This window comes from Methylocaldum sp. GT1BB (assembly GCF_051027545.1).
Classification (GTDB): Bacteria; Pseudomonadota; Gammaproteobacteria; order Methylococcales; family Methylococcaceae; genus Methylocaldum.
Genome location: NZ_CP194902.1, coordinates 3,095,444 through 3,152,357, shown reverse-complemented (window position 1 = coordinate 3,152,357; position 56,914 = coordinate 3,095,444). Strand labels below are relative to the sequence as shown.

General features: G+C 58.0%; 56 protein-coding genes, 1 other RNA gene and 1 pseudogene (2 of these 58 cut by a window edge). 27 read left to right on the top strand and 31 right to left on the bottom strand.

Translation table 11 applies throughout. From position 1 onward, the window contains the following. The 6 genes from carB to ACR2TX_RS15515 form a co-directional block, all read right to left on the bottom strand. On the bottom strand, positions 1-1,312 hold the 5' portion of the coding sequence (gene carB, locus ACR2TX_RS15540) for a carbamoyl-phosphate synthase large subunit (RefSeq protein WP_434130026.1). Its footprint begins 1,913 nt before the window's first position; the window shows 1,312 of its 3,225 coding nt (coding positions 1-1,312); its start codon is at positions 1,310-1,312; its stop codon lies beyond the left edge, outside the window. Between the two features lie 60 nt (positions 1,313-1,372). Beyond that, a complete protein-coding gene (gene carA / locus ACR2TX_RS15535) occupies positions 1,373-2,533 on the bottom strand; it encodes a glutamine-hydrolyzing carbamoyl-phosphate synthase small subunit (protein ID WP_077729875.1) in 1,161 nt (386 codons plus the stop codon). A gap of 163 nt (positions 2,534-2,696) precedes the next feature. Further along, positions 2,697-2,933: a CDGSH iron-sulfur domain-containing protein gene (locus tag ACR2TX_RS15530; protein WP_077729876.1), complete on the bottom strand. Its 237-nt coding sequence runs from the start codon at positions 2,931-2,933 to the stop codon at positions 2,697-2,699. 188 nt (positions 2,934-3,121) lie between these two features. Further along, positions 3,122-4,192, bottom strand: coding sequence for a homoserine O-succinyltransferase MetA (gene metA, locus ACR2TX_RS15525; RefSeq protein ID WP_434130023.1), 1,071 nt, complete (start codon positions 4,190-4,192; stop codon positions 3,122-3,124). 33 nt (positions 4,193-4,225) lie between these two features. Next, a complete protein-coding gene (locus ACR2TX_RS15520; RefSeq protein WP_077729878.1) occupies positions 4,226-5,065 on the bottom strand; it encodes an ATPase in 840 nt (279 codons plus the stop codon). 31 nt (positions 5,066-5,096) lie between these two features. Further along, positions 5,097-5,492: a group II truncated hemoglobin gene (locus tag ACR2TX_RS15515; RefSeq protein WP_077729879.1), complete on the bottom strand. Its 396-nt coding sequence runs from the start codon at positions 5,490-5,492 to the stop codon at positions 5,097-5,099. Between the two features lie 377 nt (positions 5,493-5,869). On the opposite strand from ACR2TX_RS15515, the gene ACR2TX_RS15510 reads away from it, so the two are divergent. Next, on the top strand, positions 5,870-6,535 hold the full coding sequence (locus ACR2TX_RS15510) for a helix-turn-helix domain-containing protein (RefSeq protein WP_240502472.1): 666 nt from the start codon (positions 5,870-5,872) through the stop codon (positions 6,533-6,535). Between the two features lie 184 nt (positions 6,536-6,719). On the opposite strand, the gene ACR2TX_RS15505 is transcribed toward ACR2TX_RS15510, so the two are convergent. From ACR2TX_RS15505 to smpB, 4 genes are all read right to left on the bottom strand, one after another. Next, complete coding sequence (locus tag ACR2TX_RS15505) at positions 6,720-7,166, bottom strand: plastocyanin/azurin family copper-binding protein (RefSeq protein WP_077729881.1); 447 nt, start codon at positions 7,164-7,166, stop codon at positions 6,720-6,722. A 203-nt stretch (positions 7,167-7,369) separates the two neighbouring features. Continuing rightward, positions 7,370-8,434 (bottom strand): AI-2E family transporter, encoded by a 1,065-nt coding sequence (locus tag ACR2TX_RS15500; RefSeq protein ID WP_280858557.1) that lies wholly within the window; start codon positions 8,432-8,434, stop codon positions 7,370-7,372. Positions 8,435-8,502: 68 nt separating this feature from the next. Beyond that, complete coding sequence (locus ACR2TX_RS15495) at positions 8,503-9,756, bottom strand: D-alanyl-D-alanine carboxypeptidase (RefSeq protein WP_077729883.1); 1,254 nt, start codon at positions 9,754-9,756, stop codon at positions 8,503-8,505. A gap of 116 nt (positions 9,757-9,872) precedes the next feature. Then, the gene (gene smpB / locus ACR2TX_RS15490; protein WP_086135021.1) at positions 9,873-10,352 is read right to left on the bottom strand and encodes an SsrA-binding protein SmpB; all 480 of its coding nucleotides are present in this window, start codon (positions 10,350-10,352) and stop codon (positions 9,873-9,875) included. Between the two features lie 107 nt (positions 10,353-10,459). On the opposite strand from smpB, the gene ACR2TX_RS15485 reads away from it, so the two are divergent. Further along, the gene (locus tag ACR2TX_RS15485) at positions 10,460-11,812 is read left to right on the top strand and encodes a sodium-dependent transporter (protein WP_156879404.1); all 1,353 of its coding nucleotides are present in this window, start codon (positions 10,460-10,462) and stop codon (positions 11,810-11,812) included. Positions 11,813-11,843: 31 nt separating this feature from the next. Further along, on the top strand, positions 11,844-12,113 hold the full coding sequence (locus ACR2TX_RS15480; RefSeq protein WP_077729886.1) for an RnfH family protein: 270 nt from the start codon (positions 11,844-11,846) through the stop codon (positions 12,111-12,113). A gap of 29 nt (positions 12,114-12,142) precedes the next feature. Here the strand turns inward: ACR2TX_RS15480 and ACR2TX_RS15475 are convergent, their stop codons facing one another. Next, a complete protein-coding gene (locus ACR2TX_RS15475) occupies positions 12,143-12,595 on the bottom strand; it encodes an outer membrane protein assembly factor BamE (RefSeq protein ID WP_086135079.1) in 453 nt (150 codons plus the stop codon). 78 nt (positions 12,596-12,673) lie between these two features. Here ACR2TX_RS15475 and fur point away from each other — a divergent pair, with 78 nt between their 5' ends. The 3 genes from fur to lolD all read left to right on the top strand — a co-directional run bounded on the left by fur (position 12,674) and on the right by lolD (position 15,132). Next, positions 12,674-13,105 (top strand): ferric iron uptake transcriptional regulator, encoded by a 432-nt coding sequence (gene fur / locus ACR2TX_RS15470; RefSeq protein ID WP_077729887.1) that lies wholly within the window; start codon positions 12,674-12,676, stop codon positions 13,103-13,105. A 64-nt stretch (positions 13,106-13,169) separates the two neighbouring features. Continuing rightward, positions 13,170-14,417, top strand: coding sequence for a lipoprotein-releasing ABC transporter permease subunit (locus ACR2TX_RS15465; RefSeq protein ID WP_077729888.1), 1,248 nt, complete (start codon positions 13,170-13,172; stop codon positions 14,415-14,417). Continuing rightward, positions 14,410-15,132, top strand: a complete 723-nt coding sequence (gene lolD / locus ACR2TX_RS15460; RefSeq protein WP_077729889.1) for a lipoprotein-releasing ABC transporter ATP-binding protein LolD — start codon at positions 14,410-14,412, stop codon at positions 15,130-15,132. The genes ACR2TX_RS15465 and lolD overlap by 8 nt, the downstream gene beginning before the upstream one ends. Here the strand turns inward: lolD and ACR2TX_RS15455 are convergent. After that, positions 15,129-15,770, bottom strand: coding sequence for a DUF2062 domain-containing protein (locus tag ACR2TX_RS15455; RefSeq protein WP_077729890.1), 642 nt, complete (start codon positions 15,768-15,770; stop codon positions 15,129-15,131). The two genes, lolD and ACR2TX_RS15455, sit on opposite strands and share 4 nt — an antisense overlap. A 75-nt stretch (positions 15,771-15,845) precedes the next feature. Here ACR2TX_RS15455 and ACR2TX_RS15450 point away from each other — a divergent pair, with 75 nt between their 5' ends. Beyond that, positions 15,846-18,242, top strand: a complete 2,397-nt coding sequence (locus tag ACR2TX_RS15450; RefSeq protein WP_156879403.1) for a DNA internalization-related competence protein ComEC/Rec2 — start codon at positions 15,846-15,848, stop codon at positions 18,240-18,242. Here the strand turns inward: ACR2TX_RS15450 and cysN are convergent. Together cysN and cysD are read right to left on the bottom strand one after the other, a co-directional pair. Continuing rightward, the gene (gene cysN / locus ACR2TX_RS15445; protein ID WP_156879402.1) at positions 18,210-19,862 is read right to left on the bottom strand and encodes a sulfate adenylyltransferase subunit CysN; all 1,653 of its coding nucleotides are present in this window, start codon (positions 19,860-19,862) and stop codon (positions 18,210-18,212) included. The genes ACR2TX_RS15450 and cysN overlap by 33 nt on opposite strands. 77 nt (positions 19,863-19,939) lie before the next feature. Next, a complete protein-coding gene (gene cysD / locus ACR2TX_RS15440) occupies positions 19,940-20,848 on the bottom strand; it encodes a sulfate adenylyltransferase subunit CysD (RefSeq protein WP_077729892.1) in 909 nt (302 codons plus the stop codon). A gap of 177 nt (positions 20,849-21,025) precedes the next feature. On the opposite strand from cysD, the gene ACR2TX_RS15435 reads away from it, so the two are divergent. The 8 genes and pseudogenes from ACR2TX_RS15435 to ACR2TX_RS15400 all read left to right on the top strand — a co-directional run bounded on the left by ACR2TX_RS15435 (position 21,026) and on the right by ACR2TX_RS15400 (position 27,044). Beyond that, positions 21,026-22,135 (top strand): multicopper oxidase domain-containing protein, encoded by a 1,110-nt coding sequence (locus tag ACR2TX_RS15435; RefSeq protein WP_077729952.1) that lies wholly within the window; start codon positions 21,026-21,028, stop codon positions 22,133-22,135. Positions 22,136-22,264: 129 nt separating this feature from the next. Beyond that, positions 22,265-22,735, top strand: coding sequence for a hypothetical protein (locus ACR2TX_RS15430; RefSeq protein WP_077729893.1), 471 nt, complete (start codon positions 22,265-22,267; stop codon positions 22,733-22,735). 290 nt (positions 22,736-23,025) lie between these two features. Further along, positions 23,026-23,384, top strand: a transfer-messenger RNA (tmRNA) gene (gene ssrA, locus ACR2TX_RS15425). A gap of 520 nt (positions 23,385-23,904) precedes the next feature. Further along, a pseudogene (locus ACR2TX_RS15420) lies at positions 23,905-24,223 on the top strand (Fic family protein); the annotation flags it as partial. Between the two features lie 354 nt (positions 24,224-24,577). Next, positions 24,578-25,006 carry a hypothetical protein gene (locus ACR2TX_RS15415; protein WP_156879401.1) on the top strand — a complete coding sequence of 143 codons (429 nt, stop codon included), beginning with the start codon at positions 24,578-24,580 and terminating at the stop codon, positions 25,004-25,006. Beyond that, the gene (locus ACR2TX_RS15410) at positions 25,003-25,752 is read left to right on the top strand and encodes an energy transducer TonB (protein ID WP_434130019.1); all 750 of its coding nucleotides are present in this window, start codon (positions 25,003-25,005) and stop codon (positions 25,750-25,752) included. The genes ACR2TX_RS15415 and ACR2TX_RS15410 overlap by 4 nt, the downstream gene beginning before the upstream one ends. A gap of 214 nt (positions 25,753-25,966) precedes the next feature. Continuing rightward, the gene (locus tag ACR2TX_RS15405) at positions 25,967-26,656 is read left to right on the top strand and encodes a MotA/TolQ/ExbB proton channel family protein (protein ID WP_434130017.1); all 690 of its coding nucleotides are present in this window, start codon (positions 25,967-25,969) and stop codon (positions 26,654-26,656) included. Continuing rightward, positions 26,634-27,044 (top strand): ExbD/TolR family protein, encoded by a 411-nt coding sequence (locus ACR2TX_RS15400; protein ID WP_077729139.1) that lies wholly within the window; start codon positions 26,634-26,636, stop codon positions 27,042-27,044. The genes ACR2TX_RS15405 and ACR2TX_RS15400 overlap by 23 nt, the downstream gene beginning before the upstream one ends. An 80-nt stretch (positions 27,045-27,124) precedes the next feature. Here ACR2TX_RS15400 and ACR2TX_RS15395 read toward each other — a convergent pair whose 3' ends face one another. Then, entirely contained in the window at positions 27,125-28,771 is a 1,647-nt protein-coding gene (locus ACR2TX_RS15395; protein WP_434130015.1) for a hypothetical protein, read from the bottom strand. A 239-nt stretch (positions 28,772-29,010) separates the two neighbouring features. On the opposite strand from ACR2TX_RS15395, the gene ACR2TX_RS15390 reads away from it, so the two are divergent. From ACR2TX_RS15390 to ACR2TX_RS15380, 3 genes are all read left to right on the top strand, one after another. Next, a complete protein-coding gene (locus tag ACR2TX_RS15390) occupies positions 29,011-29,376 on the top strand; it encodes a hypothetical protein (RefSeq protein WP_077729141.1) in 366 nt (121 codons plus the stop codon). A gap of 350 nt (positions 29,377-29,726) precedes the next feature. Further along, a complete protein-coding gene (locus ACR2TX_RS15385; protein WP_077729142.1) occupies positions 29,727-30,113 on the top strand; it encodes a YkvA family protein in 387 nt (128 codons plus the stop codon). 762 nt (positions 30,114-30,875) lie between these two features. Next, positions 30,876-31,052, top strand: coding sequence for a hypothetical protein (locus ACR2TX_RS15380; RefSeq protein ID WP_156879397.1), 177 nt, complete (start codon positions 30,876-30,878; stop codon positions 31,050-31,052). A gap of 17 nt (positions 31,053-31,069) precedes the next feature. On the opposite strand, the gene metE is transcribed toward ACR2TX_RS15380, so the two are convergent. After that, entirely contained in the window at positions 31,070-33,367 is a 2,298-nt protein-coding gene (metE, locus tag ACR2TX_RS15375; RefSeq protein ID WP_434112253.1) for a 5-methyltetrahydropteroyltriglutamate--homocysteine S-methyltransferase, read from the bottom strand. 100 nt (positions 33,368-33,467) lie between these two features. Between metE and ACR2TX_RS15370 the strand changes: the two genes are divergently transcribed. Beyond that, positions 33,468-34,394 (top strand): LysR family transcriptional regulator, encoded by a 927-nt coding sequence (locus ACR2TX_RS15370; RefSeq protein WP_434112250.1) that lies wholly within the window; start codon positions 33,468-33,470, stop codon positions 34,392-34,394. 250 nt (positions 34,395-34,644) lie between these two features. After that, entirely contained in the window at positions 34,645-34,854 is a 210-nt protein-coding gene (locus ACR2TX_RS15365; RefSeq protein WP_156879394.1) for a hypothetical protein, read from the top strand. Positions 34,855-35,012: 158 nt separating this feature from the next. Here the strand turns inward: ACR2TX_RS15365 and hisC are convergent, their stop codons facing one another. The 5 genes from hisC to ACR2TX_RS15340 form a co-directional block, all read right to left on the bottom strand. Further along, a complete protein-coding gene (gene hisC, locus ACR2TX_RS15360) occupies positions 35,013-36,080 on the bottom strand; it encodes a histidinol-phosphate transaminase (protein WP_434112247.1) in 1,068 nt (355 codons plus the stop codon). Next, on the bottom strand, positions 36,073-36,540 hold the full coding sequence (locus tag ACR2TX_RS15355; RefSeq protein ID WP_077729147.1) for a GNAT family N-acetyltransferase: 468 nt from the start codon (positions 36,538-36,540) through the stop codon (positions 36,073-36,075). Before ACR2TX_RS15355 ends, hisC begins: the two co-directional genes overlap by 8 nt. 19 nt (positions 36,541-36,559) lie before the next feature. Then, positions 36,560-37,048: a cupin domain-containing protein gene (locus tag ACR2TX_RS15350; protein WP_156879393.1), complete on the bottom strand. Its 489-nt coding sequence runs from the start codon at positions 37,046-37,048 to the stop codon at positions 36,560-36,562. Positions 37,049-37,133: 85 nt separating this feature from the next. Beyond that, complete coding sequence (locus ACR2TX_RS15345) at positions 37,134-37,559, bottom strand: SRPBCC family protein (protein ID WP_077729261.1); 426 nt, start codon at positions 37,557-37,559, stop codon at positions 37,134-37,136. Positions 37,560-38,066: 507 nt separating this feature from the next. Further along, positions 38,067-38,348 carry a helix-turn-helix domain-containing protein gene (locus tag ACR2TX_RS15340; RefSeq protein ID WP_434130013.1) on the bottom strand — a complete coding sequence of 94 codons (282 nt, stop codon included), beginning with the start codon at positions 38,346-38,348 and terminating at the stop codon, positions 38,067-38,069. 94 nt (positions 38,349-38,442) lie between these two features. Between ACR2TX_RS15340 and ACR2TX_RS15335 the strand changes: the two genes are divergently transcribed. Then, positions 38,443-39,756 carry an IS1380 family transposase gene (locus ACR2TX_RS15335; RefSeq protein ID WP_133719256.1) on the top strand — a complete coding sequence of 438 codons (1,314 nt, stop codon included), beginning with the start codon at positions 38,443-38,445 and terminating at the stop codon, positions 39,754-39,756. A 165-nt stretch (positions 39,757-39,921) separates the two neighbouring features. Here the strand turns inward: ACR2TX_RS15335 and ACR2TX_RS15330 are convergent, their stop codons facing one another. The 10 genes from ACR2TX_RS15330 to hemP form a co-directional block, all read right to left on the bottom strand. After that, positions 39,922-40,470, bottom strand: coding sequence for a hypothetical protein (locus ACR2TX_RS15330; RefSeq protein WP_434130011.1), 549 nt, complete (start codon positions 40,468-40,470; stop codon positions 39,922-39,924). Between the two features lie 986 nt (positions 40,471-41,456). After that, complete coding sequence (locus ACR2TX_RS15325; protein ID WP_077729150.1) at positions 41,457-43,424, bottom strand: AsmA family protein; 1,968 nt, start codon at positions 43,422-43,424, stop codon at positions 41,457-41,459. A 378-nt stretch (positions 43,425-43,802) separates the two neighbouring features. After that, the gene (locus ACR2TX_RS15320) at positions 43,803-44,117 is read right to left on the bottom strand and encodes an HPF/RaiA family ribosome-associated protein (RefSeq protein ID WP_077729152.1); all 315 of its coding nucleotides are present in this window, start codon (positions 44,115-44,117) and stop codon (positions 43,803-43,805) included. Between the two features lie 40 nt (positions 44,118-44,157). Further along, complete coding sequence (locus ACR2TX_RS15315) at positions 44,158-45,309, bottom strand: hypothetical protein (RefSeq protein ID WP_133718650.1); 1,152 nt, start codon at positions 45,307-45,309, stop codon at positions 44,158-44,160. A 156-nt stretch (positions 45,310-45,465) separates the two neighbouring features. Next, entirely contained in the window at positions 45,466-46,101 is a 636-nt protein-coding gene (locus tag ACR2TX_RS15310; RefSeq protein ID WP_434130009.1) for a PepSY-associated TM helix domain-containing protein, read from the bottom strand. A 62-nt stretch (positions 46,102-46,163) separates the two neighbouring features. Beyond that, positions 46,164-48,311 (bottom strand): TonB-dependent receptor, encoded by a 2,148-nt coding sequence (locus ACR2TX_RS15305; RefSeq protein WP_086135475.1) that lies wholly within the window; start codon positions 48,309-48,311, stop codon positions 46,164-46,166. 76 nt (positions 48,312-48,387) lie between these two features. Further along, a complete protein-coding gene (locus tag ACR2TX_RS15300; protein WP_086135474.1) occupies positions 48,388-48,816 on the bottom strand; it encodes an ExbD/TolR family protein in 429 nt (142 codons plus the stop codon). Continuing rightward, entirely contained in the window at positions 48,816-49,562 is a 747-nt protein-coding gene (locus tag ACR2TX_RS15295) for a MotA/TolQ/ExbB proton channel family protein (RefSeq protein WP_077729157.1), read from the bottom strand. The genes ACR2TX_RS15300 and ACR2TX_RS15295 overlap by 1 nt, the downstream gene beginning before the upstream one ends. A gap of 4 nt (positions 49,563-49,566) precedes the next feature. Then, entirely contained in the window at positions 49,567-50,328 is a 762-nt protein-coding gene (locus ACR2TX_RS15290) for an energy transducer TonB (RefSeq protein ID WP_156879391.1), read from the bottom strand. Between the two features lie 260 nt (positions 50,329-50,588). After that, complete coding sequence (gene hemP / locus ACR2TX_RS15285; RefSeq protein ID WP_086135471.1) at positions 50,589-50,777, bottom strand: hemin uptake protein HemP; 189 nt, start codon at positions 50,775-50,777, stop codon at positions 50,589-50,591. A gap of 188 nt (positions 50,778-50,965) precedes the next feature. Between hemP and hppD the strand changes: the two genes are divergently transcribed. The 6 genes from hppD to ACR2TX_RS15255 all read left to right on the top strand — a co-directional run. Further along, positions 50,966-52,021: a 4-hydroxyphenylpyruvate dioxygenase gene (gene hppD, locus ACR2TX_RS15280; protein ID WP_077729160.1), complete on the top strand. Its 1,056-nt coding sequence runs from the start codon at positions 50,966-50,968 to the stop codon at positions 52,019-52,021. Further along, the gene (locus tag ACR2TX_RS15275) at positions 52,021-53,139 is read left to right on the top strand and encodes a homogentisate 1,2-dioxygenase (protein ID WP_133718644.1); all 1,119 of its coding nucleotides are present in this window, start codon (positions 52,021-52,023) and stop codon (positions 53,137-53,139) included. The genes hppD and ACR2TX_RS15275 overlap by 1 nt, the downstream gene beginning before the upstream one ends. Before the next feature lie 2 nt (positions 53,140-53,141). Further along, positions 53,142-54,119, top strand: a complete 978-nt coding sequence (locus ACR2TX_RS15270) for a fumarylacetoacetate hydrolase family protein (RefSeq protein ID WP_156879390.1) — start codon at positions 53,142-53,144, stop codon at positions 54,117-54,119. Positions 54,120-54,124: 5 nt separating this feature from the next. Continuing rightward, entirely contained in the window at positions 54,125-54,763 is a 639-nt protein-coding gene (gene maiA / locus ACR2TX_RS15265; RefSeq protein ID WP_156879457.1) for a maleylacetoacetate isomerase, read from the top strand. 130 nt (positions 54,764-54,893) lie between these two features. Beyond that, positions 54,894-55,829, top strand: a complete 936-nt coding sequence (locus ACR2TX_RS15260; protein WP_156879389.1) for a hypothetical protein — start codon at positions 54,894-54,896, stop codon at positions 55,827-55,829. Between the two features lie 793 nt (positions 55,830-56,622). Beyond that, positions 56,623-56,914 carry the 5' portion of an acetoacetate--CoA ligase gene (locus ACR2TX_RS15255; protein ID WP_156879388.1) on the top strand. 1,664 nt of this gene lie beyond the right edge of the window, so the window shows 292 of its 1,956 coding nt (coding positions 1-292); its start codon is at positions 56,623-56,625; its stop codon lies off the right edge, out of view.

Genomic DNA, 56,914 nt, shown 5'->3' with positions numbered 1-56,914 from the left:
AGAAGATGCGCTCGGGTCCGGGATGACGAAGCTCCCGAAGAAGAATATTGCCGGCATCCTCGGCGGAAACGTCGAGCTTTCCGACCAGACCGTCCACGCCGGTTTCCAGGCTGCGCAGGGCTTTTTGCAGAGACTCATGGAAGGTGCGGCCTATGGCCATGGCCTCGCCGACCGACTTCATTTGGGTCGTCAGCCGATCGTCCGCCTGCGGAAACTTTTCGAACGCGAACCGGGGCACCTTGGTGACCACGTAATCGATGGTCGGCTCGAACGAGGCCGGCGTCGCGCCTCCGGTGATCTCGTTCCTGAGTTCGTCCAGCGTATAGCCGACCGCCAGTTTGGCAGCAACCTTGGCGATCGGGAATCCGGTCGCCTTGGACGCCAGGGCCGAGGAACGGCTCACGCGGGGATTCATCTCGATGACGATCATACGCCCGTCCTTGGGGTTAATCGCGAACTGTACGTTGGAACCGCCGGTGTCGACTCCGATCTCGCGCAGCACCGCGATGGAGGCGTCGCGCATGATCTGGTATTCCTTGTCCGTCAGGGTCTGCGCCGGGGCGACGGTGATGGAGTCGCCGGTATGGACTCCCATGGGATCCAGATTCTCGATGGAGCAGATGATGATGCAGTTGTCCTTGCGGTCGCGCACCACTTCCATCTCGAACTCTTTCCAGCCCAGCACCGATTCCTCGATGAGAAGCTCGTGGGTGGGCGAAAGTTCCAGGCCGCGTTCGCAAATTTCGACGAATTCCTGTCGGTTGTAGGCGATGCCGCCGCCCGAACCGCCCAGCGTGAATGAAGGACGGATGATGGCCGGAAAGCCGATTTCGTCCAGACAGGCGAGCGCTTCTTCCAGGCTGTGGGCAACGCCGGAACGGGCCGAGCCCAGACCGATCTTGGTCATGGCCTGCTTGAATTTTTCCCGGTCTTCGGCCTTGTCGATGGCTTCCTTGGAGGCTCCGATCATCTGTACGCCGAATTTCTCCAGCACCCCGTTACGGTCCAGATCGAGCGCGCAATTCAGCGCGGTCTGTCCGCCCATGGTCGGCAACAGCGCGTCCGGCCGCTCCTTCTCGATGATTTTGGCGACGGTCTGCCAGTCTATAGGCTCGATGTAGGTGGCATCGGCCATCTCCGGATCGGTCATGATGGTGGCCGGGTTGGAGTTGACCAGGATCACCCGGTAGCCCTCTTCCTTTAGTGCCTTGCACGCCTGTGCGCCGGAATAGTCGAACTCGCAGGCCTGCCCGATGACGATGGGACCGGCGCCGAGTAAAAGGATGGACTGAATGTCGGTTCTTTTAGGCATGAAGCGTTGTATCGTTGATCTATGTCTGAGCGAAAACCGTTCCGGACTGTGCGAATAAACTCAACCTGCGGGTACCGTGCGTGCGGACCGGCCGTCCTGGCGACAGGCCATGCTTTCGATAAAGCGGTCGAACAACGGCGTCAGGTCGTGCGGTCCGGGACTGGCCTCGGGATGGCCTTGAAAACTGAAGGCCGGGCGATCGGTCAGCTCGATGCCCTGCAGGCTGCCGTCGAAGAGCGAGCGGTAGATCGGTCGTACGTTTCGCGGCAGGCTGCCTTCGTCCACAGCAAAGCCGTGATTTTGGCTCGTGATCAATACGCGACCGGTATCCAGTTCCTGAACGGGGTGGTTGGCGCCGTGGTGACCGAACTTCATCTTCATCGTCCTCGCGCCGCTTGCCAAAGCTAACAACTGATGGCCGAGACATATACCGAATACCGGAATCTGGATGTCCAGAAACTCCCGGATTGCTTGGATGGCGTAATCGCAAGGCTCGGGATCGCCCGGTCCGTTCGATAAGAAGATTCCGTCCGGGTTCAATGCCAGAACCTCACGGGCCGATGCCGTGGCCGGAACTACCGTCAAGCGGCAACCCCTGTCGGCGAGAAGGCGAAGAATATTGCGTTTGACGCCGAAATCATATGCGACCACATGGAAGCGATTCTGATCGAGTTCGCCGTATCCCTGCCCGAGCTGCCAGGACGTTTCCAACCACGCATAGCTTTGTCGTGCGGTGACCTCCTTGGCCAGGTCCATGCCTTGCAGCCCCGGAAATTCCCGCGCTTTGGCGACGGCATAATCCGGGTCGATCTCTTTGCCGGCGATAAGGCAACCGCGCTGGGCTCCCTTGTCGCGAAGAGTGCGGGTCAGTTTCCGGGTGTCGATTCCGGCAATGCCAACCACCCTATTTTCTTTCAGATACTCCGGGAGCCCCTTGTCGGCCCGCCAATTGCTCAAGCGCGTCGGCACGTCGCGAACAACCAGTCCGCTGGCGTAGACGCCCCCCGACTCCACGTCTTCACGGTTGATGCCGACGTTACCGATGTGCGGATACGTGAGCGTTACGATTTGGCGGGCATAGGACGGGTCCGTCAGGATTTCCTGGTAGCCGGTTATGGACGTGTTGAAAACCACTTCACCGACGGAACAATCTTCTGCTCCGATGGATATACCCCGAAAAACGGTGCCGTCTTCCAAGGCCAGCAATGCGAGCGTGTTCAATTTGTGTCACCTTAGACATGCAAAACGGGAGGGACCATATGGTCCGTCCCGTTGCTGTTATTCGTGGATATCGCTAATTTAACGGGGATTTTACGAAAAATGGGCATCTGCTGTCTATGAGGGTCAGTCAACCGTCCGGTCGACGCCCCGCCCTTCGGAGTCTTCACAATCGGCTGTGGGTTCCGTCGCACATGGGTTGCTTATCGGTATGCTTGCAGCCGCAGAGCCAGACTTTCTTTGCCTCGGCAAGTTCGAAAACTACTGGCGAAAACTCCGTTCCCTTATGGGAACCGTCACAAAACGGTTGCTTGGCGGATCGCCCGCAGGCACACCACCAGTATTTACCCGGCGCTAGATCCATGGCGTACGGGGCCTTCTGAGGGATGGTCGGTTCGGACATGGCTATCTCCTGTTCTCGTTCTAAGGGCAAAGAAGGTGACATAAATAGGCCTGATCTGTCATCAGTCTGGATAATCCATGATCAGTTTTCGAGCGGCCGGAGTTCGCCGTACGTGCGCCCCATCGTCCCGAGTTTCGGAGATACGACTCGGAACGACTAATCGCGGTTCCGCACAGAGCCACGCCGAATCATATTCTTAGCCCCAGAGGATTATCGGGATCGATATGGTCCATAAACGGTTTACGGCGGTCCTGATCGGTGACTTGGTAAATACACCCCAACCAATTGTTGAACACCGCTTTCGCAGTATCCCGCCAAGTGTTGTCCAAATGCCGGATCACCTCCTCTTCGGGAAACTCCGGAGGCGTTTTGCCAAGGCGCCGGGCGCTTCGGAGATGTTGACCGTATTCGTTAAGTACACCGCCCACGTCCAAATTGAAATAATGTTCCGGAAACGGCGGATAATCCTCGCGTTCTCCGTAGTAGTGGCGCATCACTTCGCGCTTGTACTCCTTCAGCAGGCTGATCGTGTCGTACTCCGGATGCCCTTGGAAATAGACTACGCGGAACAGGTCCGGGCTCACCGCGAGATGGACGCCCGCCTCCTCGCTTTCAACCAGAACTTTAAGCCCGGCAGCTTCCATATCTTCCCGAAAAATTTCATTGTAACGGGAGTGAGGCACGTCGAAACGGGTATTGATGTCGGCAACCAAAGGATGGCGCCGCTCGACCACTCGGTGGGAATAGACTCCCCAACGCTTGAAGCCCAAATGAGTGCGCTCTACGCCGTGGCAATACTGAAACAGCGCATGGGTCGCAAGACACGAACATAAAATGGACGTGACGTTCTGCTTCGCCCAGTCGAACACTTCGGTCAACGGTTGCCAGAACGCCTCCTCAGGAAGATGCGGATGAGTGACGTTCGCGCCGCTCACGATCAGCCCGTCGAGCCCATCGCGCTTGATTTGCCCGAAGGTCTCGTAATAGCGGTCGATATGGTTTTGCGCCTGTTCGCTCCGCTGTATGCCTTCGATCGTGAACGGATGCATGTGAAACTGCACGATCGGATTGGCGGCCCCAACCAGGCGAAAAAATTGCCGCTCGGTCGCCTCCAGAGCCGAATCCGGCATCATATTGAGAAGCCCGATATGCATTTCTCGGATGTCCTGATGGCGAGCGCGCTCGACCGAGAGGATTTCCTGCCCCTCCTCCCTCAAGCGCCTGAACGTGGGCAATTCGGTGTGCGCTACCAAAGACATGTCTTCAAGCTCTCCGAAACTGAATTAACGCGATCAGCGCGCCAAGGCGTCCATGATGAGACGAATGAAATCGTCCTCACCTCGAACGTTCGCAATCTCATTGGCATCGACGGTGTAGCCGTATTCGTCGGCGATGGCCTGGTAATTGGGCAAGCGCGCGCGGAACAGCCGGGGAAACACCCAGGAAACGAATTCGTCCGGCGGGATATCCTCGATGGCCGAATAGGCTTTTTCCGCCATGAATTCGGCGAGTTGCCGGTCCAGAAACTCTTCCCGATAGTACAGCGGCTTGGGATCGCGTTGAGCGCGCTCGATTAGAAGATGCTCCAATTCCGGAGTGGTCTTGATATACAGAATAATCGTGTGCTCGGCGAGAATCCTGATGGTTTCCGGATCTTCCAGTTCGCAGACGCTGCCGCCCGCGTCATTGATGAAATGCTTGTAGCCGTAGATAGAGTCGACCTTTTCGATAAATTCCGGCACGTCGCGCATGGCGGCGATTTCGGCCTGCCGGTGCAGGGCCTGACGACGCTTGAACTCGGCCGGAGTGAGTCCGCCCTTCGCCGGATCGCCGATTTTCCCGAGGAACGTCGAAACCGGCGCCAAGTTGTCTACGGTGATGTTGCTGCGGATATAAATCGAATCGGAACGCAGCAAATCGCGCAAGAACGGCACGTCCATGGCTTGCCGCTTGATATTGTCGAGAATCGGCTCGTCCAGATACCGGGTGCCGATTCGATAGTCGCCGGAGTAATGGAACCACGTCTTCTTGGGCAAACTATTGGCCAGCGTCGTTTTGCCGACGCCGGACATGCCCAGCAGCGTGATGCGTTTGGTCTCCCAGTCCAAGAACGCCTTGGGGCTCATTCTCATGGTATGTTCCGTGTCAGTGTGTAATGAGCGGTTACTCGCCCCGGTTGATCATGTGAGTCGCAGTCTGCGCGAATGCCCGGGCCAGAGACTCGCGCAAAGCGGGGTCCAGGGGCATATCGTCGAGAGCCTTATACATACAAAGCAGCCATTGATCCCGTTCCTTCGTGCCGATAGAAAACGGAAAATGCCGCATCCGAAGGCGCGGATGCCCGAACTCCTCCTGAAAAAGATCGGGACCTCCCAGCCAACCGGACAGAAACTTGAACAGCTTGTCTTTCGAACCGGCCAAATCCGCAGGATGCATCGCTCGAATATCGAGAGCTTCCGGCATTACATCCATGTACCCGTAAAATCTTTCCACCAGTTCCCGAACGGCGCTCTCGCCGCCGACGAGTTGGTACGGGGTCATTACGTCGGGGGGATTCATCATAATTCCGATACGTCAAAAATCGCGCGAATTTTAACAGGTTCGGTTCCTGAGCGGTTTAACTCGATCGGGCGGTCTCCCCAATTTGAGATGATATGTTTAATATAAAACACCGCGAGCGAATCAACCGCGCTAGCGATACACGCTGGTTATCCGCTTGATGACTTGACGCAAGGCCATCGCCTCGCGATTATGGGCGCTCATGCGATGGAATACGCGGCTTGAGCAACTATTAGCATCCGCCTCCGACTTGTTACCAATCGTCAAAAACTGCAAACGGTTTATCCCGGCTGATTATCCGTCCAATCGAACTCGTGACCACAACACCTTCGCTCGACCTTAAGACGAAACTGCAAGTTACCTGTCAAAATTGCAGTTTGACTTCATTGTGCATTCCTCGGGGATTAGCCCAGGAGGATATCGAACGCATCAGCCGCATCGTCGCTCGTAAGAAAACCTTACAACGAGGCGAGCATCTCTTCCGCGAGGGCGACAAGTTCCGCGGGGTCATCGCGATCAAGGGAGGAACGGCCAAGACCGTCATTTACGACGCGCAAGGCTACGAATACATCACCGGCTTGCTGTTACCGGGGGAACTATTAGGTTTCGACGCACTGGCCACGAATCACCACAAGTGCTCTGCAATCGCGCTCGAAACCTTGAGCTACTGCGAACTTCCCGCCAATCAACTCGACCAATTGTGCCACGAAGTACCGAATTTGCTGCGGGAACTTTTCCGCCATGCCAGCGCCAAGCTGGACGAGGAAACGGATCAAGTAATTGTCAACAAGCGCGCGGCAGAAGACCGGGTTGCCATGTTTATCCTGAATCTGTCCGACCGCCTTCGAAAACGCGGCTTTTCGCCGGTGGACTTCAATCTCACCCTTACTCGTCAGGAAATAGGCAATTTTTTGGGATTAGCACTCGAGACGGTCAGCCGTACCTTGCGGAATCTAGAAGATGCCGGGCTGATTACGGTCCGCCATAAACATATCCGTATACTGGATCTAGAGGCATTGAGAGCCACATATACCCACCGCTGATTCAGCCTAACCGCATTTTCAACAAGCCCGAATAATTCGGATCTTCGCGGGACGGCAATGTCCCTAGCGCCACGGGATACCGGCCGGCAACCCATAGAGAAATATCGCCTCACAAGACCTAAACGAAAAAAGGCGCGCAGAGCTGAACTCGGCGCGCCTTTAAGTAGAGACTGAAAAAGGATAATTATTTCTTCTCAGACTCTTTGAATTTCGTTAGAAGACCTTTCGCAGGCTTCGCTTCTTTAACGGTATCGGCAACCTGAAGGTATTTTTCTACCGTAGCGTCCAGATCAGCCGGTTGGCCCACTACCATCACGGCGCCCATGCGAGCACCCCAGTGCGGCGGACATTTGAAGACGTACAGACCCTCTTTCTCGACGGCATAGTCGTAATCGGCGCCCATAGCGGACAGCATTTTCGGAGCCCCTTCCGGCCACATGCCTTCTACGCTCTCCACGAAATGGGTCGCCATATTGCGGAACGAAATAACATCGCCAACTTTAGCGTGAATAAACTCGGGCGCGAATTTCACACCTTGGCCTTTTACTTCGATCGTCTCCGCGTTAACGGCGGCCGATGCCAGCATCGCCACACCCGCCACAGCAAGCATCGCTTTCTTAGCAAAAATCATTACATAACCTCCAACACTACTGTTTTTCGTTCTCACGGATACCAGGCAAATCGGACAACAAACCCTGTTTTGCCAAAGCCGTTTTCCTGAACTGATCCGATATATCACCGTACACCGCGGCGCAGGATGATACACCAATTTGGCTTAATTAGCTATGAATGATATTTAAGCCTGCGCATCGAAAACCGTATTTCCACGGCTCATCAGCCGAACTGTCCGGAATTTCCCTCAGAAGAGTCGTCGCCGTACAGATCGCTCATTTTATAAAAGCCATGAATATGCCGAATCATCACCATGATTACCGAAGCAACGGGCAATGCGAGCAACACCCCTAGGAAACCAAACAGCTGACCGCCCGCCAGAACAGCAAAAATGACCGCGACGGGATGCAGTCCGATCTTATTTCCTATCAGCCACGGGGTTAACCAAACGCCCTCAAGCATTTGGCCTACGCCGAATACAGCCAAAACCGGGACGATCGACCACAAATCTCCGAATTGTGCCAACGCCGCTATCGATGCAGCCACCACGCCGGAGATGGAACCCGCATACGGTATGAAACTGATCAGCCCGGAAAACATGCCGATAAGAAGCGCCAAGTCCAGTCCGGCCAGCCATAATCCGATACTGTAAATCGTGCCCAGAGCGGCCATGACCGCAAACTGACCTCGAAACACGGCACTCAACACTTCATCCGATTCTTCCGCCAATATGACGACAACCGGCGCCCAGCGACGGGGCAAGAGATCGTGGACACGGGCGACTATGTCATCCCAGTCCCTCAGCAGATAAAAGATGACCACCGGAATCAGCACCAGATTCATCAGCCACGAGATGACTACGGCGCCGGAATGCGACAAAGAGGACAGCACAGTGGTCGCCACCCCTCCCGCCTGCTGCCAATGCCCGCTCAAAACCCCGGCCACCTGTTCCAGATCGACAAACTTGATGCGGACTCCTAAATGTTTTTGCACCCAAGGGACAACGGACGTTTTAAACCAGCGGGTGTATGCGGGGAGATTATCGATGAACCGGCTGATCTGCTCCTCTAACATTGGGATGATCAGCAGAAGCACTAGACCGATAACTAAAACAATGACTGCAAACACGACGATGACGGCATTTTGACGTTTTAGTCCGAGCGCTTCCAAACGGTCGGCAAGGGGATCGCTCAGGTAGGCTATCAGCGCGCCGGCCACAAAAGGCGTCAAAATGGGCATCAATAAATAAATCAGCCAGCCGACTGCGAGAATGCCGGCTACTGCCATGCATTTGTTCAAATTAGCCATCCCCGCCCTGTTAACGTTTCACGAATATGACAAGCACCGGCGTCGACTCACCTAGACGAACGCCCCGAAACGCATTCTATGCGTTTACGTTTGAGCGCCTGACAGGCCGCGGTTGCGTCCTCCTTCGTCATTCCGTTGAAAATGGCCAGATAGAGCTTTTTTCTGCCCTGTGAGCGCGCGGTCACCGTTGCACGTGCATGACGAAGCGGATATGGAGCGAGCTTCAAAGCCTTCGACAGCCGCTGTTCCGCCGGCTTTTCGGCGGAAAATGTGCCCACACGAATGTGCCAGGCCTGCTTTCCACGATTGGTGCCCGATTTCTCGCGTCCATCTCCTTCATCGGCGGAGCGCCTGTTGCCTCCCGCTAACTTGACGTTTTTCTTTCCGCCCGACTTCTCGACCGACCGTTCAGGCAATTTTGGACGCGAGAGTAAAGCAGGCGGTTCCGGTTGGTCAAAGGAGGCCGTACGCACCTCGTATTCCAATCCGTTGAGCTGCGCAAAGCCGTAGTCGAGTATATCCTGCATATGGGCATCCCTCGCCGAAGCGCTGGTTCCGCCAAAAACCACCCCTATCAGCCGTTGACCGCCTCGCCGCGCCGATGCAACGAGGTTAAAACCGGACGCATTGACGAACCCGGTCTTGATCCCGTCCGTTCCCGGATAGTTTTTCAGGAGATGGTTGTGATTATGAAAGCTACGGCCCTCGAACTGGAACTGGGTCGTAGAGAAGTAGGGATAGTACTGGGGAAAATGTTTGTACAGGGACTTCCCGAGCCGGAACTGGTCCCAAGCCGTCGTGACTTGATTGGGATCGGGCAAGCCGGACGCATTCCGGTAGACGGTGCGCTCCATGCCCAGCTCGCGAGCTTTCTCGGTCATCAGCTGCGCGAACGCGGACTCGGAACCGGCCATTCCTTCGGCGATCACCGCCGCCGCATCATTTGCGGACCGGGTTACCAAAGCCAATATGCCTTGCTCGACCGTGATCGTATCGCCTGATTTCAACCCCAATCGCGACGGGGGACGAAGAACCGCAAACCGGGACGCCCGAAATAGGGTATCGGAAGAAAGGCGTCCGTTAGCCAAAGCTTCGAAGACCAGATAAAGCGTCATCATCTTGGTGAGCGATGCCGGATGCCTCAACTCGTCGGCATTCCGCTCGAACAGTGGACGCTCGGATTCGACTTCCACCACCAGCGCCGCATAAGGACCGGCCTCCGCTCGATGAGCGAAGGAAAAGCCAGTCGCCAAGACCAATAAAGCCAAGACCAAGAGGTGATTGTGCTCAATCCAATGCATCGTTATCGTCAAATTCTTCTGAATGCGTGATTTTTGCCAAATCTGCACGGGGCAGCCGGAAATTCACTCCTGAGGCAACCCGCTGGGCAGGAGAGGCCAGATCCAAAAATTCAGTCTCAGCGCTGCTTCAATACGCGCTGCTTCTCGCGCTGCCAGTCCCTTTCCTTTTCGGCGGCACGCTTATCGTGCTGCTTCTTACCTCTCGCTAAACCGATTTCCAGCTTGGCACGTCCGCTTTTCCAATACAGCGCGAGCGGAATTAAAGTATAACCTTTGCGTTCCACATGACCGATGAGCTTGCTCAATTCTCGACGATGCAGGAGCAGCTTCCGGGTTCGGATGGGATCGGGTGTGACATGGGTGGAGGCAGAAGCCAGCGGAGAAATATGTGCTCCGAGCAGCCAGGCTTCGCCGTTTTTCAGCGTGACATAACTCTCCTTCAGCTGCGCCCTTCCCGCACGCAAGCTTTTCACCTCCCACCCTTGCAGGACTAGTCCCGCCTCGTAGCGCTCCTCGATGAAATACTCGTGCGTGGCTTGCCGGTTGAGAGCGATGGTGCCACTTCCGGCTGTATCCTTGTTTTTCTTTGCGGCCATGTACTTAAAACTAAATTGCCTGACTCGATGGAAAAATCTTGTTATTTTACCCCAACCTCGGATTGCCCGGACCTTCGATTGGCTCAGCATAATAATTCGGAGAACACATGACCGATCAACGTTTTCTGCACAACCAATGGTCATCGCGCTTGGCGTTCGTTCTGGCTGCAAGCGGTTCGGCCATAGGCCTCGGGAATATCTGGAAGTTTCCCTATCTGGCCGGCGAAAACGGAGGCGGAGCGTTCGTCGCGGTTTACCTCTTATGCGTCGCTGCCATCGGTATTCCGATCATGATCGCAGAGACCATGCTGGGGCGCCGCGGTCGGCAAAATCCTATCAATACCATGTTGTCGCTGGCACAGGAAGCGAAAGCCGATCCTGCCTGGCACTATGCCGGTTGGCTCGGCGTGTTGTCGGGCTTCCTGATTCTGTCCTATTACTCGGTCATCGCCGGCTGGTCGATGGTCTACATCTTGAAGATGAACAGCGGCTACATGAGCCATATCAGCGCCGAAACCGCCGCACGGGTATTCGACGACCTCAAAAGCGCTCCGGAAATTCAGTTTATCTGGCACACTGTCTTCATGGCCGCCACGATGCTCATCGTCAGCCGCGGCGTCAGCGGCGGACTGGAGCGAGCGACGCGCTTCATGATGCCGGGCTTGTTCATCATGCTCATACTCCTGGACGGTTATGCGATGAGTTCCGACGGATTCGGCCAGGGAATGTCGTTCCTGTTCAAGCCGGATTTCAGCCGCATCAACGGCGAGAGCGTGCTGGTCGCGATGGGGCAGGCCTTTTTCTCTCTCGGATTGGGCATGGGCGCAATCATGATCTACGGCTCATATCTCCCTGATCATGTTTCGATTTCGCGGTCTACCATTTTTGTCGCCTCCGCGGACACCCTAGTGGCTTTATTGGCGGGTGTCGCCATTTTTCCAATCGTATTCGCCAACCACTTGGAGCCGACCATGGGCCCCGGCCTGATTTTTCAGACGCTGCCCATCGCCTTCGGCCAAATGCCCGGCGGTTCACTGTTCGGGGTATTGTTTTTCGTTCTCGTATTTTTTGCGGCGATTACTTCCGCGATTGCCTTGATCGAACCCGCCGTGGCCTGGCTGTCCGAAAACCAGGCGATGAGCCGCGAGAAGGCCTGTCTTTGGAGCGGACTAGGCTGCTGGCTACTTGGGCTCGGAACCGTATTTTCGTTCAATCTATGGTCCGGAAATACCTGGTTCGGCAAGAATTTCTTCGAGCTCGTGGATTTTCTCACGGCCAATATCATGTTGCCCGTTGGCGGCATCTTGGTTGCCTTATTTGCCGGCTGGATCATGAGGCGCGAGACCTCGGAAACGGAGCTCGAAATGGGGTCGGCTTATAACTATTGGCGTTTTACTATTCGCTACGTTTCTCCCTTGGCTGTCGCCCTCGTCACCCTTAGCGCCGTCGGCGTGATTTGATTCGGTAAAGATCGGACAAGCAGCAAAAGAAATGAAAGTCGAAGTCGCTTACGCGAAACCGGATGTACAGGTCATTCTCACCGTGAACGTACCGGAAAATGCGACAGCGGAAACCGCCATCGCCGCATCAGGTATCCTGGACCGTTTCCCGGAGATCGACCTGACAAAGGACAAGATTGGAATTTTCAGCAAGGTCTGCTCCATCGACCAACCGATAAAGCCGGGCGACCGAGTGGAGATTTATCGCCCCTTGATCGCCGACCCCAAAGAAGCTCGGCGCGCGCGGGCAGCGAAGAAGTAGAACCGCGGACCGAGACTCCTCGCACTCTACTAATCGCCTTTTCGGAACAAACCCGTGATCTTTTCCCACAAGCTTTTCTCGCGCTCGATCTTCGGGATATCGATCGTCACATCCTTGCCGGGTTCAATCTCGGGAAGGTTGCCCGGTCGGAAGTCACCCTGAAGCCCGATCAATTCATCCTTGTCGAAAACCAGGGTAATCCGCTTCTGCATCCGTTGCTTGCCACCGGGCTCGTTGGAATAGATATAGTCCCAGCGATCGTCGTGGAAAGGATCGACGACCAGTGGCGTACCCATGATGAATGCCACTTGCCGCTTGGTCATACCGGGCCGAAGTTGATCCACCATTTGCTGAGAAACGATATTGCCCTGATGGATGTCGAGCCGGTACACCCCAGGTAGGGACTCTTTAAGCTTTTCGGTGGAACAGCCGGCTAAAAACAGAGTCAGGCAGTAGGTTATTACGATGAAACGCTTCGGCATGTTATGATTGCGGAGAATCGGACCCAACGTCCAATCATACTCGATCGACAGAGTTAAAACACTGCGTAGGTTGCCGCTTTGGAAAGTCAAGACATACGAAACGCCGGGCTTAAAGTGACTCTCCCGCGCGTCAAGATTCTAGAGATGCTGGAGAACCGTAGCGGATCGGATCGACACCTGACAGCGGAAGAAGTCTACAAGTCGCTGCTCAGCGAGGGTGAAGAAATCGGCTTGGCCACAGTTTACCGAGTCCTGACCCAATTCGAGGCGGCGGGCTTGGTCAAACGCCATCATTTCGAAGGCGGAAACTCGATCTTCGAGCTAAACCGCGGCGAGCATCACGATCACATCGTATGCGTCAAGTGCGGCCGAGTCGAAGAATTCAGCGACGAGTTCATCGAGCGCCGCCAAAACGAAATAGCAAACGAGAAGCATTTTAAGCTGACGGATCATTCGCTCTGTCTCTACGGCATCTGCATGGATTGCCAAAAGGGCCAATCGCCTCTCTGATTCCCGACAACCTTCTTTTTCCCCATGAAGCTCACTTTTTGCGGAGCCCGGTCGATATCGGCGCATGTTTAAGCCACTGATCTTTTTCATCGGTCTGCGCTATACGCGGGCTAAGCGGCGCACGCGCTTCATTTCGTTCATTACCTTCACTTCGGTTCTGGGCATCGCCTTGGGCGTCACCGCCTTGATTACAGTACTGTCAGTAATGAACGGATTCGAAGCGGAACTTCGCGAACGCATACTGGGCATGACTTCGCATGCCTCCATCTCCGGCTTGGATGGCCAACTGCGGAACTGGCGCTCGCTTGAACCCCCGCTCGAACAAGACTCCCGTATTCTAGGCTGGGCACCTTATATCGAAGGTCAAGCCATGCTCAACTCGGACCGCCGAGTTAGCGGCGTGATGCTGCGCGGCATCATGACCGACTACGAACCGCGCGTGTCCGAGGTCGCCAACCGCATCGTGGAAGGCCACCTCGAAGCGCTCAAACCCGGCGAATTCGGCATTATTCTCGGTTCTGAGCTGGCTGATTATCTGGGTGTCCTCACCGGCGACAAGGTGACCGTCATCACCCCGCAACTTACGGCAACACCCGCCGGCATTCTGCCGCGCCTCAAGCGCTTTACGGTAGTCGGAGTTTTCCAGGTCGGGATGTATGAGTACGACCGGAATCTGGCGCTGATTCAGCTGGAAGACGCCGCCAAGCTGTTTCGCCTCGATGACGCCATATCGGGGCTTAGACTCAAGCTGGACGACGTATTTTACGCGCAGCGAGTGGCGCGGGACCTTGGCCCCAAACTCGATGGGCGCTATCAGATTGCCGACTGGACGCAGTCGCACAGCAACTTCTTCAAAGCCATACAAACCGAAAAGCGGGTGATGTTCATCATTCTCCTGCTCATCGTCGCGGTTGCCGCTTTCAACATCGTCTCCACACTAGTTATGGTGGTCACCGACAAGCGTTCGGATATCGCGATCCTCCGAACCCAGGGCATGACTCCACTCGAAGTCATGGGAATATTTATCGTGCTCGGTACGGTCATCGGTACGTTCGGCACCTTGCTGGGCGGTGTCGGCGGAGTCTTATTGGCGTGGAATGTGGAAACCATCGTACCGGCGATCGAGCGGTTGTTCGGCGTTCATTTCCTGTCGGCCGACGTTTACTACATCAGCGAGCTGCCGTCGAAACTGATCTGGTCCGACGTGTACCGGATTACCGGCATGGCCTTCCTGCTTTCCATCCTGGCGACGATCTATCCGGCCTGGCAGGCATCTCGCATCAAGCCCGCCGAGGAACTCCGTTATGAATAAGCCGGTGCTGCAGTGCCGCGATCTGCACAAGCGTTATGCCCAAGGCAATCTGAGCGTCGATGTGTTGCAGGGCATAACGCTTTCCGTCGAACCGGGACAGCAGGTCGCCATTATGGGAGCGTCCGGCTCGGGCAAAAGCACGCTTTTGCACTTACTCGGGGGTCTAGACGCGCCAACCCGAGGGCAAGTCCAACTGGACGGCGTGGACCTGGGAACACTGAACGAACGCAAGCTCGCCCAACTGCGTAACCGGGTGCTTGGATTCGTCTATCAATTCCACCACCTGCTGGGTGAATTCACGGTACTGGAAAACGTCGCCATGCCGCTTTTGATCGCGAAGCTGCCGATACATGAAGCAAGAAAGCGCGCGGCTTCGATGTTGGAGCGGGTCGGACTCGGCAAACGCCTGGAGCATAAACCCGGAGAATTATCGGGCGGCGAACGCCAGCGCGCAGCCGTCGCCCGCGCGCTGGTCACGAAACCAAAGTGCGTTTTGGCTGACGAACCGACCGGAAATCTGGATCGAAAAACCGCGGAACAGGTGTATCAACTCATGCTGGAGCTGAACCAAGAAAACGGGGTGAGTTTCCTAGTCGTCACTCACGATCCGTCTTTGGCTCAGCGGATGGACACGATATTGCATTTGGAAGACGGACGGATCGTCAAGCCGGAAAACCTATCCGAACCCGTCCGCCTAAAGCAGCATTACGATTAGCCTGCTTTCTTCGCGACAGGCTTCGCTGCTCCGATCAATCGATCGTTCTGATGCTTGTGCCGGTGTTCCAGGAACTTCTTGTACGACGCGTAGCTTTCCCGGACCATAATGGCCGTACTCAATTCCGCATTGCGGAACTTTCTCAATTCCACCTGATGTCGCACGGATCGCCGCCACATGAAAAGTATGCCGAAATAGCCTAGGACGGCCCCGAGGTGCATCAGAATGGCGCAACCAATCAGCAAGGGTGCCCCTAACTCCAATGCTTTTTCTATGGTGAACAGTTCCGAGAACTGATCGAAGTCGAAAGCTGCTTGTCCCATAACAAGCGCGCCTACCTTGTAGGCGAAGTAATACATCGGCACCCAGGTCAGCGGATTGGTAATCCAGACCAAGGCCACGGCGATAGGTAAATTGGCATTGAAATAGATCGCCAAAACCGCGGCGATGATTTGTTGCCAGGGCAATGGCGGGGTATACATGGCCCATAGCCCTATGGCAAAAGCCCGTGATACCGACCGACGGTTCAGATGCCATAAATTCGGCGAGTGAAGCTTATCCCCCAAAAACTCCAGCGATTTAATTTCCTTTACTTTTTTCGGGTCCGGCAAGTAGCGCTTAAAAAACTTTTTAGGCATAGCCCTTAACTGGGATGATTGTGAACTATTTTTTTAGGTAAAAGGCGCGCTATTGTACGGATTTGAAATTCAAAGTTGAATGAAATTCTCCATCCACAAACCCGCAGCCCGCTGGTTCTTCCGCTAGCCATCGGCTTTGTCGGCGGGGTCAGCGCTGTCCAGCAACTTCCGTCTTTGCCCGGTGCCTGGGCTTTCGTCCTCTTGAGCTCCGCTTTCGGTCTAGCCGTTTATTATAAGCTGCGTTTTCCGGCAGCATTTGCGTTCGGCATCCTCTGGGCGCTTGCCTTTGCCGGAATTCGACTCGACCAAGGTCTTCCGACTGCAACTGAGAGACAAACGGCCGTCGTCGAAGGCGTCGTTCGTACCATTCCCCAGCCCGTGGACCACGGTTTCCGTTTCGACTTCGATATTGAACAAACTCTACAGCCCGACGACCTAAGTTTGCCGTCACGCGTTCGCCTGAGCTGGTATGACCGCGGAGTTTCGCCAAAAGCGGGCGAACGCTGGCAGCTCAGAGTAAAGCTCAAGCCGCCGCATGGAATGCTGAACCCGGGAAGTCTCGACTACGAACAATGGCTGTTTGCCCAGGGAATCCGCGCGGTCGGTTACGTCGCGAAGTCTCCGGACAATCGGCGGCTCGATGCGGGAGACAACCGGTATTCATTCGAAATTTGGAGGCAGGCCCTTTACGATAGCCTTTCGGCAACACTGAACGACGAACCCGCAGCCGGAATCATCAAGGCTCTGGTCATGGGAGTCGACGATGACATTACGCCCATTCAATGGGACGTGCTTCGGCGCACGGGCACGACTCACCTGGTTGCGATTTCCGGCTCGCATATCGGTTTAGTCGCAGGATTTGTCTTTTTCGTCATACGCCGAATGTGGTCGAGGTTGGGCATCATGCGCTGGTCGCCGCCGACTGTTGCGGCCGTTTGTGCTTTTGCGGCCGCCCTCTTCTACTCGGCGCTGGCGAACTTCGCGATTCCCACTCAACGCGCCATGATTATGATCGGCATCGTCATGGGCGCCGTCATCGGCCGACGGCATCTCAATAGTTTTCATGTCCTCGCGACGGCCTTGCTGGCCGTGGTGCTTTACGATCCGTTGGCGGTTCTTTCGGCGGGATTCTGGCTTTCCTTCACAGCTGTCGCTCTAATCCTTTTCGCTGTTTCATACAGAAGAGGCGAAATCAGCGGTTGGCGGGCCATGATGCGGGTGAACTGGGCCACCTCGCTAGGCCTTGCACCCCTGCTGTTGTTATTCTTTCAGCAGGTTTCGATCATTTCTCCAATTGCCAACTTGTTTGCCGTCCCCGTGATCGGCTTGCTGCTGATTCCGGTTTGCCTGACCGGCGCACTGCTGTTACCGATACTGCCGGTGGCGGGCGAAGCGCTGCTGATCCTGGCATCACGCCTGCTTGAATGGACGTGGCCTTTTCTCCAATGGATTGCCGAACAGCCGGTGGCTCAGTGGACCCATGCCGGACCGCCGTTCTGGACCATTCCGCTGGCATTGAGCGGCTTCGTGCTGCTGCTATCCCCCAAGGGCATTCCGGCGCGCTGGCTCGGTCTCGTTCTGGCCGTTCCGGCCGTGACCGCGCAGCCCGATAGGCCGCCTCAAGCGGGCTTCCTGCTTACCCTGCTCGATGTAGGCCAGGGACTCGGCGTTGCCGTCGAGACTAGCGAACACCTCATGATCTTCGACACCGGAGCCCGGTTCGGGAGCCGGTTCGATATCGGCTCCGCCGTCATCGAGCCTTATCTCCGCCATCGAGGGATCGAGCGCATCGACGCCTTGATCGTAAGTCACGGCGACAACGACCACATCGGCGGCGCGCCGTCGCTGCTCAGACGATTTGTGGTCGGGCGGACTTATACCAGCGTGCCGGAAAAGTTATCGGAATTTTCGACTGAAACCTGCAAAGCCGAACAGTCCTGGGAATGGGACGGCGTCAAATTCGAGATGCTCGCGCCCATCGAAAAAAGCGAGCGCGAGAACGACAATTCCTGCGTATTGAAAATCAGCGGGCCCGGCGGCAGCGCACTATTGACCGGCGACATCGAAAAAACCGGTGAACGCCTATTGGTTGACCGTTACGGGCATCTTTTAGCCAGCGACATTCTGGTCGTCCCCCATCATGGCAGTAAAACCTCTTCAAGCTCCGCCTTTTTGGCTGCCGTGAAGCCTCGTTACGCTCTCATTCCCGCAGGCTATCTGAACCGATACGGGTTTCCTCATCGGGCGGTGCTGCAACGCTACGGAAACATGAACATACCGGTACTGAATACCGCCGAGACAGGCGCACTTACCGTGCTCGTAGGCAACCGGAAGGATGATCTAAAACTGGAAAGCTACCGCAGGGAAAACGGCCGATACTGGAATGCCCATTCCGCGGCGATGGCGGAATGGGCGGAAACGGAAAATCAAGTCAGACGATCAGAACTCGAGGACCTGAGTTTCCTTCAATAACGCAAGCACTTCGTCCGCTTCCATTTCATCGGCCGAAACATGGAGCGCGCTCAAACCGTCGCCACTCGGGCTTGCTTCGCAAGGACAGATGCAGATCAGTCCGGCATGGTTGATCTGCTCTGCAATGGCTTGAACCTGTACGCCCAGCGCCTCGTTATCCAAAACGGTGCTGGCATGCCCGACATCGAAGAGCTTCCGTTCGAGTTCATACGCCACATCGTGCCGGCGTTCGCCGGTAATCCATAGCGTCACCGCCTTTTGTCCGAAACGCGCGCTCCGCTCTTCAACCGTCACCCGCCGTAAACCGGATTCGCCGTCCGCCTGACTTAGGATCATGCCGGCGCCGACGGTAACGTTGGTCAGGCGATCGATGACGATGAACGATCCGGTGCCCTTGCAAACCTTGTAAGGATCGAACGCGATCGGCCCGCTCAGGGAGACCTCGCACAAGCCGATTTCGTTCAGCTTGAGCTGGTCCGCCGGAAGCTGCTCCAAGGTATTGATATCGACGCGGTGATGGATCTGAGAAACCGAGCCGTTGACCACCTTGGTCATCTGCTTCAGATAATACTGGCGGCCCGGAACCAAAGGCGCCTCGGTCATCCACACGATATGGGCCTTGAAACGGGTGCCGAGCATCGGCAAGTCATCGGAACGGACCAGCATGTCGCCGCGGCTCACGTCGATTTCATCCGTAAGCGTGATCGTAACGGCTTGAGGCGGAAATGCTTCTTCCAGTTCTCCGTCGTAAGTCACGATGGACTTGATGCGGCTGGTCTTCTTGGACGGCAGCACCGTAATCGGATCGCCCTTGCGAAAAACCCCCGCGGCCACGGTGCCGCTGTAACCGCGGAAATCCAAATTCGGTCGATTGACGTACTGCACCGGAAAGCGCGGATTCGTAAAATTCTGGTCCTTGGCGATCTCGATGGTGTCCAAAAGCTCCATCAGCGCCTGCCCCTGATACCAGGGCATTTCCTCGCTACGGCTGACGACGTTGTCCCCCTTCAAAGCCGACAGCGGGATAAAGCGGACATCGTGAATATCCAGTTTTTCGATGAACGCCAGGTAATCGCTGCGAATGCGCTCGAATACGTCAGCGCTGTAGCCGACCAGATCCATCTTATTGATGGCTACGACCACGTGCCTGATGCCCAGCAGGGACACGATAAAGCTGTGACGCTTGGTCTGCGTCATCACGCCGTGACGCGCATCGACCAGAATGATGGCCAAATCGCAGGTGGACGCTCCGGTCGCCATATTCCGGGTGTACTGCTCGTGCCCCGGCGTGTCGGCAATGATGTATTTCCGCTTCGCCGTGGAGAAATACCGGTAGGCCACATCGATGGTGATGCCCTGCTCCCGCTCGGCCTGGAGCCCGTCGACCAGCAGCGCCAAGTCGATATCGCCGCCGGTGGTGCCCGATTTGACGCTGTCCTTCTTGATCGCCGCCAGCTGGTCCTCGTAAATCATTTTCGAATCGTGCAAAAGGCGCCCGATCAGGGTGCTCTTGCCGTCGTCGACATTGCCGCAGGTCAAGAAGCGCAATAATTCCTTGCGCTCGTGCTGAGCGAGATAGGCGTGGATATCGGAACTGATGAGCTCGGACTGATGAGACATAGACTAATTCACTGGATGAATGGGTCAGACGCAGACGCCAACGTTGAATGCACGCTCGGCACCTTCCATAGCGAAAATCAGAAATAACCCTCTTTTTTCTTCTCTTCCATCGACCCCGCTTGATCGTGATCGATGACACGCCCTTGGCGCTCCGACGTCTTGGTCAGCAGCATCTCCTGGATGATGTCGGGCAAGGTGGCGGCGGTCGATTCGACGGCGCCGGTCAAGGGATAGCAACCCAGGGTACGGAAGCGGACCATCTTCATGATCGGCTTTTCGCCGGGTGCCAGCGGCATGCGATCGTCGTCCACCATGATCCATATCCCATCGCGCTCGACCACCGGCCGCTCTTTGGCGAAATACAACGGGACGATCGGAATGTTCTCCAGATAGATGTACTGCCAAACATCCAGCTCGGTCCAGTTCGAAAGCGGAAACACCCGGATGCTCTCGCCCTTGTTGATCTTGCCGTTGTAGAGATTCCACAGCTCCGGCCGCTGATTTTTCGGGTCCCAACGATGGTTTCGGTCGCGGAAGGAATAAACGCGTTCTTTCGCCCTCGACTTCTCCTCGTCCCGGCGCGCTCCGCCGAATGCCGCATCGAACTGGTATTTGTTCAAGGCTTGCTTGAGGGCCTCGGTTTTCATGACATCCGTGTGCTTCTTGCTGCCGTGGGTGAACGGACCGATGCCCTGCTCCACACCCTCCAGGTTGACGTGAACGATGAGATCCAGCCCCAGATCGTGGGCGCGGCGATCGCGAAACTCGATCATCTCCCGGAATTTCCAGGTCGTATCGACATGCATGAGCGGAAAAGGCGGTTTGCCGGGAAAAAACGCCTTCATCGCGAGATGCAGCATGACTGCGGAATCCTTGCCAATCGAATAGAGCATTACGGGACGCTCAAACTCGGCAGCCACCTCGCGGATGATGTGGATACTTTCGGCTTCCAGCTGCTTGAGATGGGTAAGTGTATGTTCGTTCATGGAAAAGAGTGTTGATCCCGAAACCCGGAAAGAGATTCATCCCATTGTTTATGGCGCTCAATACTACCATAAAAGCCTTTGGCCACTTCCGGGGAACAAATACTGGCATCCTATAATGATATTGATTATCATTTTCTCACGCTTTTTCGATCGATTCCCCGTCCCAGGTTTATCGCCGTGATCCAGATCCGAATCCTCCTTTCACACTTGGCGGTTCTACTGTTGTTCTCCGAAGCCGTGACGGCCAATTCGACGCGAACCTACTACATCGCCGCCGAAGAAATCTTGTGGGACTACGCCCCCTCCTATCCCGTCAATCCCATGCATGGCGCAGAATTCAACGAGGACGAGAAAGTCTTCGTCGAAGGGAATAACGCCGATCGGATCGGCCGACAGTATTACAAAGCGCGTTATATCGAGTACGCCGACGCCAGCTTTACCCAAATCAAGGAACGTCCGCCCGAGTGGCGGCACTTAGGGATACTAGGGCCTGTAATTCGCGCCAACGTCGGCGACACCATCAAAGTGGTGCTGAGGAATAAACTGGCAAACATGCCGATTTCACTCCATCCGCACGGCGTGCTTTACCGGAAGGACAGCGAAGGCACTCATTACGCGGACGGCACATCCGGAGATGACCGCAAAGACGATACGGTCGAACCGGGCGAAACCCACACCTACCTCTGGCAAGTACCCGAACGTTCGGGTCCGGGCCCCGAGGACCCGAGTTCGATCGTGTGGCTTTACCATTCCCATGTCAACGAGGTGGTCGACACGAATACCGGCCTGGTAGGACCCATCATCATTTCCCGCCGAGGCGTTCTGCAGAACAACGGTAAACTGAAAGGCATCGACCGCGAATTCGTCGTGCTGTTCACCGTGTTCGACGAAAACAAGAGTTTCTTTCTGGACAAGAACATCAGCACCTTCGCACCGGCTGCCACGGACGAGAAAGATGACGAAAGCTTCGTCGAAAGCAACTTGATGCACAGCATGAACGGCTACGTCTATCACAACCTTCCGGGAATGACGATGAAAGAAGGCGAAACCGTGCGCTGGTATCAACTGTCCCTCGGAACCGAAGTCGATCTCCATACCCCGCATTGGCACGGCAATACGCTCACCGAGACCGGGCGCCGCGTAGATGTCGTGAATCTGCTTCCGGGAACCCACGTCACCGTCGATATGAAACCCGACAATCCCGGCGTCTGGATGTATCACTGCCACGTCAATGACCACATCGACGCGGGCATGATGGCCAGTTATACGGTCACGCGCCGAAAGTGACAATCAGGTCGCGCCTGCGGAATTCCGCAGGTCGAACCGACCGCACGATTGCACTATTGCCTTGCGATGCCAAAAGAGAGATGCTTCGAACCGTATGAAACCTGCCGAATAACACTTTCGGAGTGCCATATGGACCAGCAGATGCATAACTTCGAGCAAGTTAAAGATGTGCTCGACTACGGTATTCAACTACACAGCCAACTGACAGAACTTTACGATTCGCTGAACCAACAAAACGATCAGGCTCGGGTAAAAATGCTTTTGGATTACCTCAGCCGCCACGAAAAAAATCGGGAACAGGCGATGCAGCGGTTCGAAGATGGATCGCGCAAGAGCATCCTCAATTTCTGGCTCCAATATTCTCCAGGCTCCAACGTCGAACAACTGCTAAAGAATTGCGCCGTTAGGCCCAATATGTCCGTCGATGACGTCATAAAGATCGCCATGGCCTTCGACAACGCGCTGATCGAACTCTATAAAGGAGCGGCAATCATCGTCGACGATCCGCATGCCAAAGAAGTGTTCGCGAATCTCGCGGAGATGGAAGAACAAGAGAAACACCGCTTCGTCCGCGACGCGGAATGGATGGACGATCTCTGAAAGACTGAAAACCAGTTCTACTCACGGACTTGTCCGTGCTTAAGGCCGGAAACACCCTTCCGGCCTTAAGGAAGACTGCATCTCACGAGAGATGAGCGCATAGCGCCATGCCGCTTTAGCGTGATTGAAATTTGTCCCCTGCCGGTAGTCGCTAGCCTGCATTACCCGATCCCTTCAGCGTATCGCAACGTTCCGCCAAGAAAAGCTGTTTCGCACGATTATCGCGCCACGACTCAAACGCTGGTTGCTCGAAACTTTTTTGCGGTTATACTGTCTATCTTCCTGACCTAGGGGGCGACTTGGCTTCGACGAGGATCGCAAAACCCGAGGTGCATGCCGAGGTGCAGATAACCTCGTTAATCAATCTGCAACCAATATAGTTGCCAACGACGACAACTACGCTCTGGCCGCTTAATCCGGCCGGCCTCTGATCCGAAGCCCGCTTATAGGCGTCGGTTTTCGGGGGTAACCCAATTGTAAGCTCGCGATGAGGTCTGTCCGGGGCCGATTCGCTAAAACCTAACGGAACCGCCGGCCGTCTTCCCTGCCGCTCGGGTAGCGACCGGTTAAATCAATAGAGTCGGATAAGCATGTAGAGCCAAAGGCGGAGGATTCGCGGACGCGGGTTCAATTCCCGCCGCCTCCACCAAACACCCATTCAAAGACATCCAAAGAAATCCGTAAGCCCGCGTAAATGCGGGCTTTTTCGTTTATATTCCATCCATCGCGATCCTATAGAGTCCGTTGACATCCGGGGTAACTGGGGGCACTTTCGGGGTAATTCAGTTATCCTACAAGGCGTTACCTCCATGCTCTGACCGATACCGCGCCGCGATCCGCAATACAAAGGCCGGGGCAAAGCCGATCAAGCTGGAATGACTGAAAGTCTTACTCCATAAGGCTTTCGTCGATTTCCGATTGACGCCGCCTCAACGAGATGAAAACCGCGTCTGACCTCTTTCGGCGGCGCGTTTTACTTTGGATGTTCACAACTTACGCCGCTTTTCGTGCAACAACACTTTTACCTCGCGCACGTACGCCTCGGAAATCACGCCAGCCGTTTCTGGGCGAACCTGGTCCAGATCACCCGAGAAAGACTTTGATCTGGACATAGAGGGCACGACCGTCACGATCGCCCATATCGAGCGACCTCGAAAGGTATGTGGTGAGTGACGCCTCCAGCGGATCACGTCCAGGTATTGATGCACGACCTCTTCCGGTGGCTGGCGACCGGTGAAGAGCACTCTGATTACCAGTTCCGTGTTTCACTACGAGTTCAAGTTCATCCATCCCTTCACAGACGGCAACGGCCGCATGGGGGACCGTGGCAGACCTTAACCTTCCCGCTGGAATCCCTCGTTCGCCGGCATCCCGGTAGAAAGCCTGATCTATAAGCATCAGGCGAAGTACTACCAGGCACTGCAAAACAGCATGAAGCAAACCGACTCAGCTCCCTTTATCGAGTTCATCCTCAGGATGATCCTTTAGGTGAGGGCGGAAAACTTGCAACACAACAAGTGATAACCTGCCATGGCCTGAATTAGCGTTGGCGTTTCCGGCAGCCGCTCCGGCTTCGGACGGTGGTGCTCGGGGTGCTACACCACATTCGAAAATCCCCGATCCAACACACCCCGAGATCAGCGCCAAGCGCATTCGTCCGGATCGAGCGTGAGCTTTAGACACAGCGAGTACGGCATATCCCACAGATCCGCTCTACCTGGCTTTTCTTTTTTAGGCTTTACAACAACTTATAGACGTCAGAAAAATTTTTTCTATCGGAAGTGCGGGATTAGCCGCGCTCATACGTCATTAGGGATAAGAAGCAACAAAAAAGGAATCGTCATGAGGATCAAGCAAGGCCGCCCCGCCTCTAGCCGAAGGGTCGACCCGAACGGAACTCGAGCCTCGGAATCCGGGACAACGAGCGGACCGGAGTTTCCTTCGGCGCGCTATTTTCAGATTCATTTCGAATATCTCGAGGAGTTGCTCGCCGACGTTCGCCTGCGCCTCGATGCGTTGCGACAGCAAGTCGCCGATTTTCAACAAGATTCCAGTTACAGTCCTGCCGATAACACCGGATGCCAGCCCTCCGGGCAAGACAGCCGGATTGCACGCCAAGTGCCGGAAGAGTGCGGGACGGAGGCACACCGCAACAAATCATCCTCCGTCGGACCGACACTCTCGCTCCAAGGCGTCGACAAGTGCCAGAAGTCGCGGCGCAAGACGACGAGCGCGGTCGCTCCCATATTCGGCACGGTGTCCCGAGAATGAGCACATATTTCTTTTCCGGGGACCCGCCGTTCGATGGTCCCGGAGGTACGCCGGTCACGATGGCTGAAATCCCCGCCACCTGGAAGCGACCGCTCGCGGTGGCTGCCGCCGCCGGATTGGCCGCCGTACTGCACGGTTTGCTTTTCTTCTGGTATCTCGCCCGCCCGGAACCTGTGCCCTTCACCGAAGCCGCGCCGCTGCCGATGATCGACATGGTTCTGTCCGCGCCTCCCGCACCGGCGGTGACCCAGCCGACCGTACCGTCCCCGCCGACACCTCCGAAGGAAGCGAAGAAACCCGATCCCAAGCCGGTGAAAAAACCCAAACCGAAACCGGTGCGCAAGGATTCCGCGGTCAAACAGGTCGAGCCGCAAAAGCAGGAACAAGCGGACACCGCACCGCCAGCACCGGCGGCACCTTCCGCACCGCCCCAAGACCGTGCCGCTGCTCCGCGCAACGACACCTATACGCCGGCCAGTTCGAACGCCAACTATCTGAACAATCCGAAACCGGTTTATCCGGGCATCGCGCGCCGCCGACACTGGGAAGGCCTGGTCCTGCTGCGGGTCTACGTTACCGCCGACGGCCGCTGCGGCGAGGTGTCGGTGCAACGATCGAGCGGCCACGACGTATTGGACGAAGCAGCCCTCGAGGCGGTGAAAAAATGGCGCTTCGTGCCCGCCAAGCGCGGTGATGTCGCGCAGGCAAGTTGGGTTACCGTGCCCATCGAGTTCCAATTGGAATGACCCGGATGAGAGGAACGTTTCGTTAGGTGGCTAGGCGCGTCGGGCAGAGCTTTGTCTTTGACGGTCGGCCGTCGCCCGCCTTAACCATCGTTCGGGACTGATCGGTGAGTGATGCTGTGCGGCGAAGTTGCGACAGGCACGAGGGCGCAGAAACCGTGCGGCCCACAACCGCGCGAAACAAACGAAATCACAATCTTAAACGCGAGAGGAGATCATGTTTAACCTATCGGAAACCGCCATTGTCGACGGCACTCTGTGCATGCTCGGCTGTTTTTCTCTGCTGACCTGGAGCGTGATTCTGCTGAAAGCGGGGGAACTCGGTTTGAACAAGCTGCGCAACCATAGCTTTCTGAAAATTGTCAGGAACGGCTCGGAGCTCGGTATCGATCAAGAATCGGTAAGCCACGGCGCGGCTCAGCTCGCCCGGGTGCAGCAGACCGGGCTGAAGACCCTGGCGCAGGCCAAGGTACAACTGGCCTTCCGCGCCGATAAGCATGAAGCCTGGCATGACCTGATCGAACGCGCCATGCGTTTGCAGATTCAAAAGGAGAAGGCCCGGATGGACGCCGGTCTCGGCTGGCTAGCCAGCATCGGCAGCACGGCGCCGTTCGTCGGCCTGTTCGGCACGGTATGGGGCATCATGCACGCCCTCAAGGACATCGGCGCCAAGGGTTCGGCCAGTCTGGAAGTGGTGGCCGGCCCCATCGGCGAGGCGTTGATCGCGACCGCCTTGGGCATTGCCGTGGCGATTCCGGCAGTGATCGCCTACAACTTCTTCCTGCGTCAGAACCGGCGCATCGTCATCGCACTGGACCACTTTGCCAGCGAGTTCCTGCACGCGACAATCCAAGACCATCTGATCCAACAAACGGTGACCGAACATGGCCATACAATTGCCCAATGACGACGACGGCGGCGAAATGAGCGAGATCAACGTCACGCCTCTGGTGGATGTGATGTTGGTGCTTCTGGTGGTGTTCATCGTCACGGCGCCGCTGCTGACCCAGGTGGTTCGGGTCAAATTGCCCAAGACCGAGCAAACCGAACCGGCACCGGACCAACACATCGCCATCCTCAGCGTGAACGCGGAGGGACAGCCGATGCTGGACGACCGTCCGGTGCCGCTGGAATCCTTGGAGGCCGAGTTGAAAGCCCTACAGGAGCGCGATCCCGAGATCGGCATCCAGCTCCAGGCCGATCGGGCGGCAGTGTTCGATGCCGTGGCCAAGGTCATGGCCAGCGCCCAGCGTTCCGGGATAGGCAAGCTGTCGTTCGTGACCGTCCAGCAATGAGAGGGGGTTTTCGGCCGATCGGAACCCCGGAATCCTAGGCTCGTGGCGACGCATGCCGTCAAGCAAAACTTCCGCGACGCTTATTTTGCGGACCACATGTCCTTCCGGCCCAAGTATTGGAGGCTGCTCTTGCGATTCCTCGAATTTGCGGCATCGAAACTCAGCCGTTCCACGCCCGAGATGCAGCTCGTGTCCGGCTCACCGTACGGATCATCGAGGAAGGAGAGCATCACGCGTGTCCCGCAATGATCAGCCGGTTTATCGCCTTTGGCGCCAGCCATAAGCGAATTCAAAATCACGACGTGCCCGGCGTCGGGCACTGTGACGAACCGCTGATTGGGGCCATTCAAGTCCTCTCGAATCGGTATGGCTTCGGCCAGGGGAGTATTCGAGTCGATATCGCTGTTGAGCATCAACGCGGGGGCTCGCGTGTTAGCGTGCAGATCGCTCAATGGATCGCGGTACGCCGGCCAGACCTGCGCATCGGCCAATAGAGCCAGCGAGGGCGCCACGTTCAACCATGCGTAGAATCCCTCCGCTTCGTTCATGATTTGCGCGAAAGAAGTACCTTCCCACAGCTCCGAAAGCGTGATGTGCGAACTAAGGGGTGCCGAGTACTTCACCTGTTCGTAAGGTACGAAGCCAGGTCCCGGATCGGCCGCGGGCGCTTCCGAATCCGCCGCCGAAAAGAGCGACTCCGAAGAGAGTGATCGGATCAGATGTTCCAGTGCCATAACGTCGTCCGGAACACAGCGATTCAGCCGTAACACCACGGCCGGCATCAATCCTCGCAGGTCGGCCCTCTCAATCATCGTACCGAATAAACTGCGTAAATAGGAACGGGTTAGGGGCGAATCCAGTCGCGCCTGCAACTCCGGGCACAGTTGCCCCTGATCGAGGCGCGCGAAAGTCACGCCGAGAGCGGTCCACGGATCGGCGGCGATGCCGGCCAGGCGCCGACGGCAGTCGGCGTCCTTCGCGCAGCGGTCCATCACCATTCGTGCCGCCGCATTGGTACCGCGTTCAATCGTGTCGTACGCTTCGTACCCGGCTGCGACGATCGAATCGAGAATTACCGCATCGGGCTGCTCACCGCGCAGGGCCAAGTACCGCTGCACCAAATACGTGCCGTAGGAGACGCCGTACACTACCACTTCCCAACCGGGCGGACGTAGCCGGTCGATGATGTGAGCGAGATCACGTGCGGTGTTGGTGACGGTAAAATCCTCGATACCCTCCGGCCAAGCTCGGCGCAACTCGGCCAGGCAGTCCAGCGCATCCTCGGGCGCAACGATCGCCTCGTCAGCCGCGGCGGCACAGTAGAGCGGCGCCGAATTGCCGATGCCGCGCTGCTCGAAGATGTAGTAGTCCCATTCCGGGCGCAGTTCCGCAAAGGATTGAGACTGTTGCGCGAACCCGATGGCCGATGCGCCCGGCCCGCCGGTGACAAACCATAACTGTCCGCGCTTTTCGGTTTCCGGCGCGCTGCCCCGCACTCGCGCAACGAATATCGGAATCGTTCTGCCGGGATTCGAGTATCTGAGCGGTACCGGAATGAAGGCGCATTCCGCTGCAACATCCTTAAATTCCGGGTAATCGGGACACTCGCCCCACTGGATCGACGGCTCGGACATCGAACCGACAACACCACCGCTGACCGCTAGGACGCACAGGACTAAGGCCAAGTGCAGCGGATTCCTGAGTGAGATTTCGAACCGAAGCGGCATGATTCCTGTCCTTGTCTGACATCCACATCAATCTCTGTTAGACGAGCATCCTAGGCAAAAATCGCGATCTGAGGGCACGTTCCCGATCGTCGGCTGGTGCCGGGGGATTCGGTCTCGCGCACTAGGCCGTCCGAAATGTCATTCGCAGCGGAACCGCTTCGCCATTCCGCTCTACCGCGGACCACCAGATGAAATATATTTAGCGGCAGAGAGTCTGAACGATCATGGAGGTGCGCAGAATGAATATCGACGTATCGAATATCCGGAACGACAGGTCTCTCTCCTGTCTCCTTTATTTGTATCTGTGGCCGCTCTGGATCTTTGAAAACGTAAATGTGGGCTCCTTCCTGGAGCGCGCTGCAGCATACCGCCGCAACCGATCCAAGCGGGTTTACCTGCCAGGCTACACGGCGAAGTGGATTGTCATCTTCGCGATACTCATGGCCATGCTATCGGCGCTCGAATGCATGGGAAACGTCTTTGCCGCATGGAAATTCTCCTTCACCCTTCTGGCATGCGGAACGGGTATATTGGCAATTTTGGCTTTCGTTGTGGTTGTGATGACCGTCGCCATTTATTTGTTATTGACTCATTGGGAGTACTGAGATTCTACTTGCAAGAGTAATCGAATCGGCACGGGCGCCGGGGCCGTCATCCGCCTCCGGCGCTCGCCAGATGTAGCGAGCGGATATTCGTCACCATGCTCTTCAGGCACTGAGTTACGGCACAGCCAGCCGGCAGCATCCGACAAGATAGCCACACTTGCCACTTCGCTCCCGGCTCATCCCGCACCTTTCGAACGCTCACAGGCGTTCCCGTCATCCCGTGATCGAACAAACCGGAAAATACGCCAAAGATTGCTGCGGAGCACACACGGAGAGCGTAAATTAGACCTGCCGCTGATCGTGTGAAACCGCGATCAAAGGTCCTCGAATTTCCTTGAGAGGAAAAACCAATGTTGAGACAAAAGATTAAAGAACGGCTGAACGCCGACGCCAAAAAGCTCACCGAGAGCGATATCAAGCGAGTGATCGAAAAGGCCGACGACATAAAGCGGACGTTCGAATCCAAAGGTCCGCTCGGCCGTTTCCTGCGGGACGTCAAACTGATGATCGCACTGGTGCGGGACTATCGGAACGGCACCTATCGCCAAATCCCCTGGTATGCGCTCTCGGCGATTGTCGCCGCCCTCCTCTACGTCTTGAGTCCGGTCGATCTCATCCCGGACGTCATCCCGATTCTGGGCTACACGGACGATGCGCTGATGTTGAGCGTTTGCCTGCTTCTGGTCGAGCAACAACTTGCTGAATACGAGTCCTGGACCGCCGAAATGTCCACCTAAGCTAGCGATTTTCGCAAGATACGGCGAGTATCCGAATCGCATCATCTGCAAACCGCCGCTTCGATCACGGCCTAGGAAAACTCGGTTAGCCCGCATTTCTCATACCCCTTCGTAGCGAGGGCGTCGAGACGCCGCTGTGGCGCGCCGCACGGACTGAGTGACGGTGTCGTTGTAGGTCGGCAATCCTTTGCCGACGAGCGTGTGTCGGGAAAGGATTGCCGACCTACGATACGACGTCGAGCCGGCGTGAAGGGCTTCTCCGAGCGGGTGGCCAAGGAAGGCCACCCCGAACTTGGCGCGGAGCCGGACGGCGCGTCACGGCGAGCGGATCGGCGTCCGCAGTAGGAAGGGCGGCTCCGGCGCTCCCGGCCAGCCCCTTCCCCGGATAACCGTTTGCGATTGGAAGGGTCGCGGCTAAAGCGACCGTTTGCGATTGGAGGGTATGAGAAATGCGGGCTAGGTAACCCCACGTATTGTCTTAACCTATTCCGAGCGATCTAATACCTGCCACTCGGCTCGGACATCCGCCATAACCCGCGGGACGCGCGGATTGATGCGCCGAGTGCGAAACGGGATGTTTCGTCCCAGAGAGCCAAGGGAATAGCGGTCTTCTGGACGTCTCCACGGATGGCGAGTATCAGCACTGAGTGATGACGGGGGTCAACGGGTGGGAGGCCACTCGGGCTCGCCGAAGTCGGCGGGAACACGGAGGTTCAGCCCGTCATCACTCAGTGGCTTTCCCGCGAACGTGCACGCGCAGCCATGATCCAAATTTCTTCCTCGTCGCGATTTCCCCGCTGGGCACGGACGGCAACCCGCATCTTCGTCGCCGGACAGTTGCTCAAGGCGGTTTCCCGGCTGACTGTAGGCAGCCCGGTGGCACGGGCCATAGCGCTCGTCAAAGTGATCCGGATGGTTCGGAACCGACGGCGCGTTTGATCGGTAATCGGATCGCCTCACGAATGAAGTCGATCTTCAACCGCTGGCGCCCATCTTCGACGCAAAGTTCTTGCCGCCTCGACCATATGAGCCAGGGTTTGCTCCGCCTCCGGCCATCCGCGCGTCTTGAGTCCGCAGTCGGGATTGACCCAGAGCCGTTCCGGAGAAATGGCCTCGCACGCTTTTTCCAGAAGGCGCAGCATCTCCTCTTTGTCCGGTATGCGGGGAGAGTGAATGTCGTAGATACCGGGGCCGATGTCGTTGGGATAACGGAAATCGCGGAAAGCGGTCAGCAAATCCATGTCGGAGCGGGAGGTTTCGATGGTGATCACGTCCGCGTCCAGATCGGCGATGGCCGGCAAAATGTCGCTGAATTCCGAGTAGCACATATGGGTGTGGATCTGGGTATCGTCCGCCACGCCGGATGAAGCCAGGCGAAACGCTTTTACCGCCCAATCCAGATAGCCGTTCCGGTCCCGCCGCTTAAGCGGCAAACCTTCCCGAATAGCAGGTTCGTCGATCTGGATGGCCGCGACGCCCGCTTGCTCCAGGTCGTCGACTTCGTCGCGAATGGCCAAGGCGATTTGCAGAGCAGTGGTAGCTCGGGACTGATCATCTCGTACGAAGGACCATTGCAGGATAGTCACCGGACCGGTCAGCATGCCTTTAACCGGCTTTCGGGTCTGCTTCTGGGCATAGGCGATCCATTCCACGGTCATGGGCTTCGGCCTTGACACGTCGCCCACGATGATCGGCGGCTTGACGCAACGGGAGCCGTAACTCTGCACCCAACCCTGCCGGGTGAAGACGAAACCCTCCAGTTGCTCGCCGAAATACTCCACCATATCGTTGCGCTCGACTTCTCCATGCACCAAGAGATCCAACCCGAGCGCTTCCTGTTTGTGCACGGCTTCGCGTATGGCTTTGCGCATGGTTTCCCGGTACAGGGCGTCGTTCAGCTCCCCGTTGCGGTAATCGGCGCGGGCCTTGCGGATGTCCGGCGTCTGCGGGAAGGAACCGATCGTGGTGGTCGGAAAGACAGGCAGCCGCAGCCTTTTCTGCTGCAATGGGATCCGTTCGGGAAAGGGCGAGTAACGCCGAAAATCCGCTTCGGTCAACTGGTCGAGACGGGCCCCGACCGCCGGATTGTGAATCCGCGGTGACGTCGCCCGGTTCTGCAACACCCGATCCTGGGCTTCCAGTTCGGTCCGGATGGCATCCACGCCCAGCCGCAAGCCTTTGTCCATGATCGCCAGCTCATCGAGCTTCTGCACGGCAAAGGCCAACCAGTCTTTGATCTCTGGATCCAGTTCGGACTCCGGCTCCACGTCTACCGGTACGTGGAGCAGTGAACAGCTCGGCGCCAGCCACAGCCGCTTGCCCAACTCGGCACGGGCGGTTTCGGCCAGCGCCAGCGTGCGTCTGAGGTCGGTACGCCAGATGTTGCGGCCGTCGATGAGCCCCAGCGACAGAATTTTGTCCGAAGGATACCCGTCGACGAAAACCGGCACCTGATCCGGCGCTCTGACGGCATCGATATGCAATCCAGCCACCGGCAGCGCCTTCAGCAAACTCGCCTGATCCGCCGCCGAATCGAAATAGGTCGCGAGGAGAATTTTCGGCCCCGCCGCTGCCAGAGCGCGGTAAGCCTCCCGATAGCCGGCGAGCCAATCCAGCGGCAGGTCGAGCACGAGGGCCGGCTCGTCCATCTGCACCCAGGCGACGCCTTGATCTTTAAGTCTCCGGAGGATTTCCGCATAGACCCGCACCAGATGGGGCAGTAATTCCAGCCGGTCGAACCCTTCTTCCTTCGCCTTGCCCAGAAACAAATAGGTCAAGGGACCGATCAGCACAGGCTTGGGATTGAGTTTCAGAGCCTTGGCCTCCTCCACCTCTTCGAACAACCACTCCGCGCCCAGGCGGAACCTCGTGTCGCGATGGAATTCCGGGACGATATAGTGGTAGTTGGTGTCGAACCACTTGGTCATTTCCATGGCCGGCTGATCCTTGCTACCTCGGGCCAGTTCGAAATAGCGGTCGAGATCCGGAGGCTCGTCGCCGAAACCGAAGCGTTCCGGAACGGCTCCCAGCAATACCGCCATGTTCAGCATTTGATCGTAATAGGCGAAATCGCCCACCGGCACCAGGTCGATCCCGGCTCGGGCTTGGAGTTTCCAATGCCGTTCGCGCAACTGTCGGCCGGTTTGCTTCAAATCCGAGAGACCGATCTTGCCGGTCCAGTAAGCTTCCAGAGCCTGCTTCAACTCGCGCTTAGTCCCGATGCGGGGAAATCCCAAAGAATGCGTCACCGCCATGAGTCTGCTCCTCTTGTAGGTCGATTCGGAGCTGGCATGATCGGCTCGCGATGATTATTATTCAAACTCAACTTTTTCATAAACTTCATCGATTTTGTTCATGATTCAGTCGATTTTGGAGCTGCGCCATTTGCAAACCCTGCTGGCCCTGGTGGAAACCGGCACCCTGTCCCGAGCCGCGACCCGGATATATCTCTCCCAATCGGCGATCTCGCATCAGATCAAGCAGCTGGAGGAGCACTACGGCGTCAGCCTGTTCGAGCGCAAGAGCCAGCCGCTGCGGCTCTTGCCGGCGGGCCAGCGCCTGCATACGCTGGCGGAAACAGTCATGAAACTGGTCGGAGATGCGGAGCGGGACGTCGCGCGCATCGCCCAGGGCGAAGCCGGGCAGCTCCGCATTGCGGTGGAGTGTCACACCTGCTTCGATTGGCTCATGCCGGCCATGGACCAATTCCGGGAGCACTGGCCGGAAATCGAGCTGGATCTGGTCTCGGGCTTCCACACCGACCCGTTGGCCCTACTGCTGGAAAATCGCGCGGAACTGGTGGTGGTTTCCGAGCCGCAGCACCGCTCGGGGCTTGCTTTTCATCCACTGTTCAGTTTCGAAATCGTCGGCTTGGTGTCGCGGCAGCATCCGTTCGCGCCCAAACCCTTCCTGAAACCCGAAGATTTCGCCGCGGAAACGCTGATCAGCTATCCGGTGCCGGACGACATGCTGGACATCGTGCGCAAGGTCCTGAAGCCGGTCGGAATAGAACCGAAACGGCGCACCGCCGAACTGACGGTGGCTATCCTACAACTGGTGGCCAGCCGTCGCGGCATTGCGGCCTTGCCCAACTGGACGGTTCAGAGCTATCTGGAGCGGGATTACGTCTTGGGAAAACCGATCGGCAAAAAAGGTCTGTGGAGCGCCTTGTACGCGGCGACCACCGCGCCGATGGCGACATCGGCCTTTATGCTGGACTTCCTAGATACCGTACGTTCCAGCAGCTTCCGGAACCTGCGGGGACTTCAACCGCTGTCGTAGCCGGTTGGGTCTGCCCGAAGACGGCTCGTAGGTAATTTTACGTGCTTACAAGGCGCGCAAAGGAGGCTTGAATAGAGTCCTCTGTAAATTTGTCGCACCTTATCTTTGATTTCCTCAGTCACGACCCGAACCTGTTTCGGTATCGATTTACACCGACCACTCGTCGAGATCAGTTCCGCTCGATGTCGTCGACATTCCGATGCGGTTTGAGCGTATAATGGATAAATCTTCCACGGCTATGAATCCTCGATTGTCACAATCAAGCACCAAAATTCCCCTCGGTACGGCAGTACTGTATAAACCCAAACGACCGCGCTTTTTCAAGGACTCCTACCTCCCCGGTCAACCCGCCATCGTCAAACGCTATTCGCGCTTCAACAGCGACGACTGTTTTATCGAATTTCCTTCCGGCGGCATTTTGCGGGTACCCGAGAGCGACATCGAACCCGTGGTAGCGTAGCTACAATCTGGTGAATTCGGTAATCACCCCAAAATCGACCATGGGTCCAACGTAGCGATGTGGTTTGATGCCGCGGTTGCAGGCGTTCGGGTCCGTTGTGTGCCGTTGCTTCCGCCAGAGATCCCCGCGTTTTATGCCGGTGGCCGGTATGAAACGACTCAGCGCGGCGATTCCAAGATAGACGCTAGCGCCTCCGCCAACGCTCGGCACTGAGCGTCGGTGCCGACGGTGATGCGCAGGAATTGCTCTATCCGCGGCTGCCTGAAGTGCCGCACGATAATATGCCGCTGCCGAAGCAGCGCAGCCAGCTCCGCTGCGTCCCTATGGGGATGCCGGGCGAATACGAAGTTCGCGCCGGACGGCAATACCTCGAATCCCAATCCGGATAGCTCCCGAACGAGCTGATTCCGGCTCCGGATGATGGCTAGCCGCGTGCTCTCGAAATAGTCCCGGTCCTCGAACGCCGCCACCGCGCCGGCGATGGCCAAGCGATCCAGCGGATAGGAATTGAAGCTGCCCTTCACGCGCTCCAAAGCCTCGATCAAACCGGCGTCTCCGATGGCGAAACCTACCCGCAGGCCGGCCAGGGACCGCGACTTGGACAACGTTTGTATCACCAGCAGATTGGGGAAGCGTTCGACCGCCGCCACGGCGGATTCGCCGCCGAAATCGATGTAGGCCTCGTCTATCACCACGACCGATTCCGTGTTGTTTTCGAGCAGCGCTTTGATATGGGCGAGCGGCAGCAGGCAGCCGGTAGGCGCGTTCGGGTTCGGGAAGATGATCCCGCCGTTCGGGCGCCGGTAATCGTCGATCCGGATGTCGAAGCGCTCGGTCAGCGGAATGCAGGTGTGCTCGATGCCGTAAAGACCGCAGTAGACCGGATAAAAACTGTAGGTGATATCGGGAAACAGAATGGGCAAGTCGTGCTTCAGCAGCGCTTGAAAGGCATGGGCCAGCACCTCGTCCGATCCGTTGCCGACGAAGATTTGATGTTTCTCGACGCCATAAAATCGGCCAATGGCCTCTTTCAGGCGATCGGCATCGGGATCGGGATAAAGCCGGAGCGTTTCGCCCATCTCGCCACGCAAGGTTTCTAACACCTTGGGCGAAGGAGGATACGGATTTTCGTTGGTGTTGAGCTTGATGAGATCGTTCAACCTGGGCTGCTCGCCGGGCGTATAACGCGTCAAATCCCGAATGGCGGGACTCCAAAATTTATTCACGAATTACCGACTCCAGTTTCATGGGTATACAAATCACGCCCGAAACGTCGACCGCTTCGGATTGCCTGACGAATCCGAATTTTTCGTATACGGCGACGGCATAACGAGACGAATTCACGGTAAACACACCTGGATTTCCGGCACTGAGACTCGCGGCTTTGGCGACTTCCCAGAGCCTTCTGGCCACGCCCTTGCTCTGGAAACGTTCGGATACGAACAAATGATAGAGATGGCGATTGTCCCTGATTGCGATCACACCGGCCAATTCGCCATTTTCCTCGGCAAGGTGATAGCGGTAACCCGACTCCAGGTAGCTCCTGATCGCGACCTCGCTCATCGACTCGAGCAAGCGGCCGGCTCCTTCCTCGGAAAATTCGTGCGCGATGTACTTGCCGGCGAGATCGCGAAGGAGCGCGCTGATGCGTCGCGCATCATCCGGAGTGGCAGCTCGAATGTCCATTCATGGCTCGCCTGGAACCTCACTCGTAAGGCGTACCGTCTTTGCGGAAGAACCGATAAGAGCCGCGAACCGCACGCGCCTCCAAATCTTCGTCGGGATAGTTGGCAAGGTCCCCCGGAAGCCGGTCGCCGATTTCCAGATAGACCGCGACGGATTGTCCGCGGTTGATCAGCTGATGCCCGTCCGGCTGGCCGCCCGGAAATCCGGCACATAGTCCGTGGACTAGGATTTGCTCCCCTTGCTCGGTTACCAGGGTCAATTCCCCCTCCAGAACGTAGATGAACTCGTCCTGCCGGGTATGCCAATGCCGCAGCGCCGACACGGCGCCCGGCTCCAGTGTGACCAGGTTGACGCCGAAGGTCTGCAGGCCCAGCGCATCGCCGAGAGCCCTTTTGCTTCGTCCGGCGGTCAATGAACGGAGTCGTTCCGTCGGATAGGTCGAGGCGGTTCTGGCGGGAACACGGGAAGGGTCGAGCGCGGGTAATGTCAAAGATGTTTCTGTCTTCATCGGGCAAATTTCCAATTAGGCTGGTTCGAAGAGTGGCTCACCGGTCGTCGTGCTTGGGGAAATCTCCGCTGCATTCGATGATGCTCTATGCGGACTGGAGGTCTTTCTCCATGCCGTCAATACCTGCGCTGATAGCACCGCGCACTAGCTCGGCCACCGATGCGGCATCTTCGGGCTGCGATTCGAAATCGATAGTCCACACTACAACGCCCAAGCCATCATAAGACTTAAAGACTTCGACCGTCCCTTTGTAATAGGTTACGGGAAATGGAGATATCGGCCGAAGATATATCAATCGCATGTTTATGTCGTCGATTTCTTCAATAGTGTCTTTTATCTCGCCGCCGCCTGCTACGGTCATATATCGCAATGCGCCCTTTCCATCACCCTCTACTCTGCACGTTTCGATGAACGGAAACCAAACGTCGAGTCTTCCTATTTTTCGGATCGCTCCCCAAACCATATCGGCGGGGACATTTAGCTTTTTCGTAATCGGTTGTTTAGTAAACATCGACATCTCCTTAACCAGTTTTCGCGATCGAATGAACACCTTTGTGACAATGCCGCACCGTTCTATCGATCTACAACGACTTCAATCTACAACGAACCTTTTGGCGGCCCGTGCGGCGTACTGTAGCAACACGATCTATCGTTCGTATTGGAAAAAACCGACAAGCGGAAGCGGCACAGTCCTAAACAGCGTGGCCGAGCGTGAAACGGAGAGAAATATAGAGGCGCGAGAAATGGCCAAGAGGGTTCTTCGAGCGATAAAACAATCACCCTTAGAGCGTTTTCATCGCGCTCGTACGGCAAAACCGGCTTGGCGGACGTCGTTGGCGCCTTCGGCTCGGGTGAATGGATTCAAGTATTCGTAGGTCGGCAATCCTTTGCCGACGAAGACGCTCGCCGGGACGTGGCGTCGGGAAGGGGGGCTTCGGCGCTCCCGAAGACGCCGTTTGCGATTGGGAAGGATTCCCGACCTACTCGTGAGTGCCCGTACAGCAGATATGAAAATGCTCTAGCGTCCGGCTCCATGTAGATTCAATAATCCGGAAAACTGTATGGTTTTGGAAGCTTCCAATCGAGGATGGATGGATTCCGGCGACATCCCGTAAAGCTCATGGAAATCGCGAATCATGTGGCTCTGATCGTAGTAACCTGCTGCATATGCCGCATCCGCCCAATTTGAAAGCATTCGGCGCTGGAAAAGCGCGTTCCGCAAACGGACGATACGAGCATATTTCTTGGGCGTAGCGCCGACATGAAACTGGAACCGCCGTTCGAGCGTGCGTTCGGTCAAGCCTAACCTGGATATTTCATGAAAGGAGGGGTGGCGGAATCGAAAAGCCCTTAAAATTCAACTGCTGACATCGAATTTGTGAGGAGATTCCGCCGTGACACATTGTACCGGACAAATCGAGCTGTTTGCGCCCGTGGCACGCCGCCGCATCGATGTGGCCTTCGACGGGGGCGCTGTGACCAGCGATGCCGGAGTGCTGCTGTTGCGGCAGGTCGATCGCAAGCTGGGTTTGCTGGACAGCGTGGCCCAACGCTTGAAGGACCCGCGTGATCCCAGCCGGTGTGCCCACGCCGTGCTCCACCTGCTGCGACAGCGGGTTTATGGCCTGTGCCAAGGCTATGAAGACCTCAACGATCACGACACCTGGCGCCATGACCTGGCGTTGCAGACGGCCTGTGAACGGCTGTCGCCCGGTGCCTCCAGCCCCACCTTGTGCCGCTTGGAAAACCGGATGGATCGGGCGGCGGCCCTGGCGATCCATGAGGTGTTTGTCGAGCAGTTCATCGCTTCATTTCCGACGCCGCCGGATCAGCTCATCCTGGATTTCGACGCGACCGATGATCCGGTCCATGGGCATCAGGAAGGCCGGTTCTTCCATGGCTACTATGACCACTATTGCTTCCTGCCGCTTTACGTCTTTTGCGGCGATCAGTTGTTGGTCAGCTATCTCAGGCCCTCGAAGATCGACGCGGCCAAGCACGCCGGGGCGATCCTGAAAGCTCTGGTGCAACGGCTGCGTGCCGTCTGGCCCGAGGTGAAAATCATCTTCCGGGCCGATTCGGGCTTCTGCCGACGGCGGATTCTGGCCTGGTGCGAACGCCACGGCGTCGGTTATCTCGTGGGCCTGGCCAAGAACAACCGCCTTTTGAAGCTTGCGGCGCCTTGGCGCCAGGCAGCGCAAACCCAATTTGCCGCCACCTCGGAAAAACAGCGGGTCTTCGGTGAGTTTGCCTATACCGCCGGCACCTGGAAACACCCCCGCCAGGTGATCCTCAAAGCCGAGCATGGACCCCAAGGCGAAAATCCAAGGTTCCTGGTCACCAACCTGGCGGGCGACTCCCAAGCGCTGTACGAAGACGTCTATTGTGCGCGGGGCGACATGGAAAACCGGATCAAGGAACAGCAACTCGGCTTGTTCGCGGACCGCACCAGTTGTCACGTCTGGTGGGCCAACCAATTCCGGCTGCTGCTCGCCTCGCTCGGCTACCTCTTGTTGGAAGCCCTTCGTCGCCTCGGCCTCGCCGGTACCGAACTCGCTCGGGCGCAGTGTTCCACTCTCAGGGGCAAGCTCCTCAAAATCGGTGGCGTGATCCTTCGAAATACCCGTCGCATTCGCTTCCTGTTGCCGAATGCTTACCCCTGGCAGGCGCTGTTCTGGCACATCGCCGAGCGCTTTGCCCCCGGCTGAGCCGGGCCGAGTGGGTTCCCCGGCACGTTGATTCTCTGGGGGTAAGGGGGACGTTTGCCTGAAATTCAGACTTTCACCCCAAACGAGCACTCAACACGCCTTTTTCTGGTCCCGAACCCAGAACGCGACCGGCCTCCTACCTTCACTGAGGTCCTGATGAAATATTCAGGCTAAAGTTCGGGCGAGCTTCGAAATGGGATGATTTCCGTTTGACTTATCCAACTCCTTGCACGCTGTTTGAATCAGCAAATCCTCATTGTCCCGATTCAAAATCGAAAGCAAGAAATGCTCGACACATTGGACGCGCTCGCTAGCGCTCCTCTTAAGAGACAAGTTATCCTCGATTTCTTCTATCGAATATTTGGGGAAAATATCTCTACAGTCCACCCGCCTTTCGGCGCAATCTCTCACTATGCCGCGACAAAAAACATTTAACCCCCATGGGGTAAGGCGCGCCGAAACCCCGGATACTTTTCCAAAAGACCCAAGATCACTGCGAAAACTTTGAAAACCGGCGAGTCCGCTACGGGTTGTATAAATTCGGTCCTTGTGCGCCGTGGTCAATAAATCGGCATACAAAAAACATAAATAGGTTGCGGTATCCGGCAAGATCGTCAGCGCCGAGTTGTCAGCACCCATTAAATCGTCATAGTCCCAAATCGCCGTAACATAAGGTGCCAGCAAGCGAGATGGCCGAAAGATTCTTAAACTCATAATGACACACCTATTTATCGAGCACGGCAGGCCGTGATCTCTCGGTTGTCCCTGCCCATGAGTCGCGACTTTGAGAGGCGGGTAATTGAGTTATCTTGGGCCCAGCGCATTTTCATCCCGATGGTACGGACACCGCGACGGGAGAGATGAACGCAATCCCCCCTGGCCCAATGCTGTTAAGTTAACTCGTCATTCCGGCAGGGATTGCTCACCCCATCCCTGGGGTTCGTCCTACGGACCGTGCTCCGCACGTCCAAATTTGCTCCTGGCAAATTTGTGCCGGACAAATCGGCAGGATGGCCGATTTGCACGCGAAGCGTCCGTAGGGTGCCGCACAGGGACTGTGCGGCATGAATCCAGGACACAGGGAAATGACACGCCTCTGCCATCCATGGCTTCTGGACCCCGGCATTCCAATCGCAAACGGTGTCTTCGGGAAGGGCGTGGCCGGCGCTCCCGGCCAGGCCGTTTGCGATTGGAAGGGTCGCGACTAAAGCGACCGTTTGCGATTGGAAGGGTCATCCCAGCGCTCCTGGGATGACCGTTTGCGATTGGAAGGGTCATCCCAGCGCTCCTGGGATGACCGTTTGCGATTGGAGCACCGAAGCCACCCTTCCCTGCCAGGGTGACGTCATTCGCCTTAACTTAACAGCATTGCCCCCCTGGCCCCTTTTGCAAAGGGGGGAATGACGCTTGCCTCCCCCCCATTATGAAAGAGGGATCGAGGGGGATTCAAAACGCCGGCCGAGCACCGGATCCCTGTCGGTTTTCTCATCGGACCGACACGACCTAACGTCCAGTAGATGGCGCGTTGCCGCGTAAGCCGTCGTCGGTAAGCGAAAACGCCATATCCGCCGCGAATCTACGCCGCCAAAGTATCCCCGTCAATTGCAAGCAGGTTGAGACTCAGCGCACAACTCGAGACGTCCGGCCCGATAAATTCCGGAATGTGGCGCCCCGTCTCTTTTCAAAGACATGGACCCGGTTTAGTGCCGTTCTTGTCGTTCCCGCTCTTTTTCCGGAATTTTCTCTTTGGATGTGGCGGCATCGACCAGTGCGTGGCACGCACTGTCCTCGGCCAAGCCGAGTTCGATCCAGGGAATCAATGCTGCCGCCGGAGTCAGGAGCGCTCCCAGCGCTACGGAAGCTGCGCCGCGGGCGATCAGGGGCGCAGGCTCGGGATAGGGGCGCGGCTTTTTCAGGTTTCCTTCGATCTTGATCGGATTTCGCGCGCTGAACGGGCTGAAGTCCTTGGGATGGGCGGTCAGGCGGAGATCCAGGGCCTCGGTGGCCAGATTCACCTGGCCTTCCATCAGCACATTGGTATCGGTGGTATCCATCAGGAACAACTGAGTCTTCACCACGCCGTCGCTGACGATGAAGTCGGCGATGGTGCAGCGGACCGGAATGCTCGGATCCGTGCCGATGAGTTTCTGGAGACTCTCCGCGAAGTCGATACCGAACAGTTCCATCATCAGGTTGCTGATGCGGCCCTGTTCCATCAGGATGGTTATGCCGCCGTCCGCGTGAGCGGCCATCTCCGCCACCGAGTTGCCGGCGGTGGTCAGATTCACGCGGCCGAAAAAGGTGCCGGCGGTTTCTTCTTCGAACGGGGTTCCGGCCACCAGCCGCTTGAACGGCACCTTGTCGATTTTTCCTTTGACTTCGGTCTGTAATTTGTCGCCGCGTGCGTTCAGAGTCACATTGGATTCGATCGCCCCGAAGCCCACGGTAAGCTTTACCGGTTGGATCGTCAGCATGCCTTGATCCATTTTGACATGCACGGACACATCGTCCACCGGCATCCAGGGGGTCACGATATTGCTGCTTTGGAAGCGCACGTCCCCGTCGGCGGCGCGCAAGCCCTCCACGGGATACGGCTTGTCGGGAAGCAGTCTCGGGCGCTCCGGTTCCTCCGGGGACGGCGTCGGATCGGCACCGAAGACGCCCACGAAATCCTTGAAGTCGAGTTTGCGGGAAACCACGTCGCCTTGCAGGTAGGGCCGCTCGTCCCGCATCGTGAACATCAGGTCGCCGGTGAGATCGCTGTTGCCGAGACTGCCCTCGAACCCCTTCAACAGCCAGCGTTCGCCCTCACGGTTAATCTTTCCGCTGAACCGATACGGCGGCGTTTCCGGTATCCACATGGGCGCTATGGAGGCGAGCGCCGCGAGATCCGGCCCTTTCGCCTCGAACTGCAAATCGGGGCCCTGAAGCTCCAAGGGTTCGGCTATCGTGCCCGATACCTTGGCCTCGGTTTTGCCGTACTCGACTTCGACGTTAACCGGGAAAGGCTGATCTTCTTGCCAAAGATCCAGCACCGAACCGCCTCTGACCTTCAGCGTGAATTGTTCCTGCTGCAATCGGCCCTGGCCGCTCAGTTCGACCGCCTGCTCGTCCGACTCGCCGACCACCGTCGAAACGTTCATGTCCAAGCGGGTATCCGTGGTCGGATCGCGAAACAACAAGCGGCCGTCGTCGATGGCGAGGCTGTCGATCTTCGGAACCCATCTTTCGCTAACGGGGGCTCCGGCCGGTTCCCGCTTCTCTTTTTTGTCGCCGAACTCCCAATTAGCCATTCCCTCGGGATTCCGTTCGAGCAATATGTGGGGTTTCGAGACGCGGACTTCCGGAAGCACGATGCGCCCTTTGAAGAGTTCCGGAATTCGGACGGCGAACGCCAGCCGGTCGAGGGTGAACATCTCCGGTTCGCTTCCCCAGGGCGCATTGGCCAGTTCCACGTCGTTGATCGTGAAGCGCGGCGTCCACGACCAGTCGGCGCTCAGGTCGCCATTGATCGCGAATTCGCGGCCCAGGGACTTGCTGACCGCCGTGGATAGCGGCTCGCGAAGCCTGTTCAGGTCGAAGAAGGCTATGACGAGAACGATGGTAAGAATCAGAATCCCGATCAGGGCACCGATTCCGATAGCGATCCATTTCAAGACGCGCAGCATAAGCTTTCCCAAGGAAATCGGTTATCGGGCTGATCGGCAACCCGCCTGGTGAAGGCCGACACCGCTCCAAGTTCCTCCCGGATTCCGCTCTCAATGTCCATAGTACCCTCGGCGCCGCGAGCGATTTACACGGTCCGTATCTTTCAAGCCTCGCTGCCGGCGAATCCGCTCGGTCGTACGATGCCTTGCCGGATAGACCTGTCGCCGTCCAAATTCTCTTAAATCGTTATGACCGCCGATCCGGCAAAAAGGTCGTTGGAAAGACGCTTTCCATCCTTAGACAGTACGGATGATTGTTCCCCCACGATTTCGCTATCGACCCGATCCGCCCGCTCACGGAACTTTTGATGCTGGATACGCCTGCGCGAATGCCGTTCGCTAGCGGTTTTCCAGTCGGCTGAAGGTGGAATCCAGCGCTCTCTTCAGCTTTTCCGCGGCTCCGTTGACCGCCTGCTCGACGCTGTCGGCCCTGTGACTGACCGCTACCGGCTTCAGGCCCGCAGGGCGAGCCTCGAGCAGGCAGCGTATATCGTCTTGACCGATCTTGTGAGCGTTGATGTCACTGAGATGAGCTTCCACCCGGGTGACCCTTTCGCCGAAACGACCCAAAATCGCCGCTACCGAATCCTCGACCCAGTGGGCCAGTTCGTCGCGGCCTTCGATGTTGCTGTCGGTGTTGAACTGAATCTGCATGGACGCGTCCTTTTGCCTAGGCTATCCGGGAACGACCCCCTTAATAGCGATAAATCGCGGCAACCCCGGTCCCGGTGGGCATCCGCTCGGGGGGAACGACGACCACCTGGCCGCCGCTCCTCATGACCCACTCCGCGAGATCGTCGAGCAGATCATCGACCTCGGGGTGAGCCAGATCGTCGAATTCGACCTGTCCGGTCGTGGAATCAATTCGGCCGGGAATCTCGCAGCCGGCGTCGATCAGCAAGCTCGTAACCCGACCGGCTACGGCCGCCTCGGCGACCTGGGCCGGATCGTCGGCACCGAGCCCTTTGGCTTTCGCGGCGCCGAACGCCTCCACCAGCTCGTCCAGCCTTGCCAGATAATAAGGCTCGACCGCCCGCCACGCGCGCTCCCGCAGTTCGCCGGCAGACACCGCGTCCGGATGGACATCGATGCCTTCCTCCAGCAGGAACGGGTTATGGCTCACCCGGCGGAAGAGATGATGGTGTTCCGGCAGCGCCGCGAGCACCAAGGGCAAGCCCGAGGGCCGCGAATGATGTTCCAGCACGGCGCGGTCGACGACGCGAAAGAACCGTTCCGCATCAAGGTCCACCTCGTCCTTTCTCCCGCCCTGGCCATGGTGCATCGCCGGACCGGCGGGGCCGGAGCCATAGGTGGAGACGGTCAGGTGCGGCTCGGTCAACTCCTCGCCCAGCGCTTCGATGATGGTGCGCGGGACCTCATCGGCCAGTTCGATTTCGTCCAGTGCGTCGCGATTCCCTTCAAAAAGCTTGATTTCCTTACGATTCAGTCCGAGAACCTGGTAGCGATCGGCCGACTGGAGGATGCGCAGCAGGGGTTTGGTGTGGAAGCTGTCGGCCACTACCGCCAATTCCGGAACCGGCCGCTGCAGCCTATAGGCTAGGAACAAGCCGGGCGCGGCCAGTACGGCTAGTCCATCCAGCGTGTGATTCCAGAAGCCGCGATCGGCGGCCAGGTTTCGAAACGGCTCGATGAGCGCTCGAATCTTTTCTTCCGGATAGGTCCGCCGCAACGAGTCTTCCAAGGCTTTCACCAGGTTCCGAAACCGGATCCGGTCCTGCTGGTTATCCGGATGGGACCGGTGAGTCGGCTCGTACAGCGAGAGGCATGGGGGCCCTTGAACGTCGAAGAAGAGCCCGGTGGGGTAATCATGTGCCGGTGAATCCATAAAGCCTCCGGGGCAAGGCGAAAGTCCTGGAAAATACCCAAGATGAATAAGTATCAATGACCAAGAACGTTCGCCAATCGTTCCCCTGCTTTCAGCCGGCCGCCTTCCGCTGCGATGATTCCCGTTGTTCCGGTCGGCGCGACCTCCCCCGTCTCTCTATAGAGCCTGCCAGACAAACCAGAGTCCCAGACCGAGCGAGCCGAGGCCGAGCCCGGCGGCGGTGAGCCGGCGGCCATGCAGCCGGGTCCACAGCAGCACGCCGGTCAGGCCGAGCACGATCAGTCCGCCGGCCAGCGTGTCCGCCAGCAAGATCCAGCCGACGCCCAACCCGGCGCCGCGGTGCAAGTTGCCGAGCAGGGCGAAGACATTCGCTTCGCCGCGCTTGACGGTGACGAAAGCATTACCTTCCCAATATTGCGCTTGGAGGAAGCGTTGCGGCGTACGCGCGGCGATCTGCCAGCGCGCCGGCTGCCGCACCTCCACGCCGTTCCAGATAACGGTCTTGCCAGGCTCCTGCATGATCTTCGCCTTGTCGGATGGGAACTGCAGCGCTTCTGCTAGCCATAGTGCCAAGGCCTTGGGATCGGCGGGACGCGGTTCCGGCAGCGGCAGCTGTATCACGGTCTGCTCCATCCGGGCGGCCGGAATTTTCAACTTCTCGTGGTGATTGAGCAGAATTCCCGTGGTCCCGAACAAAAACCCCAACGCCGCGCCCCACAGCCCTATCCAGGCGTGAGTGCGGCGCAGCCATTTGAGGAATGCCCCGCGCGCCAGACGCCTAGGGAGGAACAAGTATCCGCCCGAGGGCTTGGAGCGCGGCGAGTGAGCCGGAAGACCGAACTCGGCGGGCTTCATCAGAATCTCACCCGCAGCGCGGCTGTGGCGGCAATCGGCGAGCCCGGCATGATGTTGTTGTTGCTGTGCGCCGAAGCGTAATACTCCTTGTCGAATAGGTTTTCGACGTTGACCTGCACCTGGACATTGTCGTTGACCGTGTAATAGACGGCCCCGTCGAAGCGGAGGAAGCCGGGCAGGGTGACGTTATTGTCGGTGGCCGCGTACATTTCGCTGCGGTATACCGCGCCGAGGCCGACGCCCCAATGAGGGGTAATGTCGTAGCGGTTCCAGAGCGAAACCGTGTGTTCCGGGACCTGGGCCACCTTGTTGCCTTTCGGAGCGCTGGCCGACAAGCTCTCGGTGATTTCGGCATCCTGGTAGGCGTATCCGCCGATCACGCGCCATTGGTCGGTGATGTTGCCGCTCAATCCCAGTTCAATCCCCCGCGTGCGCTGGCCGTCGACCAGGAACGACACCGCGGGGTTATTGGGGTCGGTGGCGATCGCGTTGAGGCGATCGAGCTGATAAAAGGCCAGGGTCGCCGACAGATCGGGACGGATGTCCCACTTCGCACCCACCTCGTAGTTCTTGAACTCTTCCGGCTCCAACGAGCTATTGGCCAGTGTCAGCGAGGCCAATTGATCGCCCGCTCGCGGCACATAGGCCATGCTGTAGCTCGCATAGATCGAGAGCTCGTCGAACGGCTTGAAGATCAGGCCCCCGCGCGGCGACCAAAGGTCGTCATTGGTGTAGAAAGTCTGGCCGTTGCGGTTGTTGCGGAAATCGACCTCGAAGTTGTCGTAGCGAAGCCCCGCCACGAGTTGCCAGTGCTTGGTGAGCTCGATCTGATCCTGAAAATAGCCTGCCGCGATGGTCGCGAGGCCGTGGTTGTCCGCATCCGTGGCGCTTTGCCGGAAGGTGACGGGGCCGGTATATCTCGGATCCGCCACGGGAACCCTGGCCGATGTCGCATTGGGACCCACCGCCGTGAAATATCCGGTCTGGCGAAAGTTGTCGGTTTCCTGGTGACCGAACTCGGCGCCGGTCAACAGAGTGTGTTTGAACGGTCCGGTTTCGAGCTCGAACGTCAGATCGGTCTGGTTGAAGAAATTCTCGCGCTGGGTCGCGTTGTTGTAGGCCGAGATCGCCACCTGGTCGCCCGCGGCATTGACCGCCCCCGGGAAGATGTTCTGGTAGAACTTGTCGTAGATCGCATAACGGGTGCGGTTGCGGAACTTGATCCCGTTCCCGAAGTCGTGATCGATCAAGGCGTTGAACGCGTCGACTTTCGACCAGGTCGGACTGCGCCTCGGATCGCCGAAAAACGTGGAAACGTCGGTCTCGACCGGGCGGCCCGAGAACGAGGAAATGCCGCGGTCCGCGACACGGTCGTCCTCGTAATGCTCGTAGCCGAAGGTCACTTGGGTCTGATCGCCCAGACGCCAGGACACGGTTGGATTGACGCCCCAGCGCTCGGCATGGAAACCCTCGCGAAAGCTGCGTGAACTCTCCCACATGCTAGTGAGACGAACGGCGAAATTCTCGTTGATGGCTTGGCCGAAGTCCCCGGTTAACCGGAATTTGTCCCAGGAACCGACCTGAAAGCTCGCCTCGCGCGGGTTCTCCCAGTTCGCTTGCTTGGTTACCCGGTTGATCAGACCGCCGGAGCTGCCGCGGCCGAAAATCATCGCGTTCGGGCCTTTCAGCACCTCCACCCGGTCGATGTTGTAAAGATCGCGGAAATACTGGACATCGTCGCGCATGCCGTCGACGTACATATCGCCGGTCGTGGCGTTGCCGCGAAAAATCACCGCATCCCGGTTGCCTTCCCCTTGCGACATCACGACGCCGGGCACGTAGCGGACCGTGTCGGCGATGCTCTGCATGTTCTGGTCCTTGATCAGCTCCTGCGTGATGACGGTGATCGACTGCGGAACGTCGATCAGGGGAGTGTCGGTCTTGGTCGCCGTCGTGGTGCGTTTGGCCATGTAACCTTTCGTGTCGCCGCCCGCCTGTTCCACCTTGCCGACCACTTTGACCTGGTCGAGCGTGGTGAGATCTTCGTCCGCCGCGATGGCGCCATCCGTCGCGCATGCCAGGGCAAGCGCGAGTGGCGTTCCGGCCAACGCCGTGGATTTAAGCCGGTAGTTGTTATTCTTAGTCATGGATGTTTTCCCCAAGTTAACTGGTTCTGTTGGCTGGCTACCTGGCTGGAAAACGGCTGGGTGGCTAATTCGTATGTCAAGGCTTGGCTTCGTTCGGATCGGAGACGAAGCCGATGCGTGTCACGCCGGCATTGGCCGAGGCGGCGAGCACTTCGGCGATGATCTGGTAGGCCGTGGCTTTATCGGCCCGGAGGTGCACCTCGGGCTGAGGCTGCTGCCGTGCCGCCGCCGCGAAGCGCTCGCGCATCCCTGCCCGGTCGATCGCGTCATTGTTCCAGAAAAGCCGGCCGGCTCCGTCGATCGCCAAATCGACGTGCTCGGCTTTGTCCGTGCTCGGCTGGCTCGCCGCTCTGGGCAGATCGATCTTGACGTTGTGGGTGAGCAAGGGCGTCGTGATCATGAAAATGACCAATAACACCAGCATGATGTCGATGAGCGGGATCATGTTGATCTCGGCCGAGGGACGCATGCCGCCCTGCCCCTGGCTGAAGCTTCCGAACGCCATCACGCACCTCCCGCGACGGCCTGGCCGACCGCGGCGCTTCGGTCATCGGCTTCGGTCCCGACGCAATGCGCGCCGGTGGTCAGGAAGGCGAACAGGTCGTGGGCGAAGGCATCGAGCTTTGCCAGCAGCAGCCGATTGGAGCGGGCGAAGGCGTTGTAGGCCAATACGGCGGGAATGGCCACGGCCAGCCCGGCGCCGGTCATGATCAGCGCTTCGCCCACCGGGCCTGCGATCTGATCGAGGCTCCCCTGCCCGCTCATGCCGATGTTGACCAGGGCGTGGTAAACGCCCCAAACGGTGCCGAACAAGCCGATGAAGGGCGCTGTGCTGCCGATGGATGCCAGCACGGTGAGCCCCCATTCGAGGGACGCGGTTTCCTCGTCGATGACCCGGCGCATCGAACGCGTCAGGAATTCCGCCGCCGAACCCGCTTCGTTCAGCCGCCCCGCGCCGTGCCGGGCATGATGCCGGGATGACACCAGCGCATGATAGGCGAGATGGGAAAACGGTTCGTCCGGGTGGTGCTCTTCCAATTGCAATTCCACGGCATGCAGGGAAGAGGCGTTCCAGAAGGACTCCAGAAAACGCGCCGTCCGGCGGCGCGCGATCAGCGCCTGCAGGTTCTTCGCCACGATGAAATACCAGCTCGCGACCGACATGGCGACGAGGATCGCGAAAATCGCCTTGCCGGCCGAGTCGCTTTGCGCCAGGAAATGGGTCAAGCCCAGGGTTTCTGTCGTTTCCATAGGATTATCCTTCGAGTGAGAATGAAATCGGGACCAACACCCACGCCGGCACGGACTTGTCTCCTTGGCGGGCGGGAACGAATTTCCACTGCTTTACGGTTTCGAGAGCGGCGGCATCGAGCCGGTCGTATCCGCTGGAGGTCTGGACGTTAATCGCTTCGGCGCCGCCGCCGGCATCCACCAGAACCCGAAGCACGACTTTGCCCTGTTCTTTTCGGCGGAGGGAACCGACCGGATAGGCCGGCGCCGGATTGCGTAAATAAGCCGCGTTGAAGCGTGGCGGAACGACCGGACCCGGCGACGGAGCCGTCGCCGATGCGGCTGATGGCGGCGGTACCGGGCCCGGCGCCGCTTCGGTCGAAGTTTGACGTGGAGACGGTTCCTGTTCGGCAGTCGTCTGCTGCACGGCTGCCTGGCTGGGCCTGGACAGGATCGGCGACCGCTTGGCCGACGGTCGGACCTGTTTCGGCTTGAGCTTCGCTTTCGGTTTGGGCGTTTCGGTCTTGGGCTTGACGGGTTCTACCGGTTTCTGTACAGCCTGGGGCGCATCGGCTTGCGGGTGCGCCGTCGAAATCAGGTCGACCATGACCGGCGCCGCTCGCGGACTCTGCACTGCCGGCACCGACTCGTCCTCTATCAGCATCGGAAGCACCGCGGCATGGACCAGGGCGGCCCCCAATATGCCGGCGGCGCGGACTCCCCAACAACGATCGACGATTGAGATGCCGGGCCAGAGACGGTCCGGCGGAAAAGTGGCTGCCCACATGATGCTGCCTCACCAACAGAAGCGTAACTAAACCAAACTGTCTGGCTGGCTACCTATGCCGTGAGGCCGGGTGGCTGGCTACGAGAGTGTGTCGGAACCTCCGACGCGTTCCGCTAAAGCATTTTCGGATTCGGGGTAAGGGATCCCGATGTGTAGGTCGGCAATCCTTTGCCGACAGCAACAGTCCGGCCAGCGGGTTTGTCGGCAAAGGATTGCCGACCTACGCTCTCCCCTCCCGGGACGAGTCTCACACACACAAACTATTTCGTCAGAATGAGCTTATCGTTGCTGGTTAGGCGCAGACGGTATTCGTCTCCGCCATGTTCGATCACGATTTCACGACCGGAGCCCAACAACTCCGCACTTGTGACTCTGCGCTTCGAATGAAAGGGCCCCGCATCACCCCGACGATGCGGGCGATCGGTTTCAGTTCGGTTGCTTGGGCTCATACTTTTTCCTCATGTCGTTCAGCGGCGGCGGACGGCACATCCACCCTGTCGCAAATGATATCCATTATCATTTTCATTGACAACCGTTCTTGCTGCGCCTGACTCGTCGAGCCATGGGAATCTTTATGCGACCACCGAGGTCATAGGAATCAAAGAACTCAAAAAAATCCGCCACTGGGGTATCCAATATGACAAGCGACGACGTCCCCCCCATAAGGACCGATGGATTCGAATTCATCGAATATACCGCCCGTGACACTCAAGCCTTGGCGAGACTTTTCGAGCAGATGGGATTCAAGGCCGTGGCCCGCCACCGGTCCAAGGATGTGGTTCTATACCGGCAGGGAGAGATCAATTTCGTCATTAATCACGAACCGGGGAGTTTCGCCCAGCGCTTCGCGGAGCGGCACGGGCCTTCGATTTGCGCCTTCGCGATTCGCGTCGAAAATGCCGCCTGGGCCTTCCGGCGCGCGCTCGAACTGGGCGCCAGGCCGTCCGCCAGCGAGGCAGGTCCCATGGAACTCAATATCCCGGCCATCCGCGGAATCGGACGGAGCCTGATTTATCTGGTCGACCGTTATGGAGAGCATTCGATCTACGATGTCGACTTCGTTCCCATCGAAAACGAGCCGGCGGAACCTTTCGGGGTCGGCCTGACCCGCATCGACCATTTGACCCATAACGTGCGCAAGGGCCACATGGACGAATGGGCCGATTTTTACGAGCGCGTCTTCGGTTTCAGGGAAATCCGCTATTTCGACATCCACGGCAAGGCGACCGGGCTGAAATCCCGGGCGATGGCGAGCCCCTGCGGAAAGATCCGCATTCCCGTCAACGAGCCTTCCGATCCCAAGTCGCAGATTCAGGAGTACCTCGACCTTTATCACGGCGAAGGCATTCAACACGTTGCTCTGGCCACGGACGACATCTACGCCACCGTCGAGCGGCTCCGCGAGAACGGCGTCCGCTTCATGGACGTGCCCGATACCTATTACGAGCGGGTGAACTCCCGCGTTCCGGGCCACGGTGAGAATTTGGAGCGGCTGCGGCGGAACCGGATTCTCATCGACGGCCTGCCGGGCAACAAAGTGGGCCTTCTCCTGCAAATCTTCACCGAGACCGTGATCGGGCCGATTTTCTTCGAGATCATCCAGCGGAAGGGCAACGAAGGATTCGGCGAGGGCAATTTCCAGGCGCTGTTCGAGGCGATAGAAGACGATCAAATGAGACGGGGGGTAATCTGATGTTCCGCTGGATTTCACTGCCGAGAGTCGAGGGCGTCGCCGCCCGCCAGGCTCACGCCGATCTGCCCGAGGGTACTTACGAACGGGAATTGGGGCGGGAGGGCTTCTACGGCCCTTCCACGCAAATGCTTCACCGCCATCCGCCGACCGGCTGGATCAGCGTCGAGGGACCGCTCAGGCCGCGCGCCTTCGATACCAACCAGCTCACCGGAACCAGCGTCTCGCCATGGGACGCCACGCCGATGCTGGGCAATCTGCACGTCAAGATCCGGTGCTGGCATACCTATTCCGCCATGGATCATCTGGTTCGGAACGGGGACGGCGACGAATTGCTGTTCGTCCACGAAGGCTCCGGACATCTTTATTGCGACTACGGTCATCTTGCCTTTTCCGAGGGCGATTATCTGGTGATTCCACGGGGCACCCTGTGGCGCATCGAAACCTCCGGAATGGGTGTCTTCCTCCTGATCGAGGCGTCCAACAGCACCTATCGGCTTCCCGAAAAAGGCATCGTCGGAGCCCATGCCGTGTTCGACCCGGCGGTCTTGGACACGCCCAAGATCGACGACGCCTTTCTCGCCCAGCAGTCGGACCGGACCTGGCGGGTGCTGGTCAAGCGGCGGGATCGGCTCAGCGCCGTGACCTATCCCTTCAATCCGCTCGATGCCGTCGGCTGGCAGGGCACGCTGATGCCGGTCCGGCTCAACTGGCGCGATATCCGCCCGCTGATGAGCCATCGCTATCATCTTCCGCCTTCGGCCCATACCACCTTCGCCAGCGAGCGCTTCGTCGTGTGCACCTTCTGCCCGCGGCCGCTGGAAAGCGATCCGGGCGTGCTCCGGGTGCCCTTCTATCACAACAACGACGACTACGACGAGGTGATCTTCTATCACCGCGGCCATTTCTTCTCCCGCGACAACATCCATCCGGGCATGATGACCCTGCACCCCAGCGGAATCACCCACGGCCCTCATCCCAAGGCATTGGAGGCGGCTAAGGCGAGGTCGCGCACCGAAACCGACGAGGTGGCGGTCATGATCGACGCCCGCGACGCTCTCGAAGTGGCCGACCTGCCCCGAGGGGTCGAGTGGGCGGGCTACGTGGATTCCTGGAAATAGCCATGAAACTCGCTTCGCTGAAATCCGGAAGCCGCGACGGAACCCTGGTTCTCGTCGACCGGGAGCTGAAAACGGCATTCCCCGCCCTGGAGTCCGGCTTCTCAACGCTGCAATCGGTACTGGAGAACTGGGAAGACGCCGCACCCGCACTGGAAACCACTTATCGCGCCCTCAATCAGCGCGAGCTCGATGCGCTCCCCTTAAGACCTACCGAGCTGGCGTCGCCCTTGCCCCGAAGCTATCAATGGCTGGACGGAAGCGCCTATCTGTCCCATGTCGAGAGGGTGCGAAAGGCCCGCGGCGCGCCCATGCCGCCTAGCCTGTACACCGATCCCCTGATGTATCAGGGGGGATCGGCGGCTTTCCTCGGCCCACGGGACCCGATCCGGCTCGCCGATGAAAGCTGGGGACTGGATTTCGAGGCGGAAGTCGCGGCGATCACCGACGACGTGCCTATGGGAACGACATCCGAGGAAGCGGCCTCGCACATCAAGCTGCTGATGCTGGTCAACGACATTTCGCTGCGCAACCTGATTCCCCAGGAACTCGCCAAAGGCTTCGGGTTCCTGCACGGCAAACCCGGACCGGCCTTCTCGCCGGTTGCGGTGACGCCCAACGAATTGGGAAATGCCTGGGACGGCGGCAAGATCCACCTTCCGCTGCTGACCCACCGGAGCGGTATTCTCGTCGGCAATCCCGACACCGGCCAGGGCATGCAATTCGACTTCCCCGCCCTGATCGCCCACGCCGCCAAGACCCGCCCCCTCCCCGCCGGCACCATCATAGGCTCCGGCACCGTCAGCAACGCGGACACCGGGCGGGGATATTCCTGCATCGTCGAAAAGCGCGTCCTCGAACAGATCGAATCCGGCGAAGCCCGGACGCCTTATCTCCGGCGCGGCGAGACGGTACGGATCGAAATGCTGGACCGGAACGGGCGCTCCGTTTTCGGCGCCATCGAACAGGACGTGCTGCAGTGATGGGCCTGGAACTGTATACCTACTTCCGAAGCTCGGCCGCCTACCGGGTCCGCATCGCGTTGAACCTCAAAAGATTGTCTTACCGGCCGCAATTCGTGCATCTCGCGAAGGGCATGCAGCGGCAACCCAAATATCGTGAAATCAATCCGCAGGGACTGGTACCGACCCTGGTGGACCGGGGAACGCCGTTCACGCAGTCCCTGGCGATCATAGAGTATCTGAACGACACCTATCCCGACCCGCCGCTGCTGCCACGCCGCCGCGACGAGCGGGCTTACGTCCGAGCGCTTGCGCAAATCATCGCCTGCGACATTCATCCCTTGAACAATCTTCGGGTCCTACGGTATCTCGCGGAGGTGCTGGGCCAGGACGAGCCGGCCCGAAACGCTTGGATTCGGTACTGGATCGAGGAAGGGTTCGGGGCGTTCGAGGAACAGCTCGCCCGCCACGGAGGCAGCAGCCGATTCTGCTTCGGCGACACGCCGACCCTTGCGGACATCTGCCTGGTGCCGCAGGTGTTCAACGCCCGGCGCTTCGGCTGCGATTTGAACGGGTTCCCCCGAATTCGAGCGATCGACGAAAGCTGCCTTGCGCTCACCGCATTCCGCGACGCGGCACCGGAGCAGCAGGCGGACGCCGAGTAGTGAATTTCTCGGGTCGGCGTAGCGCCGGGAGTGCCCATGTCGGCAACGGATTGCCGACCTACCGGAGAAATTCGGAACGAATTCGCGGGTCAAATAAGTAGTTTTCCTTCTTATGTTATGAGGAGGTTCCATGATAGCCGTCGCCGACTCCAAACTTGAGCGCTATGCCGAGGAACACCGCTTGTCGGGCCTGACCGCTCCGACGCTCGAGGCGCTTGCGACGAACCGGACCGGGTATTCGGTCGACAAGGCCCAACGCTTTCTCGCCTTTCAGCGGCGCATCGACACCGAAATGCTGAGACACCGGATCATCACCGACAATCGTTATACCGCCTGGTTCAGCCAGGGCGAGCAGACCTTCGATCAGGTCCGGGCGTTCATCGTCCAGTTCTCGGTGTTTTCGAACCAGTTCCTGGTGGCCCAGCTTCAAAAAATAATCAATGCCGATTCTCTCGAAGGCATGCGGGCCTCCAAGGAAATTCTCGCCAACGAAATCGGCGTCGTCTTCAATGCCGGGCGGAAAAGGTCCGCCACGCGCGATCCCGACCATGAGGTCGATCCCGAACTGGTCTCCACCGAGGGCACGGTGGAAGGCGGCATATTCCATTTCCGTGCGGCGCATTTCGAGTGGCTGCTGCGAATCGCCGGGGAGCTCGGACTCGGATTTCAGGATCTCGGCGGCCGCAGGCACGGCACCCCCGCCACCCTCCATTTCTGCGACGAACTGATCCGGCTCTACGGCAACGAGAACTACGCAATCACCCAGGCCGCGAGCTATGCCGTGGAAAACTGGGCGGCGGCCGGTTTCTGGCAGGAACTGATCGACGGCTTGGTCCGCTACAACGCGCGTACCGGCTCGAACTTGCCGCTCGCTTTCTTCACCTGGCACAACCGCCTCGAAGCCCAGCACGCCCAGCATACCCAGGAGGAACTGGAAGAGCTTTATTTCACCCGCGACATCGACGAGGATGATTTCATACGTTACGGCAACGAAATGCTCGACGGCGTGGCGGTGTTTTGGGACGGTCTGGACGAGCAGCGGCGGGCGTTGGCGAAAGCGGCTTAAGCAGCGCTTCCCGCAAATCGTAAATATGAGGAGTCGCTTGCGCGACAGCTATTTGAATGTAGGTTTCCGAACCCACGGTCGGCTTACTTTCTTTTGCTCGGCCAAAAGAAAGTAACCAGAGGGAAGGCCGCCCGGTTGCCGCTTGGGTCCTGCGCTGCTACGAAAACCATCCTTGGTTTTCGCCCTTCGGGCCAGCGTACCGCTGTTCAAATTCGCTCCCGGCGAATTTGTCGCTTTCGGCGGGAGGCGCGGCAAACGGGATAAGAACACAAAACCGGAAACGCAGAACCTGTCCTGAGAAAAGTCGAAGGACTTATTCCGGCTATTGGAGTTTGCGTGAAGTAACGATCCACCGGCAAAGCCAGTGGCTTTCGACGGCTGGCCCCTCAAAGGGGCCTGACCGCCATCGGGCAAAAGCCATGTCGTCACCCCGGCAGGGAAGGGGCCGACTAAAGGCCCGTTTGCGATTGGAATGCCGGGGTCCAGTGACCACGGATGGTTTCGACCATTCACAATCCCTGTGAACTGGATTCATGCCGGGCGATCCTGCCCGGCACCCTTCGGGCGCGATGCGTGCAAACCGGCTGTCCTGCCGGTTTGTCCGGCACAAATCCGCCGGGAGCGGATTTGCATTTACCCGGAGGGCACCGGGCAGGACAGCCCGGTGTGAATCCCTGCCGGAATGACGGCCCAGCGAAATTGGGACAATACCTGACTCCCGGAAATGTCAAACTTTGCGAGTCCCCCGGCAGAACCGGGGGTTTTCCCGCGATAAATAATCTGGAGCGCCGTCTTGAATCAACTGCTCTGGCAACCCACCCGCTCGCGCATCGAAAGCACGAATCTGTACCGATTCACGCACATTCTGCGAGACCGATGGAGCATCGAATTGCCCGATTACGCTGCCCTTCACCGCTTCTCAATCGAGCAAATGGACGAATTCTGGCTGAGTCTGTGGGACCACGCGGGAGTCGTGGCGGAGACGCGCGGCGACCGCATTTTGGCGGACGGCGACAAGATGCCCGGCGCACGGTTCTTCCCCGAGGCGCGGCTCAATTTCGCCGAGAATTTGCTCAAACGCCGGG

Coding starts and splice junctions, on each gene's coding strand:
- ACR2TX_RS15380 (WP_156879397.1), top strand. CDS start 30,876: ATGATCCAAATTTCTTCCTCGTCGCGATTTCCCCGCTGGGCACGGACG.
- ACR2TX_RS15495 (WP_077729883.1), bottom strand. CDS start 9,756: ATGCATTGGATTGAGCACAATCACCTCTTGGTCTTGGCTTTATTGGTC.
- ACR2TX_RS15480 (WP_077729886.1), top strand. CDS start 11,844: ATGAAAGTCGAAGTCGCTTACGCGAAACCGGATGTACAGGTCATTCTC.
- ACR2TX_RS15430 (WP_077729893.1), top strand. CDS start 22,265: ATGGACCAGCAGATGCATAACTTCGAGCAAGTTAAAGATGTGCTCGAC.
- ACR2TX_RS15395 (WP_434130015.1), bottom strand. CDS start 28,771: ATGCCGCTTCGGTTCGAAATCTCACTCAGGAATCCGCTGCACTTGGCC.
- ACR2TX_RS15505 (WP_077729881.1), bottom strand. CDS start 7,166: ATGATTTTTGCTAAGAAAGCGATGCTTGCTGTGGCGGGTGTGGCGATG.
- metA (WP_434130023.1), bottom strand. CDS start 4,192: ATGTCTTTGGTAGCGCACACCGAATTGCCCACGTTCAGGCGCTTGAGG.
- metE (WP_434112253.1), bottom strand. CDS start 33,367: ATGGCGGTGACGCATTCTTTGGGATTTCCCCGCATCGGGACTAAGCGC.
- ACR2TX_RS15350 (WP_156879393.1), bottom strand. CDS start 37,048: ATGAAGACAGAAACATCTTTGACATTACCCGCGCTCGACCCTTCCCGT.
- hppD (WP_077729160.1), top strand. CDS start 50,966: ATGACAAGCGACGACGTCCCCCCCATAAGGACCGATGGATTCGAATTC.
- ACR2TX_RS15325 (WP_077729150.1), bottom strand. CDS start 43,424: ATGCTGCGCGTCTTGAAATGGATCGCTATCGGAATCGGTGCCCTGATC.
- ACR2TX_RS15330 (WP_434130011.1), bottom strand. CDS start 40,470: ATGAGTTTAAGAATCTTTCGGCCATCTCGCTTGCTGGCACCTTATGTT.
- ACR2TX_RS15500 (WP_280858557.1), bottom strand. CDS start 8,434: ATGGCAGTAGCCGGCATTCTCGCAGTCGGCTGGCTGATTTATTTATTG.
- ACR2TX_RS15455 (WP_077729890.1), bottom strand. CDS start 15,770: ATGCCTAAAAAGTTTTTTAAGCGCTACTTGCCGGACCCGAAAAAAGTA.
- ACR2TX_RS15355 (WP_077729147.1), bottom strand. CDS start 36,540: ATGGACATTCGAGCTGCCACTCCGGATGATGCGCGACGCATCAGCGCG.
- ACR2TX_RS15475 (WP_086135079.1), bottom strand. CDS start 12,595: ATGCCGAAGCGTTTCATCGTAATAACCTACTGCCTGACTCTGTTTTTA.
- ACR2TX_RS15485 (WP_156879404.1), top strand. CDS start 10,460: ATGACCGATCAACGTTTTCTGCACAACCAATGGTCATCGCGCTTGGCG.
- ACR2TX_RS15385 (WP_077729142.1), top strand. CDS start 29,727: ATGTTGAGACAAAAGATTAAAGAACGGCTGAACGCCGACGCCAAAAAG.
- ACR2TX_RS15290 (WP_156879391.1), bottom strand. CDS start 50,328: ATGTGGGCAGCCACTTTTCCGCCGGACCGTCTCTGGCCCGGCATCTCA.
- smpB (WP_086135021.1), bottom strand. CDS start 10,352: ATGGCCGCAAAGAAAAACAAGGATACAGCCGGAAGTGGCACCATCGCT.
- ACR2TX_RS15530 (WP_077729876.1), bottom strand. CDS start 2,933: ATGTCCGAACCGACCATCCCTCAGAAGGCCCCGTACGCCATGGATCTA.
- ACR2TX_RS15300 (WP_086135474.1), bottom strand. CDS start 48,816: ATGGCGTTCGGAAGCTTCAGCCAGGGGCAGGGCGGCATGCGTCCCTCG.
- lolD (WP_077729889.1), top strand. CDS start 14,410: ATGAATAAGCCGGTGCTGCAGTGCCGCGATCTGCACAAGCGTTATGCC.
- hemP (WP_086135471.1), bottom strand. CDS start 50,777: ATGAGCCCAAGCAACCGAACTGAAACCGATCGCCCGCATCGTCGGGGT.
- ACR2TX_RS15415 (WP_156879401.1), top strand. CDS start 24,578: ATGAGGATCAAGCAAGGCCGCCCCGCCTCTAGCCGAAGGGTCGACCCG.
- ACR2TX_RS15520 (WP_077729878.1), bottom strand. CDS start 5,065: ATGAGAATGAGCCCCAAGGCGTTCTTGGACTGGGAGACCAAACGCATC.
- ACR2TX_RS15515 (WP_077729879.1), bottom strand. CDS start 5,492: ATGAATCCCCCCGACGTAATGACCCCGTACCAACTCGTCGGCGGCGAG.
- ACR2TX_RS15345 (WP_077729261.1), bottom strand. CDS start 37,559: ATGTTTACTAAACAACCGATTACGAAAAAGCTAAATGTCCCCGCCGAT.
- ACR2TX_RS15315 (WP_133718650.1), bottom strand. CDS start 45,309: ATGGATTCACCGGCACATGATTACCCCACCGGGCTCTTCTTCGACGTT.
- ACR2TX_RS15305 (WP_086135475.1), bottom strand. CDS start 48,311: ATGACTAAGAATAACAACTACCGGCTTAAATCCACGGCGTTGGCCGGA.
- ACR2TX_RS15390 (WP_077729141.1), top strand. CDS start 29,011: ATGAATATCGACGTATCGAATATCCGGAACGACAGGTCTCTCTCCTGT.
- ACR2TX_RS15370 (WP_434112250.1), top strand. CDS start 33,468: ATGATTCAGTCGATTTTGGAGCTGCGCCATTTGCAAACCCTGCTGGCC.
- ACR2TX_RS15320 (WP_077729152.1), bottom strand. CDS start 44,117: ATGCAGATTCAGTTCAACACCGACAGCAACATCGAAGGCCGCGACGAA.
- ACR2TX_RS15465 (WP_077729888.1), top strand. CDS start 13,170: ATGTTTAAGCCACTGATCTTTTTCATCGGTCTGCGCTATACGCGGGCT.
- ACR2TX_RS15270 (WP_156879390.1), top strand. CDS start 53,142: ATGAAACTCGCTTCGCTGAAATCCGGAAGCCGCGACGGAACCCTGGTT.
- ACR2TX_RS15410 (WP_434130019.1), top strand. CDS start 25,003: ATGAGCACATATTTCTTTTCCGGGGACCCGCCGTTCGATGGTCCCGGA.
- cysN (WP_156879402.1), bottom strand. CDS start 19,862: ATGTCTCATCAGTCCGAGCTCATCAGTTCCGATATCCACGCCTATCTC.
- ACR2TX_RS15275 (WP_133718644.1), top strand. CDS start 52,021: ATGTTCCGCTGGATTTCACTGCCGAGAGTCGAGGGCGTCGCCGCCCGC.
- ACR2TX_RS15400 (WP_077729139.1), top strand. CDS start 26,634: ATGGCCATACAATTGCCCAATGACGACGACGGCGGCGAAATGAGCGAG.
- cysD (WP_077729892.1), bottom strand. CDS start 20,848: ATGAACGAACATACACTTACCCATCTCAAGCAGCTGGAAGCCGAAAGT.
- ACR2TX_RS15295 (WP_077729157.1), bottom strand. CDS start 49,562: ATGGAAACGACAGAAACCCTGGGCTTGACCCATTTCCTGGCGCAAAGC.
- ACR2TX_RS15405 (WP_434130017.1), top strand. CDS start 25,967: ATGTTTAACCTATCGGAAACCGCCATTGTCGACGGCACTCTGTGCATG.
- ACR2TX_RS15260 (WP_156879389.1), top strand. CDS start 54,894: ATGATAGCCGTCGCCGACTCCAAACTTGAGCGCTATGCCGAGGAACAC.